The organism is Ligilactobacillus ceti DSM 22408 (assembly GCF_000423245.1).
Lineage (GTDB): Bacteria > Bacillota > Bacilli > Lactobacillales > Lactobacillaceae > Ligilactobacillus > Ligilactobacillus ceti.
Genome location: NZ_AUHP01000016.1, coordinates 1 through 51,680, shown reverse-complemented (window position 1 = coordinate 51,680; position 51,680 = coordinate 1). Strand labels below are relative to the sequence as shown.

Annotated in this window: 57 protein-coding genes, 8 tRNA genes, 1 rRNA gene and 1 riboswitch; of the genes, 61 read left to right on the top strand and 5 right to left on the bottom strand. The window is 35.9% G+C overall.

Annotated elements, in window-relative coordinates; translation table 11 throughout:
* Positions 1 to 58: 58 nt before the first annotated feature.
* From rrf to rpoC, 13 genes are all read left to right on the top strand, one after another.
* Positions 59 to 175: ribosomal RNA gene (gene rrf, locus G540_RS0102390) — 5S ribosomal RNA — on the top strand.
* Positions 176 to 248, top strand: a tRNA-Val gene (locus G540_RS0102385).
* Positions 249 to 254: 6 nt separating this feature from the next.
* A tRNA-Lys gene (locus tag G540_RS0102380) sits at positions 255 to 327 on the top strand.
* Positions 328 to 348: 21 nt separating this feature from the next.
* A tRNA-Leu gene (locus tag G540_RS0102375) sits at positions 349 to 433 on the top strand.
* Between the two features lie 11 nt (positions 434 to 444).
* Positions 445 to 517: transfer RNA gene (locus G540_RS0102370), tRNA-Thr, on the top strand.
* A 4-nt stretch (positions 518 to 521) separates the two neighbouring features.
* Positions 522 to 593: transfer RNA gene (locus tag G540_RS0102365), tRNA-Gly, on the top strand.
* A 26-nt stretch (positions 594 to 619) separates the two neighbouring features.
* Positions 620 to 705: transfer RNA gene (locus tag G540_RS0102360), tRNA-Leu, on the top strand.
* Between the two features lie 42 nt (positions 706 to 747).
* Positions 748 to 821: transfer RNA gene (locus G540_RS0102355), tRNA-Arg, on the top strand.
* 10 nt (positions 822 to 831) lie between these two features.
* Positions 832 to 905, top strand: a tRNA-Pro gene (locus tag G540_RS0102350).
* 148 nt (positions 906 to 1,053) lie between these two features.
* Positions 1,054 to 1,524, top strand: a complete 471-nt coding sequence (locus G540_RS0102345; RefSeq protein ID WP_027106716.1) for a CtsR family transcriptional regulator — start codon at positions 1,054 to 1,056, stop codon at positions 1,522 to 1,524.
* An 18-nt stretch (positions 1,525 to 1,542) separates the two neighbouring features.
* Positions 1,543 to 4,026: an ATP-dependent Clp protease ATP-binding subunit gene (locus G540_RS0102340; protein WP_027106715.1), complete on the top strand. Its 2,484-nt coding sequence runs from the start codon at positions 1,543 to 1,545 to the stop codon at positions 4,024 to 4,026.
* A gap of 299 nt (positions 4,027 to 4,325) precedes the next feature.
* Positions 4,326 to 7,916 (top strand): DNA-directed RNA polymerase subunit beta, encoded by a 3,591-nt coding sequence (gene rpoB / locus G540_RS0102335; protein ID WP_152973828.1) that lies wholly within the window; start codon positions 4,326 to 4,328, stop codon positions 7,914 to 7,916.
* 46 nt (positions 7,917 to 7,962) lie between these two features.
* Complete coding sequence (gene rpoC / locus G540_RS0102330; RefSeq protein ID WP_027106713.1) at positions 7,963 to 11,631, top strand: DNA-directed RNA polymerase subunit beta'; 3,669 nt, start codon at positions 7,963 to 7,965, stop codon at positions 11,629 to 11,631.
* 49 nt (positions 11,632 to 11,680) lie between these two features.
* On the opposite strand, the gene G540_RS07550 is transcribed toward rpoC, so the two are convergent.
* A complete protein-coding gene (locus G540_RS07550) occupies positions 11,681 to 12,394 on the bottom strand; it encodes a prepilin peptidase (protein WP_161808001.1) in 714 nt (237 codons plus the stop codon).
* Between the two features lie 297 nt (positions 12,395 to 12,691).
* On the opposite strand from G540_RS07550, the gene rpsL reads away from it, so the two are divergent.
* From rpsL to rplQ, 33 genes are all read left to right on the top strand, one after another.
* Entirely contained in the window at positions 12,692 to 13,105 is a 414-nt protein-coding gene (gene rpsL, locus G540_RS0102320; RefSeq protein WP_027106712.1) for a 30S ribosomal protein S12, read from the top strand.
* Between the two features lie 15 nt (positions 13,106 to 13,120).
* Positions 13,121 to 13,591 carry a 30S ribosomal protein S7 gene (gene rpsG / locus G540_RS0102315; RefSeq protein ID WP_027106711.1) on the top strand — a complete coding sequence of 157 codons (471 nt, stop codon included), beginning with the start codon at positions 13,121 to 13,123 and terminating at the stop codon, positions 13,589 to 13,591.
* A gap of 126 nt (positions 13,592 to 13,717) precedes the next feature.
* Positions 13,718 to 15,808, top strand: coding sequence for an elongation factor G (fusA, locus tag G540_RS0102310; protein WP_027106710.1), 2,091 nt, complete (start codon positions 13,718 to 13,720; stop codon positions 15,806 to 15,808).
* Positions 15,809 to 15,889: 81 nt separating this feature from the next.
* Positions 15,890 to 17,395 (top strand): lipase family protein, encoded by a 1,506-nt coding sequence (locus G540_RS0102300; RefSeq protein ID WP_051188929.1) that lies wholly within the window; start codon positions 15,890 to 15,892, stop codon positions 17,393 to 17,395.
* A gap of 308 nt (positions 17,396 to 17,703) precedes the next feature.
* Positions 17,704 to 18,012 carry a 30S ribosomal protein S10 gene (rpsJ, locus tag G540_RS0102295; protein ID WP_027106708.1) on the top strand — a complete coding sequence of 103 codons (309 nt, stop codon included), beginning with the start codon at positions 17,704 to 17,706 and terminating at the stop codon, positions 18,010 to 18,012.
* Between the two features lie 37 nt (positions 18,013 to 18,049).
* Positions 18,050 to 18,673, top strand: coding sequence for a 50S ribosomal protein L3 (gene rplC, locus G540_RS0102290; RefSeq protein WP_027106707.1), 624 nt, complete (start codon positions 18,050 to 18,052; stop codon positions 18,671 to 18,673).
* 22 nt (positions 18,674 to 18,695) lie between these two features.
* Positions 18,696 to 19,319 carry a 50S ribosomal protein L4 gene (rplD, locus tag G540_RS0102285; protein ID WP_027106706.1) on the top strand — a complete coding sequence of 208 codons (624 nt, stop codon included), beginning with the start codon at positions 18,696 to 18,698 and terminating at the stop codon, positions 19,317 to 19,319.
* Entirely contained in the window at positions 19,319 to 19,606 is a 288-nt protein-coding gene (rplW, locus tag G540_RS0102280; RefSeq protein ID WP_027106705.1) for a 50S ribosomal protein L23, read from the top strand. Before rplD ends, rplW begins: the two co-directional genes overlap by 1 nt.
* A gap of 24 nt (positions 19,607 to 19,630) precedes the next feature.
* Positions 19,631 to 20,464, top strand: a complete 834-nt coding sequence (rplB, locus tag G540_RS0102275) for a 50S ribosomal protein L2 (protein ID WP_027106704.1) — start codon at positions 19,631 to 19,633, stop codon at positions 20,462 to 20,464.
* A gap of 60 nt (positions 20,465 to 20,524) precedes the next feature.
* Positions 20,525 to 20,803, top strand: a complete 279-nt coding sequence (gene rpsS / locus G540_RS0102270) for a 30S ribosomal protein S19 (RefSeq protein WP_027106703.1) — start codon at positions 20,525 to 20,527, stop codon at positions 20,801 to 20,803.
* Positions 20,804 to 20,825: 22 nt separating this feature from the next.
* Positions 20,826 to 21,173, top strand: coding sequence for a 50S ribosomal protein L22 (rplV, locus tag G540_RS0102265; protein ID WP_027106702.1), 348 nt, complete (start codon positions 20,826 to 20,828; stop codon positions 21,171 to 21,173).
* Between the two features lie 13 nt (positions 21,174 to 21,186).
* The gene (gene rpsC / locus G540_RS0102260) at positions 21,187 to 21,843 is read left to right on the top strand and encodes a 30S ribosomal protein S3 (protein WP_027106701.1); all 657 of its coding nucleotides are present in this window, start codon (positions 21,187 to 21,189) and stop codon (positions 21,841 to 21,843) included.
* A gap of 3 nt (positions 21,844 to 21,846) precedes the next feature.
* A complete protein-coding gene (gene rplP, locus G540_RS0102255) occupies positions 21,847 to 22,278 on the top strand; it encodes a 50S ribosomal protein L16 (RefSeq protein ID WP_027106700.1) in 432 nt (143 codons plus the stop codon).
* Entirely contained in the window at positions 22,271 to 22,465 is a 195-nt protein-coding gene (rpmC, locus tag G540_RS0102250) for a 50S ribosomal protein L29 (RefSeq protein ID WP_027106699.1), read from the top strand. The genes rplP and rpmC overlap by 8 nt, the downstream gene beginning before the upstream one ends.
* Before the next feature lie 28 nt (positions 22,466 to 22,493).
* Positions 22,494 to 22,757 (top strand): 30S ribosomal protein S17, encoded by a 264-nt coding sequence (gene rpsQ / locus G540_RS0102245; RefSeq protein WP_027106698.1) that lies wholly within the window; start codon positions 22,494 to 22,496, stop codon positions 22,755 to 22,757.
* Positions 22,758 to 22,823: 66 nt separating this feature from the next.
* The gene (rplN, locus tag G540_RS0102240) at positions 22,824 to 23,192 is read left to right on the top strand and encodes a 50S ribosomal protein L14 (protein WP_027106697.1); all 369 of its coding nucleotides are present in this window, start codon (positions 22,824 to 22,826) and stop codon (positions 23,190 to 23,192) included.
* A 36-nt stretch (positions 23,193 to 23,228) separates the two neighbouring features.
* Positions 23,229 to 23,534: a 50S ribosomal protein L24 gene (gene rplX / locus G540_RS0102235; protein WP_027106696.1), complete on the top strand. Its 306-nt coding sequence runs from the start codon at positions 23,229 to 23,231 to the stop codon at positions 23,532 to 23,534.
* A 28-nt stretch (positions 23,535 to 23,562) separates the two neighbouring features.
* On the top strand, positions 23,563 to 24,102 hold the full coding sequence (gene rplE / locus G540_RS0102230; RefSeq protein ID WP_027106695.1) for a 50S ribosomal protein L5: 540 nt from the start codon (positions 23,563 to 23,565) through the stop codon (positions 24,100 to 24,102).
* A 14-nt stretch (positions 24,103 to 24,116) separates the two neighbouring features.
* Positions 24,117 to 24,302 carry a type Z 30S ribosomal protein S14 gene (locus tag G540_RS0102225; protein WP_027106694.1) on the top strand — a complete coding sequence of 62 codons (186 nt, stop codon included), beginning with the start codon at positions 24,117 to 24,119 and terminating at the stop codon, positions 24,300 to 24,302.
* 30 nt (positions 24,303 to 24,332) lie between these two features.
* Complete coding sequence (gene rpsH / locus G540_RS0102220) at positions 24,333 to 24,731, top strand: 30S ribosomal protein S8 (protein WP_027106693.1); 399 nt, start codon at positions 24,333 to 24,335, stop codon at positions 24,729 to 24,731.
* Positions 24,732 to 24,762: 31 nt separating this feature from the next.
* Positions 24,763 to 25,305, top strand: a complete 543-nt coding sequence (rplF, locus tag G540_RS0102215; protein ID WP_027106692.1) for a 50S ribosomal protein L6 — start codon at positions 24,763 to 24,765, stop codon at positions 25,303 to 25,305.
* Positions 25,306 to 25,340: 35 nt separating this feature from the next.
* Positions 25,341 to 25,706 (top strand): 50S ribosomal protein L18, encoded by a 366-nt coding sequence (gene rplR / locus G540_RS0102210; RefSeq protein WP_035463530.1) that lies wholly within the window; start codon positions 25,341 to 25,343, stop codon positions 25,704 to 25,706.
* Between the two features lie 21 nt (positions 25,707 to 25,727).
* Positions 25,728 to 26,228: a 30S ribosomal protein S5 gene (gene rpsE / locus G540_RS0102205; protein ID WP_027106690.1), complete on the top strand. Its 501-nt coding sequence runs from the start codon at positions 25,728 to 25,730 to the stop codon at positions 26,226 to 26,228.
* A gap of 14 nt (positions 26,229 to 26,242) precedes the next feature.
* Positions 26,243 to 26,425: a 50S ribosomal protein L30 gene (gene rpmD, locus G540_RS0102200; RefSeq protein ID WP_027106689.1), complete on the top strand. Its 183-nt coding sequence runs from the start codon at positions 26,243 to 26,245 to the stop codon at positions 26,423 to 26,425.
* 36 nt (positions 26,426 to 26,461) lie between these two features.
* Positions 26,462 to 26,896, top strand: coding sequence for a 50S ribosomal protein L15 (rplO, locus tag G540_RS0102195; RefSeq protein WP_027106688.1), 435 nt, complete (start codon positions 26,462 to 26,464; stop codon positions 26,894 to 26,896).
* Positions 26,896 to 28,191 carry a preprotein translocase subunit SecY gene (gene secY / locus G540_RS0102190; protein WP_027106687.1) on the top strand — a complete coding sequence of 432 codons (1,296 nt, stop codon included), beginning with the start codon at positions 26,896 to 26,898 and terminating at the stop codon, positions 28,189 to 28,191. Before rplO ends, secY begins: the two co-directional genes overlap by 1 nt.
* Positions 28,192 to 28,309: 118 nt before the next feature.
* The gene (locus G540_RS0102185; protein ID WP_027106686.1) at positions 28,310 to 28,966 is read left to right on the top strand and encodes an adenylate kinase; all 657 of its coding nucleotides are present in this window, start codon (positions 28,310 to 28,312) and stop codon (positions 28,964 to 28,966) included.
* 241 nt (positions 28,967 to 29,207) lie between these two features.
* Positions 29,208 to 29,426, top strand: coding sequence for a translation initiation factor IF-1 (gene infA, locus G540_RS0102180; protein ID WP_027106685.1), 219 nt, complete (start codon positions 29,208 to 29,210; stop codon positions 29,424 to 29,426).
* 35 nt (positions 29,427 to 29,461) lie between these two features.
* A complete protein-coding gene (gene rpmJ, locus G540_RS0102175; protein ID WP_003696792.1) occupies positions 29,462 to 29,575 on the top strand; it encodes a 50S ribosomal protein L36 in 114 nt (37 codons plus the stop codon).
* Between the two features lie 21 nt (positions 29,576 to 29,596).
* Positions 29,597 to 29,962, top strand: coding sequence for a 30S ribosomal protein S13 (gene rpsM / locus G540_RS0102170; RefSeq protein WP_027106684.1), 366 nt, complete (start codon positions 29,597 to 29,599; stop codon positions 29,960 to 29,962).
* A 35-nt stretch (positions 29,963 to 29,997) separates the two neighbouring features.
* Entirely contained in the window at positions 29,998 to 30,384 is a 387-nt protein-coding gene (gene rpsK, locus G540_RS0102165) for a 30S ribosomal protein S11 (protein ID WP_027106683.1), read from the top strand.
* Positions 30,385 to 30,469: 85 nt separating this feature from the next.
* Positions 30,470 to 31,420 (top strand): DNA-directed RNA polymerase subunit alpha, encoded by a 951-nt coding sequence (locus tag G540_RS0102160; protein ID WP_027106682.1) that lies wholly within the window; start codon positions 30,470 to 30,472, stop codon positions 31,418 to 31,420.
* A gap of 37 nt (positions 31,421 to 31,457) precedes the next feature.
* Entirely contained in the window at positions 31,458 to 31,841 is a 384-nt protein-coding gene (rplQ, locus tag G540_RS0102155; protein WP_027106681.1) for a 50S ribosomal protein L17, read from the top strand.
* A gap of 355 nt (positions 31,842 to 32,196) precedes the next feature.
* Here the strand turns inward: rplQ and G540_RS0102150 are convergent, their stop codons facing one another.
* A complete protein-coding gene (locus tag G540_RS0102150) occupies positions 32,197 to 33,057 on the bottom strand; it encodes a DegV family protein (RefSeq protein WP_027106680.1) in 861 nt (286 codons plus the stop codon).
* Positions 33,058 to 33,291: 234 nt separating this feature from the next.
* On the opposite strand from G540_RS0102150, the gene G540_RS0102145 reads away from it, so the two are divergent.
* From G540_RS0102145 to G540_RS0102105, 9 genes are all read left to right on the top strand, one after another.
* On the top strand, positions 33,292 to 33,705 hold the full coding sequence (locus G540_RS0102145) for a helix-turn-helix domain-containing protein (RefSeq protein WP_027106679.1): 414 nt from the start codon (positions 33,292 to 33,294) through the stop codon (positions 33,703 to 33,705).
* 13 nt (positions 33,706 to 33,718) lie between these two features.
* A complete protein-coding gene (locus G540_RS0102140) occupies positions 33,719 to 34,576 on the top strand; it encodes a YitT family protein (protein WP_027106678.1) in 858 nt (285 codons plus the stop codon).
* A 253-nt stretch (positions 34,577 to 34,829) separates the two neighbouring features.
* On the top strand, positions 34,830 to 35,549 hold the full coding sequence (locus tag G540_RS0102135; protein WP_420865042.1) for a TerC family protein: 720 nt from the start codon (positions 34,830 to 34,832) through the stop codon (positions 35,547 to 35,549).
* Positions 35,550 to 35,558: 9 nt separating this feature from the next.
* Positions 35,559 to 36,083: a GNAT family N-acetyltransferase gene (locus G540_RS06900; RefSeq protein ID WP_051188928.1), complete on the top strand. Its 525-nt coding sequence runs from the start codon at positions 35,559 to 35,561 to the stop codon at positions 36,081 to 36,083.
* Between the two features lie 106 nt (positions 36,084 to 36,189).
* Complete coding sequence (locus tag G540_RS0102125; RefSeq protein WP_027106676.1) at positions 36,190 to 37,023, top strand: Cof-type HAD-IIB family hydrolase; 834 nt, start codon at positions 36,190 to 36,192, stop codon at positions 37,021 to 37,023.
* A 95-nt stretch (positions 37,024 to 37,118) separates the two neighbouring features.
* Positions 37,119 to 37,505, top strand: coding sequence for a fluoride efflux transporter FluC (locus G540_RS0102120; protein WP_027106675.1), 387 nt, complete (start codon positions 37,119 to 37,121; stop codon positions 37,503 to 37,505).
* Positions 37,505 to 37,858 carry a fluoride efflux transporter CrcB gene (gene crcB, locus G540_RS0102115; RefSeq protein ID WP_051188927.1) on the top strand — a complete coding sequence of 118 codons (354 nt, stop codon included), beginning with the start codon at positions 37,505 to 37,507 and terminating at the stop codon, positions 37,856 to 37,858. The genes G540_RS0102120 and crcB overlap by 1 nt, the downstream gene beginning before the upstream one ends.
* Before the next feature lie 24 nt (positions 37,859 to 37,882).
* Complete coding sequence (locus tag G540_RS0102110; protein WP_027106673.1) at positions 37,883 to 38,872, top strand: aldo/keto reductase; 990 nt, start codon at positions 37,883 to 37,885, stop codon at positions 38,870 to 38,872.
* A gap of 64 nt (positions 38,873 to 38,936) precedes the next feature.
* A riboswitch (PreQ1 riboswitch) is annotated at positions 38,937 to 38,984 on the top strand.
* A gap of 13 nt (positions 38,985 to 38,997) precedes the next feature.
* The gene (locus G540_RS0102105; protein ID WP_027106672.1) at positions 38,998 to 39,495 is read left to right on the top strand and encodes a QueT transporter family protein; all 498 of its coding nucleotides are present in this window, start codon (positions 38,998 to 39,000) and stop codon (positions 39,493 to 39,495) included.
* A gap of 53 nt (positions 39,496 to 39,548) precedes the next feature.
* Here G540_RS0102105 and G540_RS0102100 read toward each other — a convergent pair whose 3' ends face one another.
* Both G540_RS0102100 and G540_RS0102095 read right to left on the bottom strand, forming a co-directional pair.
* Entirely contained in the window at positions 39,549 to 39,920 is a 372-nt protein-coding gene (locus tag G540_RS0102100) for a VOC family protein (protein WP_027106671.1), read from the bottom strand.
* Positions 39,901 to 42,348: a Xaa-Pro dipeptidyl-peptidase gene (locus tag G540_RS0102095; protein WP_027106670.1), complete on the bottom strand. Its 2,448-nt coding sequence runs from the start codon at positions 42,346 to 42,348 to the stop codon at positions 39,901 to 39,903. Before G540_RS0102095 ends, G540_RS0102100 begins: the two co-directional genes overlap by 20 nt.
* A 208-nt stretch (positions 42,349 to 42,556) precedes the next feature.
* Here G540_RS0102095 and G540_RS0102090 point away from each other — a divergent pair, with 208 nt between their 5' ends.
* Positions 42,557 to 43,723 carry a cation:proton antiporter gene (locus tag G540_RS0102090; RefSeq protein WP_027106669.1) on the top strand — a complete coding sequence of 389 codons (1,167 nt, stop codon included), beginning with the start codon at positions 42,557 to 42,559 and terminating at the stop codon, positions 43,721 to 43,723.
* 348 nt (positions 43,724 to 44,071) lie between these two features.
* Positions 44,072 to 45,127, top strand: a complete 1,056-nt coding sequence (locus G540_RS0102085) for a C40 family peptidase (RefSeq protein ID WP_027106668.1) — start codon at positions 44,072 to 44,074, stop codon at positions 45,125 to 45,127.
* 112 nt (positions 45,128 to 45,239) lie between these two features.
* Here the strand turns inward: G540_RS0102085 and G540_RS0102080 are convergent, their stop codons facing one another.
* On the bottom strand, positions 45,240 to 45,878 hold the full coding sequence (locus G540_RS0102080; RefSeq protein ID WP_027106667.1) for a YigZ family protein: 639 nt from the start codon (positions 45,876 to 45,878) through the stop codon (positions 45,240 to 45,242).
* Positions 45,879 to 45,942: 64 nt separating this feature from the next.
* On the opposite strand from G540_RS0102080, the gene G540_RS0102075 reads away from it, so the two are divergent.
* From G540_RS0102075 to G540_RS06895, 4 genes are all read left to right on the top strand, one after another.
* Entirely contained in the window at positions 45,943 to 47,289 is a 1,347-nt protein-coding gene (locus G540_RS0102075; protein ID WP_027106666.1) for a helicase-related protein, read from the top strand.
* A 4-nt stretch (positions 47,290 to 47,293) separates the two neighbouring features.
* On the top strand, positions 47,294 to 47,977 hold the full coding sequence (locus G540_RS0102070) for a ComFC family protein (RefSeq protein WP_152973827.1): 684 nt from the start codon (positions 47,294 to 47,296) through the stop codon (positions 47,975 to 47,977).
* A gap of 132 nt (positions 47,978 to 48,109) precedes the next feature.
* The gene (hpf, locus tag G540_RS0102065) at positions 48,110 to 48,667 is read left to right on the top strand and encodes a ribosome hibernation-promoting factor, HPF/YfiA family (RefSeq protein WP_027106664.1); all 558 of its coding nucleotides are present in this window, start codon (positions 48,110 to 48,112) and stop codon (positions 48,665 to 48,667) included.
* A gap of 314 nt (positions 48,668 to 48,981) precedes the next feature.
* A partial coding sequence (locus G540_RS06895) for a mucin-binding protein (RefSeq protein WP_035463525.1) occupies positions 48,982 to 51,680 on the top strand: 2,699 nt, incomplete at its 3' end.

Sequence of the window (51,680 nt, the reverse complement as noted above, 5' to 3'; positions counted from 1 at the left end):
AGAAAAGAAAGTTATTATCTAGTTTTGAGAGAATAAAATCTTTCAAACAACAAAATAGTGCGGTGACGCTAGCAAGAAGGACACACCTGTTCCCATGCCGAACACAGAAGTTAAGCTTCTTAGCGCCGAAAGTAATTGGGGGATCGCCCCCTGTGAGGATAGGACGTTGCCGTGCGGAGGTTTAGCTCAGCTGGGAGAGCATCTGCCTTACAAGCAGAGGGTCACAGGTTCGAGCCCTGTAACCTCCATTTGTTGAGTCGTTAGCTCAGTTGGTAGAGCATCTGACTTTTAATCAGAGGGTCGACAGTTCGAGCCTGTCACGACTCATTTTTTTATTTTTGATCTGTTGCGGGTGTGGCGGAACTGGCAGACGCGCTAGATTTAGGTTCTAGTGTCTTATGACGTGGGGGTTCGATTCCCTTCACCCGCACCATTTTTAAATAAGCCGACTTAGCTCAGCTGGCAGAGCATCTGATTTGTAATCAGAGGGTCGGAGGTTCGAATCCTCTAGTCGGCATTTTGCGGAAGTAGTTCAGTGGTAGAACATCACCTTGCCAAGGTGGGGGTCGCGGGTTCGAATCCCGTCTTCCGCTTGTTATATCAAATAAATATAACAGATGCCGGGGTGGCGGAACTGGCAGACGCACAGGACTTAAAATCCTGCGGTAAGTGATTACCGTACCGGTTCGATTCCGGTCCTCGGCATTAAATATTAGATAAATTCTAATATAATTAAATAAATTATATGCACCCATAGCGCAACTGGATAGAGTGTCTGACTACGAATCAGAAGGTTGCAGGTTCGACTCCTGCTGGGTGCATCTTTTTTTTCGGGAAGTAGCTCAGCTTGGTAGAGCACCTGGTTTGGGACCAGGGGGTCGCAGGTTCGAATCCTGTCTTCCCGATTTTTTTGTGCTTAAAAACACATATGAGTTAAGGACGTAAGTAGATAAAACTTGCGTCCTTTTTTGCATTAAAAATTTGTTATTTAACGAGATATTGCGTATAATAAAAGTCAATATTAGTCAAAGATTTGATAAAGGAATGAGACCGATGCAAGGTAAAAATATTTCTGATATTATAGAACAGTATCTGAAAAGTATCTTAGCTGAAAACAATCAAATTGAAATTAAAAGAGCGCAGATTGCGGAAAAATTTGATTGTGTTCCATCACAAATTAATTATGTAATTAAAACACGCTTTTCTCAACAAGCCGGATATGCGGTAGAAAGTAAACGTGGTGGTGGCGGTTATGTAAGAATTGAAAAAATTCAACTGCAAGAAAATTGTGAGTTGTTAGATTTGTTATTGAAAAATAGTATGTCACAGTTAACTGAAAGACAAGCTGAAATTATTATTCAGACATTAGCAGAAAACGAATTGATAACAGAACAAGAATTATGTTTGATTTTAACGATGCTAAGTCATCAAACATTAAATGATCTTGATAAACAACAAGAAGAATTAGTACGAGCTAAACTCGTGAATAGTATTTTGAATCGTTTGAAATATAAAAAGTGTTAAAGAGAAAGAAGGGGTTTCATGGGAGATTTATATACACCAAGTGCACAAGCGGTCTTAGAACTCGCCCAAGAAAAAGCTAAAGCATATGAACAACATGCGATAGGAACGGAGCATCTATTGTGGGCTTTAGTTTTAAATTCCGAAACAATTGCGGGGAAAGTCTTGAAAAAATATTTAGTGGTCCCTGTAGATGTGCAAGTTGAAATTGAAAATTATACTTATACAAGTAATTTACGCCGTAAAAATAAAACAGATTATTTACCATTTTCACCTAAGATGCGCATTGTTTTAGCACAAGCGCGGAAATATCAAGAATCGTTTAAAGATGAAAATATTGGTACAGAACATTTATTATTAGCGTTATTGGATATTCAAGGGACATTAGCCTTGAAAATTTTAAATAATTTAGAAATTGATGTGGATCGTATTCGTCAAGCTGTTTATGCTGGTTTAGGAATCAGACGGACACAAGCACAAAGAATCCAAAAACAAATCCAACAAGATTGGAAAAAAGATGCTGAGCAAACAACGCAAAGTGGAACACCAACATTAGATAAATTGGCACGTGATTTAACGAAAATGGCTTATAATCATGAAGTTGATCCAGTTGTTGGTCGGGAAAAAGAAGTCGCACGTGTTATTCAAATTTTAAGTCGGCGGACGAAAAATAATCCTGTTTTAGTAGGGGAACCTGGTGTGGGTAAAACAGCAGTTGCTGAAGGTTTCGCACAAAAAGTAGTCCAAGGAAAAGTTCCAAGCGGATTGAAAAAGAAACGTGTGATGTTGCTTGATATGGGTTCATTAGTTGCAGGAACGAAATATCGTGGTGAGTTTGAAGATCGGTTGAAACGAATTTTAGCTGAAATTCATCAAGATGGCTCAGTGATTTTATTTGTTGATGAATTGCATACATTGATTGGAGCAGGGGGAGCAGAAGGTGCTATTGATGCTTCTAACATTTTAAAACCAGCTTTAGCCCGTGGTGAAGTACAAATTATTGGTGCGACAACATTGGATGAATATCAAAAATATATTGAAACTGATTCGGCCTTTGAAAGAAGATTTGCGACTGTTAAAATCGAAGAACCAAACCAAGCTGAAAGTTTAGAAATTTTAGCAGGACTTCGTCACGAATATGAAGATTATCATCATGTTCAAATTACGGATGAAGCTTTACAGAGTGCTGTTAAATTAAGTCAACGATATATTACAAATCGATATTTACCAGATAAAGCAATTGATTTAATTGATGAAGCGGCTGCGCGAGTACAAATTCAAAAAGTTGATCAAAAAGATAAAGTTGTTTTAACACAACAAAAATTAAATTTAATTCAAGTTGAAAAACAAGCGGCTATTATTAATTTGGAATTTGAAAAAGCAGCAGATTTAATGAAAACTGAAAAGAAATTAACAGAAAAATTAATTAAGTTAGAAACAGTTAAACAAGCGCAAGCGTATGATCGCACACAACGTCCAGCCGTAACAGGTGAAAATATTGCTGAAATTGTTTCAGAATGGACCGGTGTTCCGGTTACTCAAATGAGTAAAAATGAAAGTCAACGGTTATTGAATTTAGAAAAGACATTACACAAACAAGTAATTGGACAAGAAGAAGCAGTGACAGCTGTTTCAAAAGCTATTCGCAGAGCTCGAAGTGGTTTACAAAATCCAAATCGACCAATGGGTTCATTTATGTTCTTAGGACCAACTGGTGTCGGAAAGACTGAATTAGCGAAAGCTTTAGCACAAGCTGTATTCGGTTCACAAGATGCAATGATTCGGATTGATATGAGTGAATTCATGGAAAAATATGCAGCTAGTCGTTTGGTTGGGGCACCTCCAGGATATGTTGGTTATGATGAAGGTGGTCAATTAACAGAAAAAGTTCGTCAAAATCCATATTCTGTAATTTTATTAGATGAAGTTGAAAAAGCTCACCCAGATATTTTTAATATTTTGTTACAAGTTTTAGATGATGGGTATTTAACAGATTCTAAAGGTCGCAAAGTTAACTTTAAAAATACTATCATTATTATGACATCTAATTTAGGTGCGACAGCTTTACGTGATGAAAAATCAGTCGGTTTTGGTGCGCAAGATTTATCACAAAATCATGAAGCGATGGCTAAAAAAATTCAAGAAACATTGAAAAAGACATATCGTCCAGAATTTTTAAATCGGATTGATGAGACAATTATCTTCCATAGTTTAACGCAAACTGAATTACGTGCGATTGTTAAGCTCATGGCTAAGGAATTAATTACTCGTGTGAAAGAACAAAATGTAGAATTAAAAATTACAGCTGCGGCGATTGATCTGGTGGCCAAAGCTGGATATGATCCTGAATATGGTGCTAGACCATTAAGAAGAGCATTACAAACTGAAGTTGAAGATTTATTAAGTGAAGCTTTGATTTCAGGTGAAATTCAATCAGGTGATCAAGTTGTAATTGGCGCAAATCATGGCAAAATTAAATTAACGGTTAAACAACAAGAAGTATAATTTAAAATTAGGAAATCAGTTTTTCGCACTTTCAAAAAAGGTTGGCGAAAGGCTGATTTTTCTTGTTTTCATGATTGACTTTTCAAAAAAGTGTTGCTATAATTAATCAATACAAAACTGTGAACTTAACGGTTGTTATGATCTATTGTCCATAACGACTGCGAAAGAAGCAAAAATAGTGGGAATCGAAGTTATCGGTAGAAGCTGTTTTTGGTTTTTTTTTGCCAAAATTTCAGAAAAAAAGAAAATGTAATGAAATTGTAATATTAAAAAAGGCAATCACAGAAATATTTTGAGAGGTGAACAACTTGGCAGGACACTTAGTGAATTACGGTAAACACCGTACTCGTAGAAGTTATGCACGTATCAAGGAAGTTTTAGAAGTGCCTAACTTAATCGAGATCCAAACTGATTCTTATCAATGGTTCTTAGACGAAGGTCTACGCGAAATGTTTGAAGACATTATGCCTATCGAAGATTTTGCAGGTAATTTATCTTTAGAATTCGTTGATTATCAATTACTTAAACCAAAGTACACAGTCGAAGAAGCTCGACAACATGATGCAAATTACTCTGCTCCATTACACGTTACATTACGATTTAATAACCACGAAACTGGAGAAATGAAGTCACAAGATGTATTTTTCGGAGAATTTCCATTAATGACAGAACAAGGTACGTTCATCATTAACGGTGCCGAACGTGTTATCGTTTCCCAATTAGTTCGTTCACCAGGTGTCTATTTTAATTCTGAAATTGATAAAAATGGTCGAACAAATTATGGAACAACAGTTATTCCTAACCGTGGTGCTTGGTTAGAATATGAAACAGACGCAAAAAATGTTGCTTATGTTCGTATTGATCGCACACGTAAATTACCTTTAACAGAATTAATTCGTGCTTTAGGTTACGGTTCAGATAGCGAAATTTTAGAAATGTTAGGCGAAAATGATAGCTTAATGTTAACTTTAGAAAAAGATGTTCATAAAAACACAGAAGATTCACGTGTTGAAGAAGCATTGAAAGATGTTTATGAACGTTTACGTCCCGGTGAACCAAAGACAGCTGATAGCTCACGTAGTTTATTAACAGCTCGTTTCTTTGACCCACGTCGTTATGACTTGGCACCAGTTGGTCGTTACAAGATTAACAAGAAACTTGATTTAAAAACACGCCTTTTAGATACAGTTTTAGCTGAAACATTAGCTAATCCTGAAACAGGGGAAGTTCTTTTTGAAGAAGGAACACTTATTACAAATCAAGTAATGGAAGAATTAGCTCCATTCTTAGATCGTGATGATTTCCATACAGTAACATTCTACCCATCAGAAGAGGGTGTTGTTACAGAACCAATGACATTACAAATGATCAAAGTTTACTCTGCAAAAGATCCAGAACGTGTTGTTAATATGATTGGCAATGGCAATATTGACATTGACTTCAAACACATCACACCTGCTGATATTATTGCTTCTATGAATTACTTCTTTAACTTACAAGAAGGTATTGGTGAAGTTGATGATATTGATCACTTGGGTAACCGTCGTATTCGTGCCGTTGGTGAATTATTACAAAACCAATTTAGAATTGGTTTATCACGGATGGAACGTGTTGTACGTGAACGGATGTCAATCCAAGACGCTAACACAATTACACCACAACAATTAATCAATATCCGACCTGTAGTAGCTTCTATCAAAGAATTCTTTGGTAGTTCACAGTTATCACAGTTCATGGATCAAACAAACCCATTAGGTGAATTGACACACAAACGTCGTCTATCAGCCTTAGGGCCTGGTGGTTTGACTCGTGATCGTGCCGGCTATGAAGTTCGTGACGTTCACTATACTCACTATGGTCGTATGTGTCCAATCGAAACTCCAGAAGGTCCTAACATCGGTTTGATTAACAGTTTATCCACATATGCACGTGTTAACAAATATGGTTTTGTTGAAACTCCATATCGTCGTGTTTCATGGGATACACACAAAGTTACTGATAAGTTAGATTATTTAACAGCTGATGAAGAAGATCATTACGTTGTAGCCCAAGCTAACTCACCTTTAAACGAAGATGGTTCATTTAAAGATGATGTTGTTATGGCTCGTTACAAAAATGAAAATATCGAAATCACAGTAGATAAAGTTGACTACATGGATGTTTCTCCTAAACAAGTAGTTGCGGTTGCGACAGCATGTATTCCTTTCTTGGAAAACGATGACTCTAACCGTGCTTTAATGGGTGCTAACATGCAGCGTCAAGCTGTTCCATTGATTGAACCTCATGCACCACTTGTTGGTACAGGTATCGAATATAAAACAGCCCATGACTCCGGTGTTGCTTTAATTGCGAAGAACTCTGGTGTGGTTGAATATGTTGATGCACGTGAAGTTCGTATTCGTCAAGAAGACGGAACTTTAGATAAATATAAATTAATGAAATTCCACCGTTCCAATGGTGGTAAAAACTATAACCAACGTCCAATCGTACGTGTTGGTGATCAAGTCGATGCTGATGATGTTTTAGCAGATGGACCAGCAATGGAAAGTGGAGAATTGGCTTTAGGTCAAAACCCATTAATTGCCTTCATGACTTGGGATGGTTATAACTTCGAAGATGCGATCGCAATCAACGAACGTTTAGTTAAAGAAGATGTATATACATCTATTCACATTGAAGAACATGAATCAGAAGCTCGTGATACAAAATTAGGGCCTGAAGAAATGACTCGTGAAATTCCTAATGTTGGTGAAGATGCGTTGAAAGATCTTGATGAATTCGGGATTGTTCGAATCGGTGCCGAAGTTAAAGATGGCGATATCTTAGTTGGTAAAGTTACACCTAAAGGTATGACAGAATTATCAGCTGAAGAACGTTTATTACATGCAATCTTTGGTGAAAAAGCACGTGAAGTACGTGATACATCATTACGCGTTCCTCATGGTGGCGGCGGTATTGTACAAGATGTTAAAATCTTTACACGTGACGCTGGCGATGAATTAGCACCTGGTGTTAATATGATGGTTCGTGTCTACATTGCACAAAAACGTAAATTACAAGTTGGGGATAAAATGGCTGGACGTCATGGTAACAAAGGTACTGTTTCCATCGTAGTTCCTGAAGAAGATATGCCATTTATGCCAGATGGTACTCCAATTGATATTATGCTTTCACCAATGGGTGTTCCTTCACGGATGAACATTGGACAAGTTTTAGAATTACACTTAGGTATGGCTGCTCGTAAATTAGGTATCCATGTTGCTTCACCTGTTTTTGATGGTGCAACTGATGATGATATCTGGGGTGCGTTAGAAGAAGCTAGTTTACCAGCTGATGGTAAGACTGTCTTATATGATGGTCGGACTGGTGATGCCTTTGATAACCGTATTTCTGTAGGTGTTATGTACTATATGAAATTAGCTCACATGGTTGATGATAAGATTCACGCACGTTCAATTGGACCATACTCACTTGTTACACAACAACCGCTTGGTGGTAAAGCACAATTCGGTGGACAACGTTTCGGTGAAATGGAAGTTTGGGCGCTTGAAGCTTATGGTGCTGCATACACATTACAAGAAATTTTAACTTATAAATCTGATGATGTTGTTGGTCGTGTTAAGACATACGAAGCTATTGTTAAAGGCGAACCAATTCCAAAACCAGGTGTACCGGAATCATTCCGCGTGTTAGTTAAAGAATTACAATCATTAGGTCTCGATATGAAAGTGCTCGATAGTGATAAACAAGAAATTGAGTTACGCGATATGGATGATGAAGATGATGATATTCTTAATGTTGATGCTTTAAGTCAAATTGCTAAAGAAGAAGCTGAAAAGAAAGCCGCTCGTGAAAAAGCAAAACTTGAAGAAGCAAACTCTGAAAAATAGTCGTATTCGTTAGAAAACTCAATAAATTTAAAAGGAGGTCGATCCTTTGATCGATGTCAACAAATTCGATAGTATGCAAATTGGTTTGGCTTCATCAGATAAGATCCGTAGCTGGTCTTATGGTGAAGTTAAGAAACCGGAAACTATTAACTATCGTACATTGAAACCAGAAAAAGACGGTCTGTTCGATGAACGGATCTTTGGACCTACAAAAGATTGGGAATGTGCCTGTGGTAAATATAAACGTATCCGTTATAAGGGTATTGTTTGTGATCGCTGTGGTGTTGAAGTTACACGCTCTAAAGTTCGTCGTGAACGTATGGCTCACATTGAACTTGCAGCTCCTGTAACACATATTTGGTACTTCAAAGGTATTCCAAGTCGTATGGGTCTTGTGCTTGATATGAGCCCACGTGCGTTAGAAGAAATTATTTATTTCGCATCTTACGTTGTTACAGATGCTGGTGAAACACCTTTAGAAAGAAAACAACTTTTAACAGAACGTGAATATCGTGAAAAACGTGAAGAATATGGTCAAGGTTTTAAAGCAAGTATGGGTGCAGAAGCTATCCGTACCTTGCTTCATGATGTTGACTTAGAAGGCGAATGTGCTGCTTTAAAAGAAGAACTTAAAGAAGTTACAGGTCAAAAACGGACACGTGCTGTGCGTCGTTTAGACATTTTAGAAGCTTTCTTACATTCTGGAAATAAACCAGAATGGATGGTAATGGATGTTGTTCCTGTTATCCCTCCTGATTTGCGCCCAATGGTTCAATTAGAAGGTGGACGTTTTGCAACATCTGACTTGAATGATTTATATCGTCGTGTAATTAACCGTAATAATCGTTTGAAACGTTTATTAGATTTAAATGCACCAGGAATTATCGTTCAAAATGAAAAACGTATGTTACAAGAAGCTGTTGATGCTTTGATTGATAATGGTCGTCGTGGCCGTCCTGTGACTGGTCCTGGTAACCGTCCATTGAAATCATTGTCACACATGCTTAAAGGGAAACAAGGTCGTTTCCGTCAAAACTTACTTGGTAAACGTGTCGATTACTCAGGACGTTCAGTTATTGATGTTGGTCCTAAATTGAAACTTAGCCAAATGGGTATTCCACATGAAATGGCTTTAGAATTATTTAAACCATTCATGATGAAAGAACTTGTAGCTCGTGAAATGTCAACAAACATTAAAAATGCGAAACGTAAAATCGAACGTCGCGATGAAGATATTTGGGATGTCTTAGAAGATGTTATCAAAGAACACCCAGTTCTCTTGAACCGGGCCCCTACATTGCACCGTTTGGGTATCCAAGCATTCGAACCAGTTTTAGTTGATGGTAAAGCTATGCGCTTACACCCATTAGCTTGTGAAGCTTATAATGCCGATTTTGATGGGGACCAAATGGCTATCCACGTTCCTTTATCAGATGAAGCTCAAGCTGAAGCTCGTTTATTAATGTTAGCTGCTCACCATATCTTGGCTCCAAAAGATGGTAAACCTATCATTTCACCATCTCAAGATATGACAATCGGTAACTATTACATGACTGTTGAAGCTAAAGATCGCGTTGGCGAAGGTATGATCTTCAAAGATGTTAATGAAATCCGAACAGCTTATCAAAATAACTACGTTCACTTGCACACACGTGTTGGGTTACAAACTGACTCACTTGTAGCACAAGGTAAACCATTCACAGATTGGCAAAAAGATCGTATTTTAGTTACAACTGCTGGTAAAGCAATGTTTAATGAAATTCTTCCAGCTGACTTCATTTATTTAAATGAACCAACTGAAGAAAACTTGACACAAGGTATCCCAGATAAATATTTCTTAGAACCAGGTCAAGATATTCATGAATTCTTAAAAACACAACCTTTAGTAACACCATTCAAATCAGGTTTCTTATCAGATATTATCGCTGAAGTTTATAAACGTTATAAAGTTACAGAAACAGCTGAATTACTTGATAGAATGAAAGACTTAGGTTATGCAGAATCAACAAAATCTGGTGTGACTGTTGGTATCGCCGACGTTACAGATCTTAAAGAAAAGAAAGATATTGTTGCTGTTGCGCATAAGAAAGTTGAAACAGTTGCTAAACAATTCCGTCGTGGTTTAATTACAGAAGATGAACGTTATAACCGTGTTATTGCAATTTGGAATGAAGCTAAAGATGTCATCCAAGGTAAACTTGTTGATATGATGGATCCTTCTAACCCAATTCAAATGATGAGTGATTCCGGTGCTCGTGGTAACATTTCTAACTTTACGCAGCTTGCTGGTATGCGTGGTTTGATGGCTGCTCCGAACGGTAAAACAATGGAATTACCAGTTATTTCTAACTTCCGTGAAGGTTTAACAGTGTTGGAAATGTTTATTTCCACTCACGGTGCTCGTAAAGGTATGACCGATACGGCCTTGAAGACTGCCGATTCAGGTTACTTAACACGTCGTTTAGTTGATGTTGCTCAAGATGTTATCATTCGTGAAAAAGACTGTGGTACAGATCGTGGTTTAGAAGTTTCTGCAATTGTTGAAAACAATCAAGAAATTGAATCATTATACGAACGTATCTTAGGTCGTTACACAATGAAATCAGTTTACCATCCAGAAACAGGCGAATTAATCGTTCCTGCTAATGTTATGATGGATGAAACAATTTCTAAAGAAATTATTGAAGCTGGTGTTGAAACAGTTACAATCCGTTCTGCATTTACATGTAATACACGCCACGGTGTGTGTGAACACTGTTATGGACGTAATATGGCTACTGGTGATGAAGTTGAAGTCGGTGAAGCTGTTGGTACAGTTGCTGCTCAATCTATCGGTGAACCAGGTACACAGTTAACAATGCGTACATTCCACACGGGTGGGGTTGCCGGTGATGATATCACTCAAGGTCTTCCTCGTGTTCAAGAAATTTTTGAAGCACGTAATCCTAAGGGTCGTGCTACAATTACTGAAGTTACAGGTGTGGTTGAATCAATTGAAGAAAACCCTGCTGAAAGAACAAAAGAAGTTACCGTTGCTGGTGAAACTGATACAAGAACATACAGCTTACCTTATACAGCTGTCTTAAACGTTCAAGAAGGTCAAGAAATCAAACGTGGTCAAGCATTGACTGTTGGTTCTATTGATCCTAAAGAACTTATTAAAGTTCGTGATGTCTTAACAACAGAAAACTACATCTTAGAACAAGTTCAAAAAGTTTACCGTATGCAAGGGGTAGAAATCTCTGATAAACACATTGAAGTAATGGCTCGCCAAATGCTACGTAAAGTACGCGTTATGGATCCAGGTGAAACAGAATTATTACCTGGTACATTACTTGATATTGATGATTTCAAAGATAAAAATGCACCAACAATCATTAATGGTGGTATTCCTGCAACTGCACGTCCAGTTCTTCTTGGTATTACAAAAGCCTCACTTGAAACAAACAGTTTCTTGTCTGCTGCTTCCTTCCAAGAAACAACACGTGTCTTAACAGATGCTGCTATTCGTGGTAAGAATGATCCATTAATTGGATTGAAAGAAAATGTTATCATTGGTAAGATTATTCCTGCCGGTACAGGTATGAAGAAATACCGTGATGTTGAACCAGAAGAAGTAGGTACTGTATCTAAGAGTGTTTACTCAATTGCTGATGTTGAAGCAGGAATGGAAATTCCCGACTCATCTCAATTTAAAGCAACTGATTCAGAATAATAAATAATATTTTTGAGAGAAGTGATTAATTTCACTTCTCTTTTTTTGTTTACATAGATATGAGGGGATAAAAAGTATTAATAAAAATTAACAAGGCGCAACTTAGGGTTAGATAGGGGATAAAAGGAAAGGTTTTTTTAGTAGAAATGTTTGGCATTAAACGAAATATGATAGCTAAGCAGGAAGCTAAAAAAATAAGATAAACAACAAAATACCAATTGAAAAGTAAGCTTAAAATGTTTACTAAAAGTAAATCCCCCATGCCTAGCATGTTTAATAATACAAAGAGCGTTAAAAATAGACTGATGCTCAAAGTGCCTATTAGATTTGTAATTGTTAAAGTCCGATTTAAAATAGGAAATAATAAGAAAGTATAGCCGCTGAAAAGGCAAAAACTGGAGACTGTTTGTGTGTAGTAATCTTGTAAAGCTAAAAATAACAGCCAACTTAATATAATAAATATTTGCAATAGACTAAATGTTGAGTAATAATTTTGTGAAATTAAACTGATGCCATACAAAGGGAGTAATATTTCTAAAATAAAAGAAGTGGGGGGTAAAACATGTTTACAAAAATAACAATGGCTATTTTGAACGATAAAACCAAATAACGGGATTAATTGCCAGGGCTTGAGTGGCGTGAGACAGTGATCACAAAAAGAATACGGAATACAAAGTGAATAATGATGAGTCAAACGCCAAGCACAACAAGTGATAAAAGATCCCCAACAACTTAAAAAAATAAATAAAATTAGATAGAACACAATAAACAACCTCCTCAATAACTAGATACGTAAAATGCTCGAAGATTTTTCGTAAAAAGATCGGATTTTTTTGAAAAAAAGAATTGACATTGCTAGTTAGAACATGCTATTCTATTCAAGGTGCTTTACTAATAACAGTTCTCTTAGATTAACTAAGAACGTGCTGACTGTACATAGTAATAAGCAGACCAACAAACAACGTACATCGGGACGTTATTTTTTTAAACCCAAAAAATGAAACTCCTGGATGTGTGTACTTAAAAAATAATCGAAAATTTAGGAAGGAGGACTTTTTAGATGCCTACAATCAACCAATTAATTCGCAAGGGTCGTAAATCTAAAAGTTCAAAATCTGATTCCCCAGCTTTAAATTTTGGGTATAACAGTCATAAAAAAGTTCAAACAAAAAATCCTGCACCTCAAAAACGTGGTGTAGCAACTCGTGTCGGTACAATGACACCTAAGAAACCTAACTCAGCTTTACGTAAGTATGCTCGTGTTCGTTTATCAAACTTAATCGAAGTTACAGCATATATCCCAGGTATCGGTCATAACTTACAAGAACACAGCGTGGTACTTATCCGCGGTGGTCGTGTTAAGGATTTACCAGGGGTTCGTTACCACATCGTTCGTGGTGCGTTAGACACAGCTGGTGTTGATGGACGTATGCAAAGCCGTTCTAAATACGGTGCAAAGAAACCTAAGAAATAAGAGGAGGTTATTTAGATGCCAAGAAAAGGTGCTGTCGCAAAACGCGACGTAATGCCAGATCCAATTTATAACTCAAAATTGGTTACACGTTTAATCAACCGCTTAATGTTAGACGGTAAACGTGGTACTGCATCAAAGATTTTATACCAATCATTTGATATTATTAAAGAACAAACAGGAAATGAACCATTAGAAGTATTTGAAGAAGCAATGAACAACATCATGCCAGTGCTTGAAGTTAAAGCTCGTCGTGTTGGTGGTTCTAACTACCAAGTTCCTATCGAAGTACGTCCAGAACGTCGTACAACTTTAGGTTTACGTTGGTTAGTAAACTATGCTCGTCTTCGTGGCGAACATACAATGTCAGAACGTTTAGCTAAAGAAATTATGGATGCTGCTAACAACACAGGTGCATCTGTTAAGAAACGTGAAGACACACACAAGATGGCTGATGCAAACCGTGCATTCGCACATTATCGTTGGTAATCTTTTAAAAAAATGGCTACTATGCGATTTAGAAAAAATCAATAGTAGTCTTTTTTTTAAAATGATATAATTGAACTATAATTTTTTTAAAAATTATTGCTAATATCGGAAGGAGAGAAATTCTCAATGGCAAACAAACGTGAATTCTCATTAGACCATACACGTAACATTGGTATTGTTGCCCACATTGATGCTGGTAAAACAACAACTACTGAACGTATTTTGTATTATACAGGTAAAATCCATAAAATCGGTGAAACACACGAAGGTGCTTCACAAATGGACTGGATGGAACAAGAACAAGAACGTGGTATTACAATCACATCTGCTGCAACAACTGCCGAATGGAAAGGCAACCGTATCAACATTATCGATACACCAGGACACGTGGACTTCACAGTTGAAGTAGAACGTTCCTTACGTGTTCTTGATGGTGCTGTAGTTGTTTTAGATGCACAATCAGGTGTAGAACCACAAACTGAAAACGTATGGCGTCAAGCTACAACATACGGTGTACCTCGTATCGTATTCCTTAACAAAATGGATAAAACAGGTGCAAACTTTGACTATGCTGTAAGCACAATCGAAGACCGTTTACAAGCTAACCCATTACCAGTTCAAATGCCAATTGGTGCTGAAACAGAGTTCCAAGGTGTTATTGACTTAATCGAAATGAAAGCTGACTTATACGATGCAGATGCATCTGGTACTAACTATACAGTTGTAGACGTACCAGAAGAATATCGTGAAGAAGCTCAAGAACGTCGCGATGCAATGATCGAAGCTCTTGCAGATATCGACGAAGACCTTATGGAAAAATACCTTGAAGGTGAAGAAATTTCTAACGATGAAATTAAAGCTGCTATTCGTAAAGCTACATTAGCTTTAGAAGTATATCCAGTCTTTGCTGGTTCTGCTTTCAAGAATAAAGGTGTTCAAATGATGCTTGATGGTGTTAATGCATACTTACCATCTCCATTAGATGTTAAACCTTATAGCGCTACAACACCTGAAGGTGAAGAAATTGAATTAGTTGCTAACGATGAAGATCCATTTGCAGGTCTTGCATTCAAGATCGCTACAGATCCATTCGTTGGTCGTTTAACATTCTTCCGTGTTTACACAGGTACATTAGAATCTGGTTCATATGTATTAAACGCATCTAAAGATCGTCGTGAACGTGTAGGTCGTTTATTACAAATGCACTCAAACACACGTAAAGAAATCTCAGAAGTATTCTCTGGTGATATTGCTGCTGCAATTGGTTTCAAAAATACAACAACTGGTGATTCATTAACAGATCCAAAACGTCCGTTAATTCTTGAATCAATGGAATTCCCAGACCCAGTTATCCAAGTATCTATCGAACCAAACTCAAAAGCTGACCAAGATAAAATGGGTGTTGCTTTACAAAAACTTGCTGAAGAAGATCCAACATTCAAAGCTGAAACAAACCAAGAAACTGGTGAAACATTAATCGCTGGTATGGGTGAGTTACACTTAGATATCATCGTTGACCGTATGCGTCGTGAATTTAACGTTGAAGCTAAAGTTGGTGCTCCACAAGTTGCTTATCGTGAAACATTTACAAAATCTGTTCAATCTCAAGGTAAATTCGTTCGTCAATCTGGTGGTAAAGGTCAATACGGTGATGTATGGATCGAATTCACACCTAACGAAGAAGGTAAAGGCTTTGAATTTGAAAATGCTATCGTTGGTGGGGTTGTTCCTCGTGAATACATCCCTTCAGTTGAAGCTGGATTGAAAGAATCTATGACAAACGGTGTGTTAGCTGGTTATCCATTAATTGATGTTAAAGCTAAATTATATGATGGTAGCTACCATGATGTCGATTCTAGTGAAGCTGCATTTAAAGTTGCTGCATCCTTATCATTACGTAACGCTGCTAAGAAAGCTGGCGCTGTAATTCTTGAACCAATCATGAAAGTTGAAGTTGTTGCCCCAGAAGATAACTTAGGTGATGTTATGGGACACGTTACAGCTCGTCGTGGTCGTGTTGAAGGTATGGAAGCTCGTGGTAATGCACAAGTTGTTAATGCATTTGTTCCATTATCAGAAATGTTCGGTTACGCAACAACATTGCGTTCTGCAACACAAGGTCGTGGTACATTCTCAATGACAATGGATCACTACGAACCAGTACCTAAGTCAATTCAAGAAGAAATCATTAAGAAAAACGGCGGAGACGCAGATTAATTTTTGATTGCTTAATATAAGAAATAGGATTATGCTCAAGAGAGCATAATCCTATTTTTTTGTATTTAAGGAGGTGAAAAAATGGATCTAAAATTGAAAATTACAGCGCAGAATTTATGCTCTCTTTCAGATTGGGCATATTGTGTTGATCAAAAAGCTTGGCAAACATTTCGTAAAGCATATCCACAACCTGAAAATGGTACTTGGCAAACTTTTGCGGGCCAAGACTATTTTGTAATAGATGCTTATAATAATTTAACTAATGGTTTACAAATGTTAATTGTTGCGCCACGGCAAGTAGCTCAATCAAATGAGCGGTCACAAGGAGAATTTTCAACAGTAATTGTAGCCTTTGCAGGGACGGGTAATTCTGAAAAAGTTACTATGGGATTTGCCGGTAAAAACCCCAAAGATATTTCACAAGATATTCAAGGTATTGTTAAAGGCCAAAGGGAATATTTACAAGTTACGAGTGAAACAGGGGAAGTGGAAACTGTCTTGAGCCAATTTACTAGTGCGCAAAATTATTTAGAGCAATTAATGCAGCGTTATCCGCAAAGTGAATTTTATTTTACAGGACACTCTTTAGGTGGAAGTTTAGCAATGGTAATGGGTGCTCATTTTCAAAAACAGGCACAAGTTTTTTCAGCTCCAGATCCTTGGCGTTTGTTAACTGAGGAAGAAAAAAGTTGGATGTTAGATCATCCTGATAAATTAATTAATTATCGACATGCTAATGATGCTATTTCAACGTTGAATCCGATTATTAAAGATATTTCAGGTTTTACCGGTTTGAATTTATGGGCGCAAACAAGTGAGTTGAATCCATTCGAAGCGCATTTGTTGAAGAGTTATGTATTTAATGAAGATGAAAGTGTGGCTTTGATTAGCGATCCGTTGACTTTGGAGAATATGTTAAGCGCTAAAATTACAGCGATCGCTTTGTGGGTGCAAGATAATACTGTGGCAGCTGATGTTTCGGATGTTTTGTTTAATAATTTAAAAGCTTATGGATTGATTTGGGATAGATTACAAACTAAACAAATTTTGGCGGTCTGGTTAGATTACTTATTGAATTTACAACGTGTTTTAAAATTAGTACAAAAAGTCGGCGGTTTCAAAAATGATGAAGTTTCTTTAGAATCATTAGCGCAGGAATTTAAATGGAACGAAGCTTGCCAATGCGTTTTAGATTTACAAAATGAATTGCGACAGTTTGAAGTTGGTACGCAAGCAGAATATGTATATTTAACACAAGGATTAACTGCTGAAAATTTGGCCTATATAATAGAAGAAAGTGAAAAGTTATTAGGGTTGAAACAAGGCGAAAAAGCACGTTTTGAAGAGGTTTTAGGGCGATTCACACCAGAAATACCAACGTTTGATTTAAGTGAGCAATTACCGTTAAAAATGGCGGTGGAATATCAGCAAAATCACGCTGTTCGAAAACGAATGGAGCAACTGGCAGAAATTAAGCAAGTAGAACAAGCAGTATGGCAAAGAATGTTATTAAAAGCTAAATTAAACGGATTTGAAGACGTGTTTGTGAAAGTTAGTCATCAATTAGGTAAGTTAATTGATAAATAAAATACCTTTGATTTGCAAATGAGTTGAAAATAAGGGATACTATAAAGGTTGAACTTAAGCTAAATTGTGTGAAAACAATTTCATTTAATTTTTTGCAAAAATATTGAAAAAAGTCCTTGCTTTAAGAGCCTAGCTGTAATATTATAGAAAGGTACTTGTGCAAGGGACAAGTATATATAGTTGTTTTATATTTTTAAATGAGCTATGATGTGAAAGGTTGCGACACGCCCGGATGCTTTGCCACAGGTGCGACGGTAATTTTCACGGAGCTAGTCTTATTTTTAAAATAGACGAAGGAGGAAACGAACATGGCAAAACAAAAAATCCGTATCCGTTTAAAGGCATACGAACACCGCATTTTAGATCAATCAGCTGATAAGATTGTAGAAACAGCAAAGAGAACAGGTGCAGAAATCTCTGGCCCAATCCCATTGCCTACAGAACGTACAATTTATACAGTTATCCGTTCACCACATAAATACAAAGATTCACGTGAACAATTTGAAATGCGCACACACAAACGTTTGATTGACATTGTTAACCCAACACCTAAGACAGTTGATTCATTGATGAAACTTGACTTACCATCTGGCGTTGATATTGAAATCAAATTATAATACTAAATAAAACAAATAATAAATTGGAGGTGTACTCATGACCACAAAAGGAATCTTAGGAAAAAAAGTAGGTATGACACAAGTCTTTACTGAAGCAGGGGAATTAGTACCTGTAACAGTTATCGAAGTTGGTACTAACGTTGTAATGCAAGTTAAAACAATGGAAAATGATGGCTACGAAGCTATCCAATTAGGTTTTGACGATCAACGCGCTGTATCAGTAAACAAACCTGCTAAAGGTCATGCAGATAAAGCAAATACTGCTCCTAAGCGCTTCGTTCGTGAAATCCGCGATGTTGAGCTTGGAGAATACAAAGTTGGTGACGAAATCAATGCCGATATCTTCGAAGCAGGTAACTTCGTAGATGTAACAGGTACGTCTAAAGGACACGGTTTCGCTGGTTCAATTAAGAAAGATAACCAACAACGTGGACCTATGGGACACGGTTCTCGTTATCACCGTCGACCAGGTTCAATGGGTATCATCATTAACCGCGTTATGAAAGGTAAATTATTACCAGGACGTATGGGTGGTAACCGAGTAACGATCCAAAACTTGGAAATCGTTAAAGCAGACACAGAAAACGGAGTACTTTTGATCAAAGGTAACGTACCAGGTGCTAACAAATCCTACGTTACAATCAAAAGTACAATCAAATAATTAGAGGAAGGGAGGAAATAACATGCCAACAGTTGCATTATTTAAACAAGACGGTAGCAAAAATGGTGAAGTTCAATTAAACGACACAATTTTTGGTATCGAACCAAACAACAATGTAATCTTTGATGCAGTCTTGATGCAACGCGCATCACTTCGTCAAGGTACACACGCTGTAAAAAACAGAAGTGCAGTTCGCGGTGGTGGTAAAAAACCATGGCGTCAAAAAGGTACAGGCCGTGCTCGTCAAGGTTCTATCCGCTCACCACAATGGGTAGGTGGTGGTACCGTATTTGGTCCTACACCTCGTTCATATAGCTACAAATTACCACGTAAAGTGCGTCGTTTAGCTATCAAATCCGTCCTTTCTCAAAAGGTTATGGATGAAAGTTTAGTAGTTGTAGATGCTTTAGGCTTCGAACAACCAAAAACAAAAGAGTTCGCACAAGTTTTAAGCAACTTAGATATTAAAACAAAAGTTTTAGTAGTTCTTGAAGATGGCAACGAAGCTGCAGCATTAGCAGCACGTAACTTGTCAAACGTTACAGTTATTCCTGCTAAAGGATTAAACGTATTAGACGTTGTAAATAATGACAAGATGCTTATCACTCAAGGAGCTCTTTCTCAAGTAGAGGAGGTTCTTGCATAATGGAATCACGCGATATTATTTTACGTCCAGTCATCACTGAAGCATCAGTTGCTGACATCGACAACAAACGTTATACATTCGACGTTCATACAAAAGCAACAAAAACACAAGTTAAACATGCTATCGAAGACATCTTCGGTGTAAAAGTTGCTAAAGTTAACATCATGAATGTTAAAGGTACAAAGAAACGCTTAGGCCAATACGTAGGATTCAAAAAGAATCGTCGTAAAGCTATCGTTACTTTAACAGCCGAATCTAAAGAAATTACATTATTCAACGAAGAATAAAATTCAAAATAGGAGGAAAACATAGTGGGAATCAAAAAATTCAAACCTACTTCTAACGGTCGCCGTAATATGACAGGTTCTGATTTTGCTGAAATCACAAAATCAACACCAGAAAAGTCTTTACTTGCTAAAAACAACAAGACTGCTGGTCGTAACTCATATGGTCGTATTACAGTTCGTCACCGTGGTGGTGGGCATAAACGCCAATATCGTATTATCGATTTCAAACGTATTAAAGATGGCGTTCCTGCAACAGTTAAAGCAATCGAGTATGATCCAAACCGTTCAGCTAACATTGCGTTAGTAATTTATGCTGATGGTGTGAAAGCATACATCCTTGCTCCTAAAGGCCTTGAAGTTGGTCAAACAATCGAATCTGGTAAAGATGCAGATATCAAGATCGGTAACGCTCTTGCATTAGCAGACATTCCAGTAGGTACAACAATTCACAATATCGAATTAAAACCAGGTAAAGGTGGTCAATTAGCTCGTTCAGCTGGTGCATCTGCTCAATTACTTGGTAAAGAAGGTAAATACGCAATCGTTCGTTTAGCTTCTGGTGAAGTTCGTATGATCTTATTAACATGCCGCGCTACAGTTGGTGCTGTTGGTAACGAACAACACGAATTAATCAAAATCGGTAAAGCTGGTCGTAGCCGTTGGATGGGTCGCCGTCCACAATCACGTGGTTCTGTAATGAACCCTTGCGATCACCCACACGGTGGTGGTGAAGGTAAAGCACCTGTTGGACGTCCAAGTCCAATGTCACCATGGGGTAAAAAGACTCGCGGTAACAAGACTCGTAAGACAAAGAACCGTTCTAACAAGTTTATTGTTCGTGGTCGTAAAAAGAAATAGACAAGTAAATTCGAATTAACGTCTGAAAAACATAGTTGATCCGAAGGGAGGATTATTACATTGAGTCGTAGTTTAAAAAAGGGACCTTTCGTTGATGCACATTTAATGAAGAAGGTTGAAGCACAAGCTGATCTTGAAAAGAAATCAGTTATCAAGACATGGTCACGTCGTTCAACTATCTTCCCAAGCTTCATTGGTTACACAATCGCTGTTTATGATGGTCGTAAGCATGTTCCAGTTTATATCCAAGAAGATATGGTAGGACATAAACTAGGTGAATTCGCACCAACTCGTTCATTCCGTGGACACGTGAATAACGATAAGAAAACAGGAAAATAATTAACTAAGGGAGGATATCAGAATGGCTGAACAAGTAACATCAGCAAAAGCAACTGCACGTACAGTTCGCATCCCTGCACGTAAAGCACGTCTTGTGATCGATCTTATCCGCGGCAAGAGTGTTGCTGAAGCAATTGGGATCTTAAAGTTCACACCAAGAGCTGGATCACCAATCATTGAAAAAGTATTAAAATCTGCAATTGCAAACGCAGAAAACAACTTTGACTTAGATGTTGAAGATTTATATGTAAGTGAAGCATTTGTTAACGAAGGACCAACACTTAAACGTTTCCGTCCTCGTGCCAAAGGTTCCGCTTCTCCAATCAACAAACGTACAAGTCATATTACAATCGTTGTATCTGAAAAATAAGGAGGGATAACGCGTGGGTCAAAAAATTAATCCTACAGGATTACGTGTCGGAATCATTCGTGACTGGGATGCAAAATGGTACGCAGAAAAAGATTTTGCACAAAATTTACACGAAGATCTTCGTATCCGTAAATATATTGAAAACAAATTAGCCGACGCCGCTGTCTCTATCGTTGAGATCGAACGTGCTGCAAAGCGTGTTAACATTTCTATCCATACAGCTAAACCAGGTATGGTAATCGGTAAGGGCGGTTCAGAAGTTGAAAAACTTCGTAAAGAATTAAACAACTTAACAGGTAAGAGAGTTCACATTAACATTGTAGAAATCAAAAAACCTGACTTAGATGCTAAATTAGTAGCAGAAAACATTGCTGTACAATTGGAAAACCGTGTTGCTTTCCGTCGTGCAATGAAACAATCTATCCAACGTACAATGCGTTCAGGCGCAAAAGGTATCAAGGTTCAAGTTTCTGGTCGTTTAAACGGTGCAGATATGTCTCGTTCAGAACATTTCTCAGAAGGAACAGTTCCATTGCATACATTACGTGCAGACATTGATTATGCATGGGTAGAAGCAGATACAACATACGGTAAATTAGGCGTTAAAGTTTGGATTTACCGCGGTGAAGTATTACCTGCTAAGAAAGATAACCGTAAAGGAGGGAAATAATCTATGTTAGTACCAAAACGTACAAAGTATCGGCGCGAATTCCGTGGTAAGATGCGTGGTCGTGCTAAAGGTGGTACAGAAGTTGCATTCGGTAAATACGGTTTACAAGCAGTTGATTCACATTGGATCACAAACCGTCAAATCGAAGCTGCTCGTATCGCTATGACACGTTATATGAAACGTGGTGGGAAAGTTTGGATTAAAATCTTCCCTCATAAATCATATACAGCAAAAGCTATCGGTGTTCGTATGGGTTCCGGTAAAGGGGCACCAGAAGGTTGGGTAGCACCAGTTAAACGCGGCAAGATCATGTTTGAAATTGACGGCGTTCCTGAAGAAGTGGCACGCGAAGCTTTACGCTTAGCATCCCACAAGCTCCCAGTTAAAACAAAGTTTGTAAAACGTGAGGAAGTAGGTGGCGAATCAAATGACTAAACAAGAAATTAATGAATTAACCACTGCTGAAATGCTCGAAAAAGAAAAGCAATTCAAAGATGAATTATTCAACTTACGTTTCCAATTAGCAACAGGACAATTAGAAAACACTGCTCGCTTAAAGGAAGTACGTAAAACGATTGCGCGCATCAAAACAGCGTTGCGTCAACAAGAATTAAACAAATAATAGAATACGAAAAGGAGGCTAATCGCGAATGAGTGATCGTAACCAACGCAAAGTCTATCAAGGACGTGTCGTTTCTGATAAGATGGATAAAACAATTACAGTATCTGTTGAAACATACAAGAATCATAAGGCTTATGGCAAACGTGTTAAGTATTCCAAGAAATTTACAGCACACGATGAAAACAACGAAGCAAAAGTTGGAGATATCGTTAAAATTATGGAAACTCGTCCATTGTCAGCAACAAAACGTTTCCGTTTATTAGAAATCGTTGAAAAAGCAATTATTATCTAATCTGAATTAAATATTATTGCACTTTGATTCGTATTCTTATCTAATAGCGAAAGGAGGACACACACTGTGATCCAACAAGAAACTCGTTTAAAAGTCGCTGACAACTCTGGTGCACGCGAAATCTTAGTTATTAAAATTTTAGGTGGTTCTCGCGTAAAAACAGCTAATATCGGTGATATCGTTATTGCTACTGTTAAACAAGCAACACCAGGTGGCGTTGTCAAAAAAGGTGACGTTGTAAAAGCAGTTATCGTTCGTACAAAGAGCGGTACACATCGTGCAGATGGTTCATACATTAAATTTGATGAAAATGCTGCTGTTATTATCGGTGATGACCAATCACCTAAGGGTACACGTATTTTCGGGCCAGTTGCACGTGAATTACGTGACGGAAACTTCATGAAGATCGTTTCCTTAGCACCTGAAGTATTATAATCATCCATCGTCTAACAAGGAGGTGCAGAGAAAAACATGTTCATTAAAAAGAATGATAAAGTTAAAGTGATCAGCGGTAAGTATAAAGGTACTGAAGGTACAGTATTACAAGCTATGCCAAAAGAAGATCGCGTGATCGTACAAGGCGTTAATATCGTGAAGAAGCATCAAAAACCTTCTAACGAAAACCCAACAGGCGGAATTGTTGAAGTTGAAGCACCAATTCACGTATCTAACGTTATGTTGATCGATCCTTCTAACAATGAACCAACACGTGTTGGTTTCAAAGTAGAAGATGGTAAGAAAGTCCGTGTTTCTAAAAAAACAGGTGAAACTTTATAATATTTAAAGAAAGGAGGATACTTTCTTCATGAATCGTTTAAAAGAAAAATATATTAACGAAGTAGTTCCATCATTAGTGGAAAAATTTGATTATTCATCAGTCATGCAAGCTCCTAAAGTTGAAAAAATCGTGATCAACATGGGTGTTGGTGATGCTGTAAGCAATTCTAAGTTTTTAGATGAAGCTGTTGAAGAATTAACATTGATCGCAGGTCAAAAACCTGTAATTACAAAAGCTAAAAAATCAATTGCTGGCTTCCGTTTACGTGAAGGCATGCCAATTGGTGCAAAAGTTACATTACGTGGACAACGTATGTATGAATTCTTAGATAAATTAGTTTCAGTATCATTGCCACGTGTGCGTGATTTCCATGGTGTAAGTAAACGTGCCTTTGACGGTCGCGGTAACTACACATTGGGTGTACGTGAACAATTGATTTTCCCTGAAATTGATTTTGATAATGTTAATAAAGTTCGTGGTATGGATATCGTTATTGTTACAACAGCTAACACAGACGAAGAATCTAAAGAATTATTATCACAACTAGGTATGCCATTTGCCAAATAAGAGGGGGGTTCACATTGGCTAAAAAGTCACAAATTGCAAAGAATAAACGTCCAGCAAAATTCTCAACACAAGAATATTCCCGTTGTGAACGTTGCGGCCGTCCACATTCTGTATATCGTAAATTTAAGTTATGCCGTGTTTGCCTAAGAGAACTTGCTCATAAGGGTCAGATCCCTGGCATGAAAAAGGCTAGCTGGTAATCCAAAAAAAGCACAAAAGGAGGCAAACTAATGGTCATGACTGATCCAATCGCAGACTTCTTGACACGTATTCGTAATGCTAATCAAGCAAAATTAGAATCACTTGAAGTACCTGCTTCAAACATCAAATATGACATCGCAAACATCCTTAAAAAAGAAGGATTTATCCGCGATGTAGAATATATCGAAGACGACAAACAAAACGTTATTCGTGTATTCATGAAATATGGTAAAGATCATGAACGTGTAATCTCAGGTATTCGTCGTATCTCAAAACCTGGTTTACGTTCATATGTAAAAGCTGATGCTGTTCCTAAAGTTCTTAACGGTTTAGGTATTGCTATTTTATCAACACCAGAAGGTGTTATTACAGATAAAGAAGCCCGTGCAAAGCACATCGGTGGCGAAGTATTAGCTTACGTTTGGTAATAAATAAAAACCGTAAGGAGGTGTCTATCTCGTGAGTCGTATTGGTTATAAAGTTGTTGATTTGCCAGCAGGCGTTGAAGTTAAACAAGACGGAAACGTTGTAACTGTTAAAGGTCCTAAAGGTGAATTAACTAGAGAATTCTCAAAACATATCACTATGAAAATTGAAGGTAACGTAGTTACTTTCGAACGTGATTCAGAAGATAGCAAGATTAAAGCATTACACGGTACAACACGTGCAAACTTCAATAACATGGTTATCGGTGTTACTGAAGGATTCAAGAAAGAACTTGAATTACGTGGGGTTGGTTACCGTGCTCAAATGAAAGGAAAAACTCTCGTATTAAACGTTGGTTATTCCCACCCAGTTGAGTTTGATCCTGCAAACGAAAAAGGTGTTGAATTCGCAACACCATCTACAACATTAGTTGTTGTTGAAGGTATTAATAAAGAAGTTGTCGGCGATGTAGCTGCACGTATCCGTGCAACACGCGCTCCAGAACCTTACAAAGGCAAAGGTATTCGCTATGTTGGCGAATTCGTACGTCGTAAAGAAGGTAAGACTGGTAAATAATCTAGCAGCATAAGCTGTTGAAATTAAACTAAGAGGTGAAAATTGTGATATCTAAACCAGATAAAAATAAAACACGTCAAAAACGTCATGCACGTGTTCGTAACAAAATCTCTGGTACTGCTGAGTGCCCACGCTTAAATGTTTATCGTTCAAACAAAAACATCTACGCTCAAATTATTGATGACGTAGCGGGTGTGACGCTAGTTAGTGCCTCTACATTAGATGAAGCCGTTAGTGGCGACACAAAAACTGCACAAGCTGTTTCAGTTGGTACAGTTGTTGCTCAACGCGCTGTTGAAAAAGGTATCAAAGAAGTTGTCTTTGACCGTGGCGGATACCTATATCATGGTCGTGTGCAAGCTTTAGCAGAAGCTGCTCGCGAAAATGGCTTAGACTTTTAGGAAAGGGAGGAAAAAACGTTTATGACTTTTATCGATCCAGCTCAATTAGATTTAGAAGATCGTGTTGTAGCGATTAACCGTATCACTAAAGTTGTTAAAGGTGGACGTCGTCTTCGCTTTGCAGCATTAGTAGTAGTCGGTGACCACAATGGCCACGTTGGTTTTGGTACTGGTAAAGCTCAAGAAGTACCAGAAGCTATTCGTAAGGCTGTTGACGCTGCACGTAAGAACTTAGTGGAAGTTCCTATGGTCGGAACAACACTTCCTCATGAAGTTATCGGTCAACACAGCGGTAGTCGTATTTTGTTGAAACCAGCTAGTGCCGGTTCTGGAGTTGCTGCAGGTGGCGCAGTTCGTGCTATCATGGAACTTGCCGGAGTTGCTGATGTTACAAGTAAATCATTAGGTTCTAACACACCAATCAACGTTGTACGTGCTACAATTGATGGTTTATTAAAAATGAAGAATGCTGAAGACGTTGCACAATTACGTGGCGTATCAGTTCAACATTTAGCAGAATAAAGGAGGACATATTCATGGCAAACTTAAAAGTTACATTAATTCATTCTGTCATTGGACGTCCTCAAACTCAACGCGATGTCGTTAAAGGTTTAGGCCTTGGACGTATTAATAGTTCTGTTGTTGTTCCTGACAATGCAGCTATGCGTGGTGCGATCAGAAAGATCAATCATTTAGTGGACGTTGAATTGGCTGATTAATAGTCAATATTAGTTGAATAAGGAGGTGCCAACCTAATGAAATTACATGAATTACAACCAAGTGAAGGTTCACGCAAAGTACGCAACCGCGTCGGTCGTGGTACTTCATCCGGTAACGGTAAAACATCTGGCCGTGGTCAAAAAGGCCAAAAGGCTCGTGGTAAGGTACGTCTTGGTTTCGAAGGGGGACAAATGCCATTGTTCCGTCGTATGCCAAAACGTGGTTTCAAGAATGTTAACCGTAAGGAATACGCAATCGTAAACCTTGAAACATTAAACAAATTCGAAGATAATGCTGAAGTAACACCAGTTGCATTGGTTGAAGCTGGCATTATTAAAAACGAAAAAGATGGTATTAAAGTTTTAGGAAATGGTGCATTGAATAAGAAATTAAGCGTAAAAGCTCATAAATTCTCTGCATCTGCTAAAGCAGCTATCGAAGCAGCAGGCGGTCAAACTGAGGTGATTTAATGCTTAAGACAATGAAGAATGCCTTTGCTGTAAAAGAGATTCGTAAACAAATCTTATTTACCTTAGGTGTCTTGATTGTATTTCGTTTAGGCACTTATATCACTGTCCCTGGGATCAACGCTAAGGCTCTGTCTAGTGTTGCATCTTCAGGGTTAATTAGTATCTTGAACACTTTTAGTGGTGGCGGTTTAACTAACTATTCTATCTTGGCAATGGGGGTTTCCCCATACATTACTGCTCAAATTGTTGTGCAATTGCTCCAAATGGACATTGTGCCACGTTTTGTGGAGTGGAGTAAACAAGGTGAAGTTGGTCGTCGTAAATTAAATCAGGTGACTCGATACTTAACGATCGTGCTTGCGTTTGTACAATCAATCGGTATTACAGCTGGGTTTAACTATTTAAGTAGTTTAAATCTAGTTCCAAATCCAAACGTTAAAACATATATCAGTATTGGGATCATTTTAACTGGTGGTACAATGTTTACTACATGGTTAGGTGATATGATAACAGAACGAGGCCTTGGTAACGGGGTTTCAATGATTATTATGGCGGGTATTTTAGCTCGTGTTCCAATTGGTATCAAACAAATTTATACAGAAGAATTTGTGAGTGCTGCAACTAATCAAATTTGGAAACCTATTTTATACGTTGTAATATTAGTACTGATTGTTTTGATAATAGTAACTTTTGTAACATATGTTGAACAAGCTAATTATAAGATTCCGATCCAATATACTAGACGTTTAGCAGATGCTACTGAAAGCTCATATTTACCATTGAAAGTCAATGTAGCTGGTGTTATTCCAGTTATCTTTGCTAGTTCGTTTATTGCAACACCACAAGCTATCTTAATGGCTTTCACGCAAAACCATTCTGAAGCAACCTGGTTTAAAGTAATGACGAATTTATTCAATATGCAAACACCTGCAGGTATGACATTATATACATTTTTAATTGTTCTCTTTACTTTCTTTTATGCTTTTGTTCAAGTTAACCCTGAAAAATTATCAGAAAACTTACAAAAACAAGGAAGTTATATTCCATCTGTCTGGCCTGGTAAAGAAACACAAAAATATGTTTCCCGGTTATTAATGAGATTAAGTACAGTTGGTGCATTGTACCTTGGACTTATTTCTTTAATTCCATTATTAGCTAGTTCAATTTGGGGCTTAAGTGCTTCAATTGGTTTAGGTGGGACAAGTTTATTAATTGTTGTAGGGGTAACTTTACAAACAATTAATCAATTAAATGGTATGATGATGAAACAAGAATATGTTGGTTTTATTAGATAAGTTACTAAAAAAAGTTGGTCTTTCTTTTAGAAGAGAGGCCGACTTTTTTAACTACAAGCACTATTTTTACGTTATAATAATAGTGAATTTTACTATTATATATTAGGAGGAATTATACATGGCAATGAACCTTATGCTTATTGGTTTACCAGGAGCTGGTAAAGGAACACAAGCAGAACGAATTGTAGATACATATGCAATTCCACATATCTCAACAGGTGATATTTTTAGAGCTGCAATTAAGAATAGTACACCAATGGGAATTGAAGCTAAAAAATATATCGACAAAGGTGAACTTGTACCTGATGAAGTAACTAACGGAATCGTTAAAGAACGTTTAGCTCAAGACGATGTTAACAATGGTTACTTATTAGATGGTTTCCCTCGTAACATGGCGCAAGCTGAAGCATTAGAACAATTTAGTGCTGAATTAGACAAAGCATTAAACTGTGTAATTTATATTCATGTTGATCCAGAATCATTAATGGAACGTTTAACAGGACGTTACATTTGCCGTAATTGTGGTGCAACATATCATAAATTATTTAACCCAACAACTGTTGAAGGTACATGTGATCGTTGTGGTGAACATGAATTCTACCAACGTGAAGATGATAAACCAGAAACAGTTAAAAAACGTTTAGAAGTTAATATTGAAATGAACACACCATTATTAGACTTCTATCGTGAACAAGGCATTTTACATGAAGTTAATGGTAACCAAGAAATTGACCAAGTGTTTGCCGACATCAAAAAAGTATTAGATTCATTATAAAATTAGTATGAAACACGTTTAAATGAGAGGCTTTGAAAAAAACTTGAAAAAAAGTGAGAAAATTTAAATATTTCTTGCAAATCGTCACTTTATTGTGTTATGATAATTCAGGTTTATCTTTTCAATGGGTTTAGAATCTTCAAGGAGAATTTAAGCTTGCGGAAAAAGGTGGGACTCCCAAGAAAAGCTTCTCACATTTTGACGTGTAAAGTTTTAAAACCAAATAAGGAGGTACTTTTGCGTGGCGAAAGATGATGTAATTGAAATTGAAGGCACGATTAAAGAAACGATGCCTAATGCGATGTTCAAAGTTGAATTAGAAAACGGACATGAAATTTTAGCTCATGTTTCAGGAAAAATTAGAATGCACTACATTCGTATTTTACCTGGAGATCGAGTGACAGTGGAAATGTCTCCATATGATTTGACTAAGGGACGCATTACCTATCGCTTTAAATAAATTGTACTTCGAACATATTTTAGGAGGTATAATTAATGAAAGTAAGACCATCAGTTAAACCAATGTGTGAACATTGCAAAGTTATCAAACGCAAAGGTCGCGTTATGGTTATTTGCGATAATCCAAAACACAAACAACGTCAAGGATAATAATTAGGAGGTGTAATTTTAATGGCTCGTATTGCAGGTATCGATTTACCACGTGATAAGCGTGTGGTTATCGGATTAACTTACATTTATGGAATCGGTAATACTTCAGCTCAAAAGATTTTAGCTGAAGCAGGCGTTTCAGAAGATGTTCGTGTTCGTGATCTTACAGCTGATCAAGAAGATCAAATTCGTGCAGTTGTAGATAAATATAAGGTTGAAGGTGACCTTCGTCGCGAAGTATCAATGAACATCAAACGCCTTTCAGAAATTGGCTCATACCGAGGTCTACGTCACCGTCGCGGTTTACCAGTTCGCGGTCAAAATACTAAGAACAACGCGCGTACACGTAAAGGCCCAGCTGTTTCAATTGCTGGTAAAAAAGGTTAATAAATAAATTTTAAAAGAAGGAGGTTAGCTAATTCATGGCAGTTAAGAAATCACGCAAACGCCGCGCAAAGAAGAATATTCAAAGCGGGGTTGCACATATTCATTCAACATTCAATAATACACTTGTTATGATTACAGACGTTCATGGTAATGCTGTAGCATGGTCTTCTGCAGGTTCATTAGGCTTCAAAGGTAGTCGTAAATCAACACCTTTCGCAGCTCAAATGGCTTCAGAAGCAGCAGCTAAGAGTGCTATGGAAAATGGTATGAAGACTGTTGAAGTTGCAGTTAAAGGTCCAGGTTCTGGTCGTGAAGCAGCCATTCGTGCTCTTCAAACAACAGGACTTGAAGTAACAGCTATCAAAGATGTTACACCAGTTCCTCATAATGGATGTCGTCCTCCAAAACGCCGTCGTGTTTAATGTGGGACTATAATCATTTTGAAGAAAAACTTCATAATGTTTTCGCCATATTGCACACTACGTTTTGAAAGGGGTAAAGATAAGAATGATCGAATTTGAAAAACCAAAAATTCATAAGGTTGAAGAAAGTAATAATTATGGCAAGTTTGTAATTGAACCACTTGAACGTGGCTATGGTACAACTTTAGGCAATTCATTGCGTCGTATTTTATTATCATCTCTACCAGGAGCTGCTATTACAGATATCCAAATCGATGGAGTTCTACATGAATTTTCAACAGTTGATGGAGTACTAGAAGATGTAACTCAAATTATTTTAAATTTGAAAAAAGTTGCTATTGGTATTTCCGAGTCTAATGAAGAAAGTCATAATTTAGAGATCGATGTTGTTGGTCCTATGGAAGTAACAGCAGGAGATATTCAAGGTAGTGGTGATGTAGAAGTTTTCAACCCAGAACAATATATTTGTACAGTGGCTGAAGGTGCTACATTCCATGTTCGAATGACTGCTAATACGGGTCGTGGATACGTTTCTGCTAAGGAAAACAAAGAGAAGGCTGAAGATATGCCAATCGGTGTTTTACCAATCGATTCTATTTATACCCCGATCGAACGTGTCAACTACCAAGTAGAAAAAACACGTGTTGGTCAAAAGAATGACTATGACAAATTGACACTTGATGTATGGACAAACGGTTCTATTGCACCAAGTAAAGCAATTAGTTTGTCAGCTAAAATCTTGACAGAACATTTAACTTTATTTGTTGATTTAACTGATGAAGCAAAAGATGCTGCAATCATGGTAGAAAAAGAAGAAACACATAAAGAAAAAATGCTTGAGATGACAATCGAAGAACTCGATTTATCTGTACGTTCATACAACTGTTTGAAACGCGCAGGCATCAATACTGTTCAAGAATTGACGAATAAGTCAGAAGCAGACATGATGAAAGTCCGTAACTTAGGACGTAAATCATTGGAAGAAGTTAAGAATAAATTAGCTGAGCTTGACTTATCATTACGTCACGATGATTAATTAGTATATAGAAAATATTAAGGGGAGGGAAATTTCCATGGCATACCGCAAATTAGGTCGTACAAGTTCACAACGTAAAGCTATGTTGCGTAACTTGACAACAGACTTGCTTGTTAACGAAAAAATCGTTACAACAGAAACTCGTGCAAAAGAAGTACGTAAGTTTGCTGACAAGATGATTACTTTGGGTAAAAAAGGTGATTTAGCATCACGTCGTCGTGCAGCTGCATACTTAATGGACGTTGTTGCTGATGTTAAAGAAGATGGCGATGATATCGTTGTTCAAACAGCAGTTCAAAAATTATTTAATGATCTTGCACCACGTTTTGCAGAACGTGAAGGTGGTTATACACGTATTATCAAGATGGATCCACGTCGTGGTGATGCAGCTAAAATGGTAGTACTTGAATTAGTTGACTAATTCTTAGTATCGCTGGCATAGCATAACTTAATATTAGATAATTAAATTGTCACTTTTATGGTAAATAAGTGGACGTTACGATGATGGGTTAAACCAAGTCTAGTTCAAAGTACTAAAACAATTTGTTTTAGGAATATTTACCATAAAAAGTGATTTTTTATTTGCTTAAAAATAAAACAGCCCGATTTTAATCTTAATGATTAAAGTCGGGCTGTTTTTTGTCATCAGAGCGATTAGAAGAGGTGTTTAAGGTGATTTTAAATTACATTAGTATGCGTGGAACCACATTCATTAAAATGCTTTAAATGCTAAAAAAAAGACTAACTAGAAGATCTAGTTAGTCAGGTTATAATAATTAATTTTCGACAGGTTTTTCTGCTAAAGTAATTACTCCGATTGCATTCATCCCGGTATGGGCCATAATAACAGGACTTGTTAAACGAGCCACATATGGAATACCTTCAATTTTATCATCTAAGATAGTAGAACGAACTTTTTGTAAAAGAGCTTCATCTGTCCCAACATTGGATAATGAAATAGCTTCAATTGGATTATCCACATGTTCAGCAGCTAATTCTTTACAATGTTTGATAAACGTTTTTCGACTACGGCCTTTTGTATAAACATCTAAAGCTGTGTCAGAAAGACGTACGATAATTTTTAAGTTAATTAATTTTGTAATAGCACCGGCAAAGCGACTCACACGACCGCCAGCAACTAAACATTGTAAATCATCAACGAAAACATCAACTGTAGTGCGAGCATGCACATCTTTACAATGTTCAATGATTTCAGGAATTGATTTACCTTCTTTGATATCTTGTGCAGCGGCTAAAACTTGGAAAGCTTGTCCGCGGTCAGTAGATTTACTGTTAATAACAGTTACATCAGCATTTGCGATTTGTGCAGCTGTACGAGCTGTTTCGTATGTTCCACTCAAAACGTCAGTCATCATAATAGCTAAGACTTGACTGCCATCAGCACCCAAACGTTCAAAAGTTTCCACGAAAGTTCCGATTGCTGGTTGGCTTGTTTTAGGAATGAAGCCTTCTTTTAATTGTTCTAATAATTCAGCACGTGTAATTGTTTCACCATCAATATAATTTTTACCAGCAATATCCACAGATAATGGGATAATTGTAATATTATTATCTTCGATTTCAGTGGGTGTTAATTGGACTGAAGAATCCGTTAAGATTTTAATAGTTTTTGTCATACCAAATACCCCTTATACTAATTTTATATTCTAAAAGTTCCTTATTAATTCATTATATACTAACTAAGGTATTAATCAAGATTAGAGCGATTTCATATCTAGTTAATAAAAACGATAACAAGTAGTATTATATAGGTAGATGAAAATTAATACAAATAAAATTAACAAAGATTTAGATAAAAGATTGCTATCGTAAAAGAGCTAAATTAAAATAAATTCAAAGGGGGAATTAAAATGTTTCCAGAAAGATTAAGAGCGTTAAGAACGGGAAGAAATTTATCATTACCAGAATTAGCCCAAGCATTGAATAAGATGATGGATGAGCATGAAAAAAATGATCGAGATAATACCGGACCACAAATTGGGAGTTGGGAACGGGGAATTAATACACCATCTTATTTAGAAGTAAAAAAATTAGCTGAATATTTTAATGTTTCATTAGATTATTTAATTGGACGACCAGTGAGTGAAATTGATTTAAATGAAGTTCTACTAGCACCACAAGATTTAGTGTTTTCTGGTGAAAAATTAACGACCCAACAACGTTATGAAATTTATGAAATGTTGAAAGGTTATTTACATGGTCATGAACAACAAGTCGCAGATTTAAAACAACAAACACAAGAAATTACATTATTATTAGATTAAAGGGTTAAGCAGAATGAAGACAACAAAGAAACAAACAAGAGTTATCAAAAATATTATTTTTAATATCTTAGGCGCATTTATTTACGCTGTAGCAGTCCATGGTTTTTTAATTACAAATCACCTTGGTGAAGGTGGCGTAACAGGATTAATGACTATCTTTTACTATTGGTTAGGTATTGCACCGGCGTTAACTAACTTAGTTTTAAATGGAATTTTATTAGTAGTTGGTTGGAAATTATTAAGCAAAGAAACTGTTTTTTATACTTTGATTGCAGTTGGTTCGATTTCAGTCTTTTTACCATTATTAGCTCATTTAGGCTGGAGTTTTCCTTTACATGATAAATTAGTCGCAGCGATTATTGGTGGTATTTTGATGGGGATTGCGATGGGCGTTATCATGAAAGGTGAAGGTACAATTGCTGGGAGTACAATTTTAGCTCGAATTTTAAATAAATATTTTGGTATGCCAACAGGATATGCTTTATTGATTTTTGATTTTGCAGTGGCGATTCCATCAGGCTTAATTATTGGTTTTGAAAATATGTTATTAACATTATTAGAATTATATGGTTCAGCTTTGATTTTAGAAAAATGTTTAGCTATTGGAGTAGATCAAAAAGCTTTAACAATTATGTCGCCATACCATAATGAAGTTTCCCAAGCTTTAATAGATCATTTAGGTGGGAATACAACCTTATTAACAGGTAAAGGTTACCGAAAAGGGCGCGAAGAAAAACTCGTTTATTATGTTTGTCCAGCAGGCAAAATCGTCAAAGCAATGAATGTGATTAAAGAAGTTGATGATACGGCTTATGTTGTTGTGGAAAACGTGCGCAGTACTTGGGGTTACAATCTAAAGAGTATTTTATAAGCGAGTTAAAAACACAATATATAGAGTGTCGGCTGAGTGTTATACACAAAATCTAGTGGTTGTTCACAGCGAAAATGTGGATAACTAATGAGTCACCTATGAAAGGTGGCTTTTTTATTTATCGTAACTTAGAACAGAAGAAATGTTTTGCAGCAGACGGCATGTTTTGAAATATGTTAAAATTAAAGTAAGTAGTTTAAAAGAGGATGAAATAAAAAGGAGTGGGGACGAAACGTTGGGTATTCTAGAGAATATGTATGGGCCGTTTTTTGATTTAGAAAATTGGCGAACAGTTATTACATCCGGTCAAGACTGGATGATGATTTTAACTTTAGTTGTATTAGAATGTTTATTATCAGTTGATAATGCAATTGTGCTAGCTGCACAAACACAAAAATTACCAACTAAAAAAGAACAAGAAAAATCATTATTTTATGGATTATGGGGAGCTTATTTATTCCGCTTTCTGTTAATTGGTTTAGGCACATATTTAATTGATTTTTGGGAAATTAAATTAGTCGGTGCGGGGTATTTAATTTATTTATCTGTGACACATTTTTATCGGTTACGTCATCCCAAACCAGAAGTAGAAAAAGAACATAAAAGAAAATGGGATCGCTTTTTACCGCTCTTTTGGCAAGTTGTTATTTCGATTGAATTAATGGATATTGTTTTCTCTGTTGATTCTGTTTTAGCATCCTTAGCGATTTCTACTAACCCAGTAATTGTTTTAATTGGTGGGATTATTGGTATTTTATGTATGCGGGGAATTGCGGAAGTTATTATGCGTTTAATGGTTATTTTACCAGAATTAAAAGCGATGGCTTATGTTTTAATTGGATTTATTGGGATTAAATTATTATTAACAATTCCGATGATTGATATTGAAATTCCTGCTCTTTGGTTTGGTGGTTTTGTAGTTGTTTGCTTTATCGGAACATTTATTGTTCATAAGATTAATAATGCGAAATGAGGTTTTTAAATGTTAGTTGATCGTTTGAATTTCTTTTTAAATGATTATCAAGTCCGTGTTTTAACGGATGCTGATCAAGAACAGATTTTTAATTTACAAAAACAACACCCGAACTATCATGCAACTTTTCAAAAAGCAACTTTAACAGCTGAAATGGTCTTGGCTGATTTAACGACTTTACCACCCGGTTGTCAGATGCAACAAAAGTTTTATTTAGGAATTTTTAAAGAGGAAAAGTTAGTAGCAATTTTAGATTTGGTTTTAGGTTATCCTGAAAATCAGGCTGTCTGGTTAGGCTTGTTGATGCTCGATGAAAGTGAATTGAATCACGGTTTAGGTACGAAAATTATTCAAAAAGTTTGTCAAACATTGAAACGTGAAGGTTATCAAAGTTTAGGAACAGCAGTGGCCGTTGATCAAGTGGCCGCGTTGAATTTTTTCATGCAGCAAGAATTTGTTTTAGTAGCAGAACAAACAATTGAAAATCATGATCAAAAACCAGTTTCGATTGTGATTTTAGTGAAAGAACTGTAAAAGCAAAAGATTACTTAGCGAATGCTAGGTAGTCTTTTTTTATAGCCCAAAAGTTAAATCAAATTATGTTAAAATATGAGCGAGCGTTAAAAGAGGAGGAGATATAATGGCTTACAAAATGGTCGTGTGTGATTTAGACGAAACATTGATTGATAGTAATGCTCAGATTCCAGTTGTGAATCAAGAGGCTATCAAGAAAGCTACTGAACAAGGTATTTATTTTGTACCGAATACAGGGCGTAATCCAGGTTCTGTACAAAATATTTTAAAAGAGTTAGACCTTTATCAAAAAGAAAATCAGTATGTGATTTCTTTTAATGGGGCAGCTGTTTTAGAAAACAAAGATGTTCGTCCAGTAATTGTGAAGGCATTCCCGCATGAGTTAGTAGATACTCTCTTTAATTTAGGGAAAGAACGCTATCCAGATGGGGATATTCATATTTATACGATGGATCAATTATATGTTTATCAAATTAACGATGGTGATCGGGAATATATGGATCCAAGAATCCCTGATTGGAAGGATTTACCAGGGGATAATTTGGACTTTTTACGTGAAGTACCGATTTTCAAGATTTTATTTAATATTTATGATGAAGCTGAAAGAATTGCTTTTAAAAAGTATTTAGAAGAACATTCACCAGCACCATTAAATATCACTTTTTCATCTGATCGTTATGTAGAATGTAATTTAGCTAATTGTGATAAAGGGACTGCAGCGTTAGCTTTAGGAGAACGCTTAGGTATTAAACCTGAAGAAATTATTGCGATTGGTGATAATGGTAATGACATTGGCATGATTGAAAAAGTGGGTTTAGGTGTTTGTGTTAAAAATGGACGTGATTTTGTGAAAGAAGTTTCCGATTATGTTACTGAAAAAACGAATGCCCAAGGTGCGGTAGCCGAAGTAATCGATAAATTTATTTTTCAGGCAAAGTAATTATTTTTTGAAAAACAAAGGGTAATAGTTCACAAATTAAGGTTAAAAAGAGTATAATCTTAAACAAATTCAAGAAACAGAAAGGAACTATTATTATGTGGCAACAACGATTAAAAGATGTTTTAAGTGTTGCGCTCTTTGCTTTTTTTGGCGGTATTTGCCGTTATTTATTAGGAGCATGGATGGACAGTACCGGAACGATTATTGTTAATATTGTAGGGAGTTTTGTTTTAGCATTTATTACTTATTATGCAACTGAAGTACAAGATTTTTCCGAATGGATTACAGTTGGTGTCGGAACAGGTTTTATCGGAGCCTTTACTACATTTTCAACTTTTAGCATGGATTTTTGGAAATTATATCATCAAAGTGTAAATTATGCTGTTTTATATCTTGGAATTAGTATGATTGGTGCTTTTTTAGCAGTTATCGCTGGGATGATGTGCGGAATTGCAGTTGCGAATAGAGGAGGTAAACGTTAATGGCAATGCTTTTAGTTGGTATCGGTGCCGGGATTGGTGCTTCGTTACGTTATTTAATTACAAATTTTTATAAAAGAAAAGTCGGCGGCGTTTTCCCCGGAGCAACTTTATTTTTAAATTTAAGTGGTGCGTTTATGTTAGGCTATTTAACGAGTTTAGCTTTAGCTGATCCACGCCTACCGTTATTATTAGGGACAGGGCTTTTGGGTGGTTATACAACCTTTTCGACATACAATACAGAATTATTAGTTTTAGTACGTGATCGTCGCTGGAAGTTATTTTTAATTTATTTTATTACAACATATGGTGGTGGTTTAGCTTTAGCATATATCGGGTTAATGTTAGGCCGCTAAACAAAAAATAAAGGAGTTTTGTTGATGTATTTAGCAAATGAAGATCGTTATCATAAATTACCTTATCGTCGTGTAGGCAATACAGGGCTACGTTTGCCGGTTATTTCTTTAGGAATGTGGCATAACTATAGTAGTGTTGATCCTTATTATGATCGGAAACAAGTTATTTTAAAAGCTTTCGATGAAGGTATTTTTAGTTTCGATGGTGCTGATCATTACGGTGTTCCTGAAATTGGAACATCAGAAAAATTGTTAGGTGATATTTTAAAAGATGAATTAAAACCATATCGTGATGAATTAGTTGTCACAACAAAAGTGGGATATCGGACAATTCCAGGACCTTATGGTGAGTTTTTATCACGTAAAACAATTATGCAATCAATTGATCGGAGTTTAGAACGTTTAGGCACAGATTATGTTGATCTCTATTATGCACATCGGTTTGATCCAGAAACAGATTTATGGGAATCAGCACGAGCTTTTGATCAAATTGTGCGTGATGGTAAAGCTTTATATATTGGAATTTCTAATTTTGATACTTTACAAGCTAAAGAAATGGCTAAAATTTTCGATGATTTGGGAACACCTTATACAGTTAACCAATTTTCTTATAACATGTTGAATCAAGAAGCTAAAGAAACCGGCTTGTTAACAGAATTAGATGTAGAAAATAAAGGATTAGTTGCTTACGGACCTTTGGCAGAAGGATTATTAACAGATCGCTACTTAGATGGGATTCCCGAAGATTTTCCAATTCATCCTACAAGTGCTTATATTTTCAAAGATGGCAAAGATGCTGTTGTGAAAAAATTAAATGCATTAAATAAAATTGCGCAAGAACGTGGTCAAACATTATCACAAATGGCCCTTTCTTGGTTATTGAAAGATGAAGTTGTTTCGAGTGTAATTATTGGTACAACAAGTATCAAACACTTAGAAGCTAATTTAGAAGCAGCTAAACAATTAGAATTTTCAGCTGAAGAACTTCAATTAATTCAAGATATTTTAGTTTAAGTGTAAAAATAACCTTGAGTTTTAATCGAATGTTTTTTATACTGGAAAACGTGGCAATTTAAAGTCACTGGTGGTTCGTAAACATCCCACCATAATAAAAAACTAGGAAGAAGGAAAGATTTATCATGGACAACGTTTCAACTCATACACGATTAGTTAGTGTCACAAAAGCGGCACTTGTAACTGGATTGTATGTTGCTTTAACAATGCTTTTCGCACCATTAAGTTTTGGTGCAATTCAAATTCGTTTTGCGGAAATTTTTAATAACTTAGCAATTTTCAATAAACGTTATATTTGGGCTGTAACTTTAGGGTGCATTATTGCTAATTTCTGGTCATCAATGGGATTAGTCGATGTCGTATTTGGCTCGATTGAAACTTTATTAATGACATCAATTAGCTATTATTTAAGTCAAAAAGTTAAGCAATTACCAGCGAAATTTGCAATCGTCGTAATTATCTGTACATTATCCTCATGGATTATTGGTTTAGAATTATATTACGTTTTAGGATTGCCATTCTGGTTCTCATACTTAACAGTTGCTATCGGAGAATTTATCTCTGTTGCTTTAGGTGCTGTTATCTTTTGGGCAATTAGTAAAAAAGTTGATTTAACAGCTTAAAATAAAAATTCCACTCCGACCTCAAATTGAGGATGGGGTGGAATTTTTTTATTTTAACGATCACTATAAGTTGCAACTTCAATAATGTTACCATCAAGATCTTTGATTTTCACAGAAAGTAAATAACCTTCTAACCCAATGGATTTAGTTGGTTCTTCGGAGACGAATTCAACGAAATAACTTTTTAAGTGATTTAAAACATCACTTAAGTTATCACCGACAATAATTCGTAACCCTAAATTGATTGGCGTAAAATTAGTTGCTTCAGTTAAATTCAAGAATTGTTGCCCACAACGCATAGTTGAAATTTTTTGAGTGTGATCTTCTTGAATTAAAGGTAAGTTGAAAACTTCATGATAAAAACGTGTTGCGCGGATTAAATCACTGACTGGTAAAGTTAGTGCTTCAATTTTTTTTATTTTCATTATTTAAAACCTCTTTTTTATCGATGGCTAAGTTCAATTTTGAATTAGCTAAATCTAGTGTGTACGTAATATGTTCATTACCTCGTTGTGTCATTTCAAAATCAGTTGCATAAACAATTAAACCTAATTGATGGTTTTTAAGCAAATGATAGTAAGTTGGTTGTAACTCAAATTCAAAATTATAACTTTCACCTGGAATGATTTGGTCATTTTTCCAAAGGGCAGTTTTATTTTGTAAGTTTAAATGACCTTTGGCGATTAATTTCCAAGGGGACGGATTTTTTTCGTAAGTAAATTCTTTTAACGGTTCTTCGCGCCAGTCAAAACCTAAACCTAGGCGAGCACCAAACACGGGTGATGGATCAGCATTTAATCGTTTTTCTTCACCAAAATCAACTAACATAGCACTGACTAAACCATGATTATTGTCAGTGTGGAGTCGCAAGGAAACAGTTGGTGCACCAGAAATGGTTACATCACTTGAGAGTGGAGCGGTTTTAAAGATTAAACGATTATTTTCAAGAGCTGAAGCATCCGTACTGATTAAATCAGCCATCCAAGCAGGGATGTTTTTATCGTATTTTTCAAAATCTGGTTGATCAACCCAATCTTTGAAACTTAACATTGTGTTGTCGCCGTCTTGTGTAGAAAGGGCATCTTCTTGTAAATTCAAAGTTAAGTTATGGTATTTATGCCATTCATGAGGTGTGATCCATGTTTCTGGTTGTGTATTATCTTGGACTAATAAATCTGGTAAATGATCTTCAGCTTGATTATCAACATTATATAATTGATTGGAAAGCCATAAATTCATCATATTAGAGAAATCAAGTGAACGGAGATTATTAATGTAAATATGTTGCCCTTGATGGAGAATTAATTTTTTCACGACAGGAAGGTCATCCAGACCATGCCATAAATTAAAGACATTTTTCGGTTTAACATTCCAGTCATTAAGTCCGTGAACCATAACAATTTTTGCTTTAATTTGATCAAGGTTATGCAAGTAATTTCTTTCATCCCAGAAAGTTGTATAGTTACCAGTGATGCGATCTTGATCATGAGCCATTTGTTTTAAAACATCAGTGAAGAATGGTTGGATTTTAAGATAATCAGCTGCTTTTTTACGGCGACTAAAACAAAGTTCCGCTAAAACATCAGCGTCTTCACCGACATAGCCTCCAGGCGAGATAACAAGCCCACCTTCACGATAATAATCATACCAACTAGAAATAGCAGCTTCTGAAATAATTGTTTTTAAAGCAGGTGTTCCGGTTGTGGCTGCAGCCGTTGCTAAAGTGCCTAAATAAGATTTACCAGTCATAGCAACGTGTTTATTACACCACCAAGCTTTGATTTCAATGTTGTCAGTTTTATTAGTAAAGGCGGTTCTTTTGCCAGCTAACCATTCAATAATCGCAACAGTTGAACTTGTTTCAGCTGTGGAACCACAAGTTCTAACTCCATCAGAATCCATCGTACCAATACCAGCTGCATACACAACAGCGAAACCACGTGCTAATAAATAATCATTTAAAGTATAGGAACTTTCACGACCAAAAGAACTTTCAGCGGTTAAAGCAATTTCTTTAATTTCGCGTTTTTTAGGAATTTCAATGTGGCTTGGTTGGTAAGCAATATCTTTGAAGGTAGTGTTATTTTCTTCTTTAGTTGTTAAAGGTTGATTGACATTGTGTAACATTTTATCACTAGAAACTTCATTGACACCTTGGTTATAAGGACTTGCCGTATAGACGGCTGGAACTTGTAAATTAAAGTTGGTTTCTGCTGGACGAATGATTTCAACTTTCAACAAATCGCGTTGGCCATCTTGATCAGTATCTAAATCACTTTCTACATAGACAACTTCTTTAATTAATTTTTTCGTATTAAAGACAGGTTGGGATTGACCGTTGAAAAAGATTGGTTTCATACCAGCTGGACGACCATATAAAGGAACGAAATAGCCAAGTGTTGCTAAATAATCTAAGTAATTTTGCCCACCTTTTGTATAAGTTAATAATAGGTAGTAACAAGCTGTAATTAAATCATGAGTAGAATTAATTTCATTAACATGGAAGAGTTGCATTTGATCCATGGCAGCTAAAGGATTTGCGAGTTCAAAGTCTAAATCAACTTCAAAACCAAGTAACTGTAAAGCAACATTATAAAATGCATTAGTTGTAATTTCATGTTCATTTAAGAAATCAAAAACATTTTGAGTGTTAGATGCTAATAAATCAGCAATTTGTTCATGTTTTGCAGTTGGACTTTGTGCTTGGGGAAATACTTGTTTAAGAAAATGAAGCCAAATTTTATCCATTTCATCTTTTTCAAGCAAACGATCAGTTAAAAATTCTAAATTAATTAATTCTTGAATTTGTGTTTCAAGGGAAACTTGCCGTGGTGCGAATTGATTAAATTTCATATTAACAGTCCTTTCTAATCTTTCTTTAATTATTATTGTACTTGCTGAGTAAGGAAACGTAAAGATAACAAGTAAAAAAAGAAGAGATGAGAGACGTGTTCAGATTTTGGTATAAAAAGCAAAATTTAAATGATATACTAAAAGAGTTAGATTAAAGTTATTATAATTAAATAAATAGTGTGTTAAACATGGAAGGATGGTTTATTTTATGGCATATTTAGGGATCTTGAGTCTTATTTTACTTAGTACGGCTCTAGCAGGACACTTCAGTCGCCGGATTGGGATCCCCGCAGTTATCGGACAACTTTTAGTTGGTATTGTATTGGGACCGGCAGTTTTAGGTTGGGTTCAAGGTGATACATTTGTGCATATGTTTTCTGAAATCGGAGTTATTATTTTAATGTTTATTGCCGGTTTGGAAAGTAATTTAGAACTTTTGAAAAAATATATTAAGCCTGCGTTTTCAGTAGCGATTACCGGGGTGATCTTACCATTATGTTTAATCTTTTTAACAGGTAAGTTATTTGATTTTCATATGCATGAAGCAATTTTCTTAGGGGTTGTTTTTTCTGCCACATCGGTAAGTATTTCTGTAGAAGTTTTAAAAGAGTTAGGTTATTTAGAATCTAAAGAAGGTATGACAATTTTAGGTGCAGCTGTAATCGATGATATTCTTGCTGTTATTATTTTAAGTACTTTTGTTAGTTTATTCGGAAGTGCAGCTACTTCGAGTGAACCTAAAATGAGTTTCTTAATGACATTACTTTTACAAGTGTTATACTTTGTCGGAATTTATTTCGTTGTAAAATGGATTGCGCCTTACTTAATGAGTTTAAGTGAAAAGATTTTCGTACCAAGTGCTGTGATTTTAATGTCATTAGTAATTGGTTTAGGAATGGCTTATATTGCTGAATTAGTTGGTTTAAGTGGTGTTGTTGGGGCTTTCTTCGCAGGGATTGCGATTGGTCAAACACCATATAAAACAAGTGTCGATCATAGTATTGAACCAATTGGGTATGCAGTCTTTATTCCCGTTTTCTTTGTAAGTATTGGTTTGAATATGACTTTTGATGGACTAGGAAAAGACTTATTGTTCATTATCGCTTTAACAGTTGTGGCTGTTTTAACAAAATGGCTCGGTTGTGGAATTGGTGCCAAAGTTGCAGGAATGGATTATAATTCAGGCGATATTATTGGTGCCGGGATGGTATCACGGGGAGAAATGGCTTTAATTATTGCCCAATTAGGTTATGAATCAAAACTATTATCTGCGGATTACTATTCATCAATTATCTTAGTTATTATTTTAACTACTTTAATTGCACCGTTTATGTTAAAAGCAGCTGTTAAACGTAAGAAAAAAGCTGCTAAATAAATTACAATTTAAATACGTCAAATAGTCAATTATGACTGTTTGACGTATTTTTTGTTGGAAATGGTTAAAAAAATTGTCTTTTTATATTACAATAATAAGTCATTTTGGAAAGTAGCACAGGTGTGAAAAAGGCTTATTTAGGTATGTTTAGAGATGTTTTGAAATGTTTTTGTAACATAAGGGCTGTTAAAGGGTTTTACTTGCTGATTTGTTAAAGTCTTGTAATGGTATGTACCTAGCTAAGGTGCTATTATATAGAACGTAGCCAACAGGGCTTATTAATAATAAATAAACAAATTAAACAGATTAAAAATAAAAAATAGAATTGTACTTAGGAGTGACAATAACTTGAAGAACTCAAAATTAAAAAAATTAACATTAGTTGTTGCAACAGCTTTTACAGCATTAGGATTAGCAACAGTCAATACACATAAAGCATCCGCTGATACTGTTTCTGATATTGCAGCTATCAATACAAAAATTGCTACAACAAAAGACAAAATCAAAAAAATGCAAAGTGAATTATCTGCTTTAGTTGCTAAAGAAGATAAATTAACAGAAAAAAATGAAGCATTAGCTAAAAAGATCAAAGAACGCCAAGCTCGTTTAGATGATCAAGCTCGTGCGATGCAATTAAACAATGCCGGTTCAAAAATCGATTTCATTGTTAATGCAAAAAGCTTTTCTGATTCAATTGCACGTGCTCGCACAGTTATGTTATTAGTTCATGCTAATGAAAACTTATTAGCTGATCAAAAGAAAGATCAAGCTGAAGTTAAAGCTAACAAAGCAGAAATTGAAAAAACAATTAAAGTTGCTAAAGACAAAAACAAAGAATTAAAACAAGATGTTGCAGATATGTTAGTTCAACGTACAACATTATATGCACGCCAACACGGTGAAGATGGTAGTGCAGATCGGATTGCTCGTTTAGCACGTGAAGCTGCTAACGATATTCGTAATGGTGGTTCTGGTAGCAGCGCATACGATCGCTTAAACCGTGAAGTTGCTGGTAGTTCATCAGCATCTAACTATTTCGGTGGTGGTTTCGATGCAAATGGTATCGTTCGTGAAGCTGTTAAATATATTGGAACACCTTATGTTTGGGGCGGTTCATCTCCATCAGGTTTTGACTGTTCAGGTTTTGTTCAATACGTTTATCGTCAAATGGGTGTTTCTGTAGGTCGTACAACATATGCACAAGCAAATGCTGGTCGTCACGTACCTGTTTCTCAAGCACAACCAGGTGATATCTTATTATTCGCACACGGTGGCGGAGCACCTTACCATGCAGCTATTTATGTTGGTGGCGGTCGTTACTTACACGCTTCAGTACCAGGTGCACCATTAGGTTATGGTAGTGTTAACTCATTTAGACCAAGTTACGCAGTACACGTTGGTTAATAACACTTTTTAAAATACAATTCTAAAACAAACCACAATTTCGGATAATCCGGAGTTGTGGTTTTTGCGTATAAAAAAGCGTCGTTTCTATAAAAAAGAAACGACGCTTTTTTTAAATTTTAACCGGAATTTCGTGATAAACATTATTCCCAATTGTAAAAGTTACTTGGGCATTCAAGAGATTAAAAATTTCTGCTTGGAACGGATCTACTTTTTCCGTATCAACAGCAACTGTGACAGCTACTTGTTCAGTGTATTGAGTATCGACCGTATAATAATCTTGGTTTTCTAAATAATTTTGTAATTTTCCAAGTAAAGGATAATCAATGGAACAAGTAATTTCTGTTTGTAAAACACGTTTAACAATGCCGATTTCTTGAATAGCTTGTGAAACAGCGGAACTGTAAGCGCGGATTAAACCACCAGTCCCTAATTTGATTCCGCCAAAATAACGGACAACAACGGCTGTTACGTTATGCAGTTGATTATTTTTTAAAACTTCTAAAATTGGAACACCGGCTGTTCCAGATGGTTCACCATTGTCGCTTTCACGTTGGATTTCGTCATTTAAACCTAATGTATAGGCGAAGCAATGGTGATTAGCTTTACGATGTTCATTGGTAATAAATGCTAAGAAATCACGAGCTTCTTCTTCTGTGTTAGTTCGTGCTAAATAACAAATAAATTCTGACTTTTTGATAATTAAAGTACTCGAGCCAACTTCTTTAATTGTAAGATAATTTTCTGCCATGAAGGGTCTCCTTTGGATAAGTTTGTTTTTTAACGTATTTATAAATAAGAAGGTGGTGCTAAATATGTTAAACGAAAACAAGTTCAGTTTATTATGGGGACGTCAGGTAGTTTGGCCGTCCGATTATCCGCTGAAGTGGCAAGAACTGCCATTTATTCAAAGGAAAGCAGCTGTGTTAGTCGGAAAGACCAAGATACAATGCCAACGCTGTGGTGCACAGTTTACCAAAGAAAGAACGTCCTTACCGGATGGAAGTTACTATTGTCCGGCGTGTATATTGTTAGGTCGTTTAACATCACGTGATACATTATACACTATTTCAGAGCCAAATAATTTTAGTGCATTAAATGGTCCGATTTTAAAGTGGCAAGGACAATTAACTCGTTTACAAAGAAAATGCGCGTATGAATTAATAGCTTCCTATCAACATAAACAAAATCATTTATTGTGGGCGGTGACAGGTGCCGGAAAAACGGAAATTTTATATCCATTAATTATAGAAGCACTAAAAAATGGAGAACGCATCTGTTTGGCTGCGCCGCGCTTAGATGTTTGTACCGAGTTGTATTTGCGTTTGCATCCTTTATTAGCTGATGAAGTATCATTAGTTTTGTTGCATGGTGAAAGTCAACAGCTATATGCTTATACGCAATTTGTAATCTGTACTACACATCAACTATTGAATTTTAAAGAAGCGTTTGACGTATTAGTAATTGATGAAGTTGATGCTTTTCCGTATCAACAATCACTTGAATTACAAAACGGGGCACAAGCAGCAGTCAAAAAACAAGGGATGAAAGTGTATTTAACAGCGACACCTAATCGTCGTTTGGAAAAACAAATTAAACACGGAAAATTACAAGCGAGTTTATTATTTAGTCGTTATCATGGTGGAAAATTACCTGAACCAAAAATTATCTTGGTGCGTCAGTTAGCACAGCAAATTTCACACCAACAATTATCTTTAAAGTTAAAAAAATATTTAAAAAAATGGCAAAAACAACAGCAGCCGTTTTTAGTATTTGTGCCACAAATTGAAAAATTACTTATTATAGAAGAAATCATTCAAAAGGTGATACCAAAAGCGCAAGGGGCCACGGTCCATGCGAGCGATCCGAAACGAAGTGATAAGGTGCAACAATTACGTCAAGGGAAGTATCAATATTTAGTGACTACGACTATTTTAGAACGTGGTGTGACTTTTAAAGGCGTTCAAGTAGTTGTATTATTTGCAGAACATGAACAATTCCAAGTGCCAGCTTTAATTCAGATTGCAGGACGTGTCGGACGAGATGCCAAACAAAACACAGGTGATGTTATTTTTGTAGCATCCACTTATACTCGCAAGTTGAAAAAAGCTGTGAAAATGATTCGGCGTATTAATGACAAAGCTGGTGATAATCATGATTAAGTGCATGCTGTGTCAACAAGTTATTCAGCAACCAATTACATTGAAATGGCTTTTTTCGTTTGAACGTTGGGAAAGAGGATATCTTTGTGATCGTTGTCGGCAAGAATTTACGAAAATCAGTCAGCATGAACAATGTCTTGGATGTGGGCGGAGTTTAATTGGTGGGAAATTGTGTGCTGATTGTGTCATGTGGCAAAAACAAGGGAAGATTTTGTTAAAAAACAGCTCGTTATATACTTATAATGAAGCAATGCAAAAATATTTTGAAAGGTATAAATTTTTAGGTGATTATTATTGGCGAAAAATATTTGCAAGTGAATTCCAAAAATATATTAAAGTAAATTATCCACCAAAAGATGGTTGGGAATATGTGGTAATCCCGATTGATCAAACAACGCAAGAAAAGCGGCGTTTTAATCAAGTGAAGGGGTTAGTGAGTGATTTACCTACGCAAGATCTCTTAGGTGTGAAAGAGCGCAATAAAAGGAAACAATCGCAAAAAAATCGGCAAGAGCGTTTAAAAACACCGCAACCTTTCTATTTATTATCAGAAGTCGGTGATTTAAGCGATAAAAAAATTTTGTTGATCGATGATATTTATACGACTGGGCGAACGTTATATCATGCGCAAGCATTACTATTGCAACGAGGAGCGAGTCAAGTTTGTTCGGTCACGTTAGCCCGTTAAAAAGCAAAAGGTAAATAATATTTGTTAAATATAAAGAATTGTCTTATAATATAAATGAAGATGATAACGTATTCAAAACGTTATTGTTGTTAAGTCAAGTTAATTGGCTTAATAGTGAAAGGAGAGCTTTTTATGTTGAATTATAATGTACGGGGAGAAAATATTGAAGTAACAGGCGCACTTCGCGATTATGTCGAAAAGAAATTACAAAAGTTAGAAAAATATTTTGATAATGTTCCTAATTCGACAGCCCACGTAAACATGAAAGTTTATTCAGATCGCTCATCTAAAGTTGAAGTTACAATTCCATTGCCATACTTGGTGTTACGTGCCGAAGAAACATCACCAGATATGTATGCAAGTATTGATTTAGTAACTGATAAACTTGAACGACAAATCAGAAAGTACAAAACAAAAGTTAACCGTAAATCACGTGAAAAAGGTTATAAAGATCTTGGATTTATGGAAATGCCAAATGAACCAGTGGCAGAACCTGAACAAAGCTTTGATATTGTACGTACAAAACGTGTTTCTATTAAACCAATGGATAGTGAAGAAGCTATCTTACAAATGGATATGTTAGGACATAACTTCTTTATCTTCCAAGATTCAGAAACAGATGGCATTAACATTGTGTACCGTCGTAAAGATGGACGTTATGGATTAATTGAAGCATCTGATGAAGATTAATTAAATAAAATAAATATATCCAAACCGGAGTGTTGTTAAACACTCCGGTTTTTTTGTGTTTTCAACGAAAAATGAAGCAATCAAAGTTGTTAAAAAAATATACATAAACTGCATAAAAAACGTATAAATAAACCGGTGCAATAAGTAGTAAAAAATACTTACTTGTATAAAAAACCACCTTATAAAACGTTTAAAAAATTAAGATTATAGTTAATATATTAATATTTAAAACGAAAAGCATATATTTTGACGGGGGATTCGGGGGGTGTATTTTTAATCTATATTAAAAAAATTATAATTAGGGAGTAATGCATATGTTAGGAAAAAATAATAAAGTTTGTAAGATGCAACAAGCTGGCGAACGTTTTAAAAAGTACACTATTAAACGTTTAAGCATCGGTGTGGCATCAGTTGCAGTTGCGACTGGTATCTTATTTGGTGGCCATGCACAAACAGTTGCTGCGGACGATACAACAACAACTGATCAAGATGCTTTGAAAGAAAAAGCAAAAGATCAGCATCAACAAAAAGAAGTTGTTTTAGGTGAGGGAGCGCCCAAAACTACAGTAACACCAAAAGCAACAGAAAAACCTGTTGTTAAAGAAACTCCTAAAGAGGCAGCTCCAGCACAAAATAAACAAGTAGAAAAAGCGGCTGTTAAAAAAGCAGATGCACCAAAACCTACCACATTGGCTGCGGGTCCACAAACATTGAAAAGTGCACCACTTTCAACTATTACACAACCTAAAGACTATCCAAATGTCCCTGCTATTCCAGATACAGAATATATTTATGCGACTTTTGAATCTAAAAATCAATGGTATAAAGTTTATTTAACAGTAAATAAAGCAAACATGCCTGATAAAGCGGTTGATCAAACAGTTAAAGTATATGTTGTGAGATATGATGGCTATGTAATGAAAAATTCTAATGCTACATTAACTCCAGGTGCTACTTATCATAAAGTTATAGATGGCATTGATTTATATATTAATAACTCTGGGCAAGATGTATCTTTGAATAGTACCAATGAAGCTTTTTATTGTCGGTATTATGTGTCATCGCATGGTAATAATAGTTCATATAGCTGGTCTGTTTTTAACCCACAAAAAGTACAACAAAAAGTTGTTTATGTACAAGATAAAGCTAAACAAGGTGAAGATCCTAGTTATCAACCAATTCCTGGTGTAGAACAAGGTGGAGTTGTTGATGGTGTTACAGGACAACATTATGATGTTAATAAAAATGCAGCTAAAGTTATTAAAGGATTTTATTTAGTAACAGAACCTAAATTGAATGGTACTTTATCACAATTTAAAGAAGATGCCGAAGTTGTTCAAACTTTTTATAACGGCTCGACTAAGACGTTCCAAGTCTTTATGAAACAAACTGATGATAAAGGAACAATGTCTTGTTACTATTATAAAAACGGATATAAATATACATTTACATTAGCACCAGGAACATCGAAATATATTAATTTAGGATCATATCAATATTATATTGCCAATCCTTATGTAACACAAACAACGAAAGTGCAATTTGTTTATGCTAAAGTCGGTCAAATTGTTCCCGTTGATAAAGATGGTAATCCAATTGCTGGTATTAACAATGGAGACTACAACAAGGATTATGACAATGATCAAAATGATCCTAAGAAAGTTAGTCCAACTAAAGCACCTGAAATTCCAGGTTGGAAAATTGTCAACCCAACACAAAGCACAATTACACCAGACAAACCAGGTCAAGATACGAAAGTTGTCTATGAACCTATTATTGATAAGGTTCCTGTTGAAGGTGACGTAAAACAAGTTATTACAATTGAAGGTTTACCTGCTGATCAACAACCTAATTTAAATGGTTTAGATAAGCAAACAGTTAAATATAAAGGTACAAAAACAATTAATCATGCACCTGAAGCACAAGGTAAAAAAGCAATTGAAACAATTAAATGGGATGCTAATAAAACATTTAAAGATGTTAAAGTACCAGTTGTGAAAGGTTTCTTTGCAGATAAAAAACAAGTTACAGGTGATGCAACAACACCAGCTCAAATTGGTCAAACAATTAATAAGAAGATTACTTATAAGAAAATGGGACATATTATTCCTACATTTAACGGCAAGTCAATCTTCCCTGGTGTAGATAATGTTGATCAACCAATTTATAACAATGATGCAAATGATCCAACAAAAGCAGCGGCTACAGATAGTCCAGTAATTCCGGGATATCATATTAAGAATCCTGCACAAAAAACAATTACACCAGCAGAACCTGGTAAAAATACAGTTGTAGAATATGAAGCAGATGAACAAAAAGCTAAAATTGTATATATTGATAACACAACAGGTAAAGTAATTGATGCAACTAAATTTGGAATTACTAACCCTGCTGAAGTAACAGGTAAAACAGCAGAAGTAATTAATTATTTCCCAATTAAAACTATTGCTAAATTACAAAGCCAAGGTTTTGTTCGTACTGCGGAAGATATAGCTAAATCTACGTGGAAACAAGGCGTTAAATTTGATAATGATACAAATAAATTACAAGAATTTAAAGTTTATCTTAGTCATGGTGAAACAACTATTAGACCAGATGATCCACGTAATAAAGATAATAAATATGATTTAAGAAGAACTGTAAAACGTACTATTGATTATAAGTACGGAGCAAAGACTGTTAAAGCTAACAAAACAGCATCACCTACGGTGACACAAACAGTAACGTTTGAAAGAACAAAAACGATTGATACAGTTACAAAGAAAGTTATCAAAACATCAGATTGGACAATAAATAAAGATAGTCTTAAAGATTTAGCTGCAGTTGTTTCACCAACAATTGCAGGATACACACCAGATCAAGCTAAAGTTGGACAAGTAACACCAAATGCTGATAGCAAAGATATTGAAGTACATGTTATTTATAACGCAGATAATCAAAAAGCAACGGTCACATATATTGATGACACAACCGGTAAAGAAATTAGTGTTAAAAACTTAACTGGTAAAACAGG

Excerpts from the sequence above, each read along its gene's own strand:
- G540_RS0102345 (WP_027106716.1), top strand. The coding sequence starts at position 1,054 with ATGCAAGGTAAAAATATTTCTGATATTATAGAACAGTATCTGAAAAGT.
- G540_RS0102340 (WP_027106715.1), top strand. The coding sequence starts at position 1,543 with ATGGGAGATTTATATACACCAAGTGCACAAGCGGTCTTAGAACTCGCC.
- rpsL (WP_027106712.1), top strand. The coding sequence starts at position 12,692 with ATGCCTACAATCAACCAATTAATTCGCAAGGGTCGTAAATCTAAAAGT.
- rpsG (WP_027106711.1), top strand. The coding sequence starts at position 13,121 with ATGCCAAGAAAAGGTGCTGTCGCAAAACGCGACGTAATGCCAGATCCA.
- fusA (WP_027106710.1), top strand. The coding sequence starts at position 13,718 with ATGGCAAACAAACGTGAATTCTCATTAGACCATACACGTAACATTGGT.
- G540_RS0102300 (WP_051188929.1), top strand. The coding sequence starts at position 15,890 with ATGGATCTAAAATTGAAAATTACAGCGCAGAATTTATGCTCTCTTTCA.
- rpsJ (WP_027106708.1), top strand. The coding sequence starts at position 17,704 with ATGGCAAAACAAAAAATCCGTATCCGTTTAAAGGCATACGAACACCGC.
- rplC (WP_027106707.1), top strand. The coding sequence starts at position 18,050 with ATGACCACAAAAGGAATCTTAGGAAAAAAAGTAGGTATGACACAAGTC.
- rplD (WP_027106706.1), top strand. The coding sequence starts at position 18,696 with ATGCCAACAGTTGCATTATTTAAACAAGACGGTAGCAAAAATGGTGAA.
- rplW (WP_027106705.1), top strand. The coding sequence starts at position 19,319 with ATGGAATCACGCGATATTATTTTACGTCCAGTCATCACTGAAGCATCA.
- rplV (WP_027106702.1), top strand. The coding sequence starts at position 20,826 with ATGGCTGAACAAGTAACATCAGCAAAAGCAACTGCACGTACAGTTCGC.
- rplP (WP_027106700.1), top strand. The coding sequence starts at position 21,847 with ATGTTAGTACCAAAACGTACAAAGTATCGGCGCGAATTCCGTGGTAAG.
- rpmC (WP_027106699.1), top strand. The coding sequence starts at position 22,271 with ATGACTAAACAAGAAATTAATGAATTAACCACTGCTGAAATGCTCGAA.
- rpsQ (WP_027106698.1), top strand. The coding sequence starts at position 22,494 with ATGAGTGATCGTAACCAACGCAAAGTCTATCAAGGACGTGTCGTTTCT.
- rplX (WP_027106696.1), top strand. The coding sequence starts at position 23,229 with ATGTTCATTAAAAAGAATGATAAAGTTAAAGTGATCAGCGGTAAGTAT.
- rplE (WP_027106695.1), top strand. The coding sequence starts at position 23,563 with ATGAATCGTTTAAAAGAAAAATATATTAACGAAGTAGTTCCATCATTA.
- rpsH (WP_027106693.1), top strand. The coding sequence starts at position 24,333 with ATGGTCATGACTGATCCAATCGCAGACTTCTTGACACGTATTCGTAAT.
- rpsE (WP_027106690.1), top strand. The coding sequence starts at position 25,728 with ATGACTTTTATCGATCCAGCTCAATTAGATTTAGAAGATCGTGTTGTA.
- rpmD (WP_027106689.1), top strand. The coding sequence starts at position 26,243 with ATGGCAAACTTAAAAGTTACATTAATTCATTCTGTCATTGGACGTCCT.
- rplO (WP_027106688.1), top strand. The coding sequence starts at position 26,462 with ATGAAATTACATGAATTACAACCAAGTGAAGGTTCACGCAAAGTACGC.
- secY (WP_027106687.1), top strand. The coding sequence starts at position 26,896 with ATGCTTAAGACAATGAAGAATGCCTTTGCTGTAAAAGAGATTCGTAAA.
- G540_RS0102185 (WP_027106686.1), top strand. The coding sequence starts at position 28,310 with ATGGCAATGAACCTTATGCTTATTGGTTTACCAGGAGCTGGTAAAGGA.
- rpmJ (WP_003696792.1), top strand. The coding sequence starts at position 29,462 with ATGAAAGTAAGACCATCAGTTAAACCAATGTGTGAACATTGCAAAGTT.
- rpsM (WP_027106684.1), top strand. The coding sequence starts at position 29,597 with ATGGCTCGTATTGCAGGTATCGATTTACCACGTGATAAGCGTGTGGTT.
- rpsK (WP_027106683.1), top strand. The coding sequence starts at position 29,998 with ATGGCAGTTAAGAAATCACGCAAACGCCGCGCAAAGAAGAATATTCAA.
- G540_RS0102160 (WP_027106682.1), top strand. The coding sequence starts at position 30,470 with ATGATCGAATTTGAAAAACCAAAAATTCATAAGGTTGAAGAAAGTAAT.
- rplQ (WP_027106681.1), top strand. The coding sequence starts at position 31,458 with ATGGCATACCGCAAATTAGGTCGTACAAGTTCACAACGTAAAGCTATG.
- G540_RS0102150 (WP_027106680.1), bottom strand. The coding sequence starts at position 33,057 with ATGACAAAAACTATTAAAATCTTAACGGATTCTTCAGTCCAATTAACA.
- G540_RS0102145 (WP_027106679.1), top strand. The coding sequence starts at position 33,292 with ATGTTTCCAGAAAGATTAAGAGCGTTAAGAACGGGAAGAAATTTATCA.
- G540_RS0102140 (WP_027106678.1), top strand. The coding sequence starts at position 33,719 with ATGAAGACAACAAAGAAACAAACAAGAGTTATCAAAAATATTATTTTT.
- G540_RS0102135 (WP_420865042.1), top strand. The coding sequence starts at position 34,830 with ATGTATGGGCCGTTTTTTGATTTAGAAAATTGGCGAACAGTTATTACA.
- G540_RS06900 (WP_051188928.1), top strand. The coding sequence starts at position 35,559 with ATGTTAGTTGATCGTTTGAATTTCTTTTTAAATGATTATCAAGTCCGT.
- G540_RS0102125 (WP_027106676.1), top strand. The coding sequence starts at position 36,190 with ATGGCTTACAAAATGGTCGTGTGTGATTTAGACGAAACATTGATTGAT.
- G540_RS0102120 (WP_027106675.1), top strand. The coding sequence starts at position 37,119 with ATGTGGCAACAACGATTAAAAGATGTTTTAAGTGTTGCGCTCTTTGCT.
- crcB (WP_051188927.1), top strand. The coding sequence starts at position 37,505 with ATGGCAATGCTTTTAGTTGGTATCGGTGCCGGGATTGGTGCTTCGTTA.
- G540_RS0102110 (WP_027106673.1), top strand. The coding sequence starts at position 37,883 with ATGTATTTAGCAAATGAAGATCGTTATCATAAATTACCTTATCGTCGT.
- G540_RS0102105 (WP_027106672.1), top strand. The coding sequence starts at position 38,998 with ATGGACAACGTTTCAACTCATACACGATTAGTTAGTGTCACAAAAGCG.
- G540_RS0102100 (WP_027106671.1), bottom strand. The coding sequence starts at position 39,920 with ATGAAAATAAAAAAAATTGAAGCACTAACTTTACCAGTCAGTGATTTA.
- G540_RS0102095 (WP_027106670.1), bottom strand. The coding sequence starts at position 42,348 with ATGAAATTTAATCAATTCGCACCACGGCAAGTTTCCCTTGAAACACAA.
- G540_RS0102090 (WP_027106669.1), top strand. The coding sequence starts at position 42,557 with ATGGCATATTTAGGGATCTTGAGTCTTATTTTACTTAGTACGGCTCTA.
- G540_RS0102080 (WP_027106667.1), bottom strand. The coding sequence starts at position 45,878 with ATGGCAGAAAATTATCTTACAATTAAAGAAGTTGGCTCGAGTACTTTA.
- G540_RS0102075 (WP_027106666.1), top strand. The coding sequence starts at position 45,943 with ATGTTAAACGAAAACAAGTTCAGTTTATTATGGGGACGTCAGGTAGTT.
- G540_RS0102070 (WP_152973827.1), top strand. The coding sequence starts at position 47,294 with ATGCTGTGTCAACAAGTTATTCAGCAACCAATTACATTGAAATGGCTT.
- hpf (WP_027106664.1), top strand. The coding sequence starts at position 48,110 with ATGTTGAATTATAATGTACGGGGAGAAAATATTGAAGTAACAGGCGCA.